Origin of the sequence: Chryseobacterium sp. Marseille-Q3244 (assembly GCF_940807095.1) — a bacterium.
Lineage (GTDB): Bacteria > Bacteroidota > Bacteroidia > Flavobacteriales > Weeksellaceae > Chryseobacterium.
This window is the reverse complement of sequence record NZ_CALNWX010000014.1, coordinates 1-57,671: the sequence shown is the minus strand read 5'-3', so window position 1 is coordinate 57,671 and position 57,671 is coordinate 1. Positions and strand designations below refer to the sequence as shown.

Annotated in this window: 59 protein-coding genes (1 of these 59 running past the window's edge); 36 read left to right on the top strand and 23 right to left on the bottom strand. The window is 35.0% G+C overall.

Translation table 11 applies throughout. The features are described 5' to 3' along the window. Both NBX25_RS19625 and NBX25_RS19620 read left to right on the top strand, forming a co-directional pair. Positions 1-281 carry the 3' portion of a chemotaxis protein CheB gene (locus NBX25_RS19625; RefSeq protein ID WP_123911131.1) on the top strand. The gene continues 289 nt to the left of window position 1, outside the view, so the window shows 281 of its 570 coding nt (coding positions 290-570); its start codon lies beyond the left edge, outside the window; its stop codon occupies positions 279-281. Between the two features lie 28 nt (positions 282-309). Beyond that, a complete protein-coding gene (locus NBX25_RS19620; RefSeq protein ID WP_123911132.1) occupies positions 310-681 on the top strand; it encodes a response regulator in 372 nt (123 codons plus the stop codon). A 30-nt stretch (positions 682-711) separates the two neighbouring features. Here the strand turns inward: NBX25_RS19620 and NBX25_RS19615 are convergent, their stop codons facing one another. After that, complete coding sequence (locus tag NBX25_RS19615; protein WP_123911133.1) at positions 712-1,017, bottom strand: hypothetical protein; 306 nt, start codon at positions 1,015-1,017, stop codon at positions 712-714. Between the two features lie 262 nt (positions 1,018-1,279). Here NBX25_RS19615 and NBX25_RS19610 point away from each other — a divergent pair, with 262 nt between their 5' ends. Next, complete coding sequence (locus NBX25_RS19610) at positions 1,280-1,960, top strand: MarR family winged helix-turn-helix transcriptional regulator (RefSeq protein WP_250255106.1); 681 nt, start codon at positions 1,280-1,282, stop codon at positions 1,958-1,960. Positions 1,961-2,593: 633 nt separating this feature from the next. Here NBX25_RS19610 and NBX25_RS19605 read toward each other — a convergent pair. After that, complete coding sequence (locus tag NBX25_RS19605; protein ID WP_250255105.1) at positions 2,594-3,433, bottom strand: M12 family metallopeptidase; 840 nt, start codon at positions 3,431-3,433, stop codon at positions 2,594-2,596. Between the two features lie 1,102 nt (positions 3,434-4,535). Further along, positions 4,536-4,895: a prevent-host-death protein gene (locus NBX25_RS19600; RefSeq protein WP_123856238.1), complete on the bottom strand. Its 360-nt coding sequence runs from the start codon at positions 4,893-4,895 to the stop codon at positions 4,536-4,538. A 325-nt stretch (positions 4,896-5,220) separates the two neighbouring features. On the opposite strand from NBX25_RS19600, the gene NBX25_RS19595 reads away from it, so the two are divergent. Further along, positions 5,221-6,342, top strand: a complete 1,122-nt coding sequence (locus tag NBX25_RS19595) for a lactonase family protein (RefSeq protein ID WP_502799795.1) — start codon at positions 5,221-5,223, stop codon at positions 6,340-6,342. 100 nt (positions 6,343-6,442) lie between these two features. Beyond that, on the top strand, positions 6,443-6,796 hold the full coding sequence (locus tag NBX25_RS19590; protein WP_123911137.1) for a DUF488 domain-containing protein: 354 nt from the start codon (positions 6,443-6,445) through the stop codon (positions 6,794-6,796). A 122-nt stretch (positions 6,797-6,918) separates the two neighbouring features. Here NBX25_RS19590 and NBX25_RS19585 read toward each other — a convergent pair whose 3' ends face one another. From NBX25_RS19585 to NBX25_RS19575, 3 genes are all read right to left on the bottom strand, one after another. Beyond that, on the bottom strand, positions 6,919-8,124 hold the full coding sequence (locus tag NBX25_RS19585) for an MFS transporter (RefSeq protein ID WP_250255104.1): 1,206 nt from the start codon (positions 8,122-8,124) through the stop codon (positions 6,919-6,921). Positions 8,125-8,212: 88 nt separating this feature from the next. Beyond that, positions 8,213-9,124 carry a helix-turn-helix domain-containing protein gene (locus tag NBX25_RS19580; protein WP_250255103.1) on the bottom strand — a complete coding sequence of 304 codons (912 nt, stop codon included), beginning with the start codon at positions 9,122-9,124 and terminating at the stop codon, positions 8,213-8,215. 94 nt (positions 9,125-9,218) lie between these two features. Further along, positions 9,219-9,731, bottom strand: coding sequence for a hypothetical protein (locus NBX25_RS19575; protein WP_250255102.1), 513 nt, complete (start codon positions 9,729-9,731; stop codon positions 9,219-9,221). A 116-nt stretch (positions 9,732-9,847) separates the two neighbouring features. Here NBX25_RS19575 and NBX25_RS19570 point away from each other — a divergent pair, with 116 nt between their 5' ends. Continuing rightward, a complete protein-coding gene (locus NBX25_RS19570; RefSeq protein WP_250255101.1) occupies positions 9,848-11,269 on the top strand; it encodes an aminotransferase-like domain-containing protein in 1,422 nt (473 codons plus the stop codon). Between the two features lie 58 nt (positions 11,270-11,327). Here NBX25_RS19570 and NBX25_RS19565 read toward each other — a convergent pair whose 3' ends face one another. Beyond that, complete coding sequence (locus NBX25_RS19565; protein ID WP_250255100.1) at positions 11,328-12,812, bottom strand: M1 family aminopeptidase; 1,485 nt, start codon at positions 12,810-12,812, stop codon at positions 11,328-11,330. A 338-nt stretch (positions 12,813-13,150) separates the two neighbouring features. Between NBX25_RS19565 and NBX25_RS19560 the strand changes: the two genes are divergently transcribed. Further along, the gene (locus NBX25_RS19560) at positions 13,151-13,327 is read left to right on the top strand and encodes a BF3379 family histone-like protein (RefSeq protein WP_034684091.1); all 177 of its coding nucleotides are present in this window, start codon (positions 13,151-13,153) and stop codon (positions 13,325-13,327) included. Position 13,328: 1 nt separating this feature from the next. Here the strand turns inward: NBX25_RS19560 and NBX25_RS19555 are convergent, their stop codons facing one another. Continuing rightward, positions 13,329-13,505 carry a hypothetical protein gene (locus NBX25_RS19555; RefSeq protein WP_250255099.1) on the bottom strand — a complete coding sequence of 59 codons (177 nt, stop codon included), beginning with the start codon at positions 13,503-13,505 and terminating at the stop codon, positions 13,329-13,331. Positions 13,506-13,562: 57 nt separating this feature from the next. Here NBX25_RS19555 and NBX25_RS19550 point away from each other — a divergent pair, with 57 nt between their 5' ends. The 10 genes from NBX25_RS19550 to NBX25_RS19505 all read left to right on the top strand — a co-directional run bounded on the left by NBX25_RS19550 (position 13,563) and on the right by NBX25_RS19505 (position 23,531). Next, complete coding sequence (locus tag NBX25_RS19550) at positions 13,563-14,720, top strand: hypothetical protein (protein ID WP_250255098.1); 1,158 nt, start codon at positions 13,563-13,565, stop codon at positions 14,718-14,720. Between the two features lie 155 nt (positions 14,721-14,875). Next, entirely contained in the window at positions 14,876-16,447 is a 1,572-nt protein-coding gene (locus NBX25_RS19545; protein WP_250255097.1) for a M28 family peptidase, read from the top strand. A 266-nt stretch (positions 16,448-16,713) separates the two neighbouring features. Beyond that, positions 16,714-17,844, top strand: a complete 1,131-nt coding sequence (locus NBX25_RS19540; RefSeq protein WP_250255096.1) for a hypothetical protein — start codon at positions 16,714-16,716, stop codon at positions 17,842-17,844. Between the two features lie 36 nt (positions 17,845-17,880). Further along, positions 17,881-18,384 carry a DUF4280 domain-containing protein gene (locus NBX25_RS19535; RefSeq protein ID WP_250255095.1) on the top strand — a complete coding sequence of 168 codons (504 nt, stop codon included), beginning with the start codon at positions 17,881-17,883 and terminating at the stop codon, positions 18,382-18,384. Between the two features lie 21 nt (positions 18,385-18,405). Beyond that, complete coding sequence (locus tag NBX25_RS19530; protein ID WP_250255094.1) at positions 18,406-21,015, top strand: hypothetical protein; 2,610 nt, start codon at positions 18,406-18,408, stop codon at positions 21,013-21,015. After that, positions 21,006-22,007: a hypothetical protein gene (locus NBX25_RS19525; protein WP_250255093.1), complete on the top strand. Its 1,002-nt coding sequence runs from the start codon at positions 21,006-21,008 to the stop codon at positions 22,005-22,007. The genes NBX25_RS19530 and NBX25_RS19525 overlap by 10 nt, the downstream gene beginning before the upstream one ends. Then, the gene (locus tag NBX25_RS19520) at positions 21,992-22,465 is read left to right on the top strand and encodes a hypothetical protein (RefSeq protein WP_250255092.1); all 474 of its coding nucleotides are present in this window, start codon (positions 21,992-21,994) and stop codon (positions 22,463-22,465) included. Before NBX25_RS19525 ends, NBX25_RS19520 begins: the two co-directional genes overlap by 16 nt. Positions 22,466-22,517: 52 nt before the next feature. Further along, entirely contained in the window at positions 22,518-22,664 is a 147-nt protein-coding gene (locus NBX25_RS19515; RefSeq protein ID WP_250255091.1) for a hypothetical protein, read from the top strand. A gap of 82 nt (positions 22,665-22,746) precedes the next feature. Further along, a complete protein-coding gene (locus NBX25_RS19510) occupies positions 22,747-22,962 on the top strand; it encodes a hypothetical protein (RefSeq protein ID WP_250255090.1) in 216 nt (71 codons plus the stop codon). Further along, positions 22,959-23,531 carry a hypothetical protein gene (locus NBX25_RS19505; RefSeq protein WP_250255089.1) on the top strand — a complete coding sequence of 191 codons (573 nt, stop codon included), beginning with the start codon at positions 22,959-22,961 and terminating at the stop codon, positions 23,529-23,531. Before NBX25_RS19510 ends, NBX25_RS19505 begins: the two co-directional genes overlap by 4 nt. Positions 23,532-23,570: 39 nt before the next feature. Here NBX25_RS19505 and NBX25_RS19500 read toward each other — a convergent pair whose 3' ends face one another. The 4 genes from NBX25_RS19500 to NBX25_RS24935 form a co-directional block, all read right to left on the bottom strand. Then, positions 23,571-24,203, bottom strand: coding sequence for an HAD family hydrolase (locus NBX25_RS19500; protein WP_250255088.1), 633 nt, complete (start codon positions 24,201-24,203; stop codon positions 23,571-23,573). 144 nt (positions 24,204-24,347) lie between these two features. Next, positions 24,348-26,471 (bottom strand): Tex family protein, encoded by a 2,124-nt coding sequence (locus tag NBX25_RS19495; RefSeq protein WP_250255087.1) that lies wholly within the window; start codon positions 26,469-26,471, stop codon positions 24,348-24,350. 103 nt (positions 26,472-26,574) lie between these two features. Next, positions 26,575-27,240, bottom strand: a complete 666-nt coding sequence (locus NBX25_RS19490; protein WP_123911151.1) for an O-methyltransferase — start codon at positions 27,238-27,240, stop codon at positions 26,575-26,577. A gap of 676 nt (positions 27,241-27,916) precedes the next feature. Beyond that, positions 27,917-28,075 carry a bacteriocin-like protein gene (locus NBX25_RS24935; protein ID WP_410493985.1) on the bottom strand — a complete coding sequence of 53 codons (159 nt, stop codon included), beginning with the start codon at positions 28,073-28,075 and terminating at the stop codon, positions 27,917-27,919. A 306-nt stretch (positions 28,076-28,381) separates the two neighbouring features. Here NBX25_RS24935 and NBX25_RS19485 point away from each other — a divergent pair, with 306 nt between their 5' ends. Further along, entirely contained in the window at positions 28,382-29,056 is a 675-nt protein-coding gene (locus NBX25_RS19485) for a YceI family protein (protein ID WP_250255086.1), read from the top strand. A 225-nt stretch (positions 29,057-29,281) separates the two neighbouring features. Further along, complete coding sequence (locus tag NBX25_RS19480; protein ID WP_250255085.1) at positions 29,282-29,830, top strand: type 1 glutamine amidotransferase domain-containing protein; 549 nt, start codon at positions 29,282-29,284, stop codon at positions 29,828-29,830. Positions 29,831-29,960: 130 nt separating this feature from the next. On the opposite strand, the gene NBX25_RS19475 is transcribed toward NBX25_RS19480, so the two are convergent. Further along, positions 29,961-30,317, bottom strand: a complete 357-nt coding sequence (locus NBX25_RS19475; RefSeq protein ID WP_250255084.1) for a hypothetical protein — start codon at positions 30,315-30,317, stop codon at positions 29,961-29,963. A gap of 141 nt (positions 30,318-30,458) precedes the next feature. Between NBX25_RS19475 and NBX25_RS19470 the strand changes: the two genes are divergently transcribed. After that, a complete protein-coding gene (locus NBX25_RS19470; protein WP_123911155.1) occupies positions 30,459-30,710 on the top strand; it encodes a DUF1294 domain-containing protein in 252 nt (83 codons plus the stop codon). 34 nt (positions 30,711-30,744) lie between these two features. On the opposite strand, the gene NBX25_RS19465 is transcribed toward NBX25_RS19470, so the two are convergent. Then, positions 30,745-32,316 carry a right-handed parallel beta-helix repeat-containing protein gene (locus NBX25_RS19465; protein ID WP_250255083.1) on the bottom strand — a complete coding sequence of 524 codons (1,572 nt, stop codon included), beginning with the start codon at positions 32,314-32,316 and terminating at the stop codon, positions 30,745-30,747. Between the two features lie 212 nt (positions 32,317-32,528). On the opposite strand from NBX25_RS19465, the gene NBX25_RS19460 reads away from it, so the two are divergent. The 6 genes from NBX25_RS19460 (at position 32,529) to NBX25_RS19435 (ending at position 39,995) form a co-directional block, all read left to right on the top strand. Further along, complete coding sequence (locus tag NBX25_RS19460) at positions 32,529-32,735, top strand: bacteriocin-like protein (protein WP_123911157.1); 207 nt, start codon at positions 32,529-32,531, stop codon at positions 32,733-32,735. A 135-nt stretch (positions 32,736-32,870) separates the two neighbouring features. Further along, the gene (gene typA, locus NBX25_RS19455) at positions 32,871-34,676 is read left to right on the top strand and encodes a translational GTPase TypA (RefSeq protein ID WP_068943644.1); all 1,806 of its coding nucleotides are present in this window, start codon (positions 32,871-32,873) and stop codon (positions 34,674-34,676) included. Between the two features lie 140 nt (positions 34,677-34,816). Further along, positions 34,817-36,430 carry a glycoside hydrolase family 10-like protein gene (locus NBX25_RS19450; protein WP_250255082.1) on the top strand — a complete coding sequence of 538 codons (1,614 nt, stop codon included), beginning with the start codon at positions 34,817-34,819 and terminating at the stop codon, positions 36,428-36,430. 569 nt (positions 36,431-36,999) lie between these two features. Next, positions 37,000-37,551: a ferritin gene (locus NBX25_RS19445; RefSeq protein ID WP_123911159.1), complete on the top strand. Its 552-nt coding sequence runs from the start codon at positions 37,000-37,002 to the stop codon at positions 37,549-37,551. Positions 37,552-37,740: 189 nt separating this feature from the next. Beyond that, entirely contained in the window at positions 37,741-38,832 is a 1,092-nt protein-coding gene (gene ychF / locus NBX25_RS19440) for a redox-regulated ATPase YchF (RefSeq protein WP_123911160.1), read from the top strand. An 86-nt stretch (positions 38,833-38,918) separates the two neighbouring features. Continuing rightward, entirely contained in the window at positions 38,919-39,995 is a 1,077-nt protein-coding gene (locus tag NBX25_RS19435) for a hypothetical protein (protein ID WP_250255081.1), read from the top strand. A gap of 275 nt (positions 39,996-40,270) precedes the next feature. Here the strand turns inward: NBX25_RS19435 and NBX25_RS19430 are convergent, their stop codons facing one another. Genes NBX25_RS19430 through NBX25_RS19420 form a run of 3 tightly spaced genes read right to left on the bottom strand, consistent with a single transcriptional unit; the run spans position 40,271 to position 40,869 of the window. Beyond that, a complete protein-coding gene (locus NBX25_RS19430; RefSeq protein ID WP_250255079.1) occupies positions 40,271-40,435 on the bottom strand; it encodes a hypothetical protein in 165 nt (54 codons plus the stop codon). 23 nt (positions 40,436-40,458) lie between these two features. Next, complete coding sequence (locus tag NBX25_RS19425) at positions 40,459-40,620, bottom strand: hypothetical protein (protein WP_250255078.1); 162 nt, start codon at positions 40,618-40,620, stop codon at positions 40,459-40,461. A gap of 33 nt (positions 40,621-40,653) precedes the next feature. After that, complete coding sequence (locus NBX25_RS19420) at positions 40,654-40,869, bottom strand: bacteriocin (RefSeq protein ID WP_250255076.1); 216 nt, start codon at positions 40,867-40,869, stop codon at positions 40,654-40,656. Positions 40,870-41,189: 320 nt separating this feature from the next. Here NBX25_RS19420 and NBX25_RS19415 point away from each other — a divergent pair, with 320 nt between their 5' ends. Together NBX25_RS19415 and NBX25_RS19410 are read left to right on the top strand one after the other, a co-directional pair. Beyond that, positions 41,190-42,128 carry a helix-turn-helix domain-containing protein gene (locus tag NBX25_RS19415; protein ID WP_123911164.1) on the top strand — a complete coding sequence of 313 codons (939 nt, stop codon included), beginning with the start codon at positions 41,190-41,192 and terminating at the stop codon, positions 42,126-42,128. Between the two features lie 87 nt (positions 42,129-42,215). Beyond that, on the top strand, positions 42,216-42,980 hold the full coding sequence (locus NBX25_RS19410) for an SDR family NAD(P)-dependent oxidoreductase (RefSeq protein ID WP_123911862.1): 765 nt from the start codon (positions 42,216-42,218) through the stop codon (positions 42,978-42,980). A 100-nt stretch (positions 42,981-43,080) separates the two neighbouring features. Here NBX25_RS19410 and NBX25_RS19405 read toward each other — a convergent pair whose 3' ends face one another. From NBX25_RS19405 to NBX25_RS19390, 4 genes are all read right to left on the bottom strand, one after another. Continuing rightward, positions 43,081-43,254 carry a hypothetical protein gene (locus tag NBX25_RS19405; RefSeq protein ID WP_164464482.1) on the bottom strand — a complete coding sequence of 58 codons (174 nt, stop codon included), beginning with the start codon at positions 43,252-43,254 and terminating at the stop codon, positions 43,081-43,083. A 210-nt stretch (positions 43,255-43,464) separates the two neighbouring features. After that, positions 43,465-43,620: a hypothetical protein gene (locus NBX25_RS19400; RefSeq protein ID WP_164464483.1), complete on the bottom strand. Its 156-nt coding sequence runs from the start codon at positions 43,618-43,620 to the stop codon at positions 43,465-43,467. Between the two features lie 28 nt (positions 43,621-43,648). After that, positions 43,649-43,843: a bacteriocin gene (locus tag NBX25_RS19395; protein ID WP_123911165.1), complete on the bottom strand. Its 195-nt coding sequence runs from the start codon at positions 43,841-43,843 to the stop codon at positions 43,649-43,651. Positions 43,844-44,000: 157 nt separating this feature from the next. Continuing rightward, on the bottom strand, positions 44,001-45,149 hold the full coding sequence (locus NBX25_RS19390; RefSeq protein WP_250255074.1) for a methionine aminotransferase: 1,149 nt from the start codon (positions 45,147-45,149) through the stop codon (positions 44,001-44,003). A 581-nt stretch (positions 45,150-45,730) separates the two neighbouring features. On the opposite strand from NBX25_RS19390, the gene NBX25_RS19385 reads away from it, so the two are divergent. From NBX25_RS19385 to NBX25_RS19350, 8 genes are all read left to right on the top strand, one after another. Continuing rightward, positions 45,731-46,270, top strand: coding sequence for a DUF2867 domain-containing protein (locus NBX25_RS19385; RefSeq protein ID WP_250255072.1), 540 nt, complete (start codon positions 45,731-45,733; stop codon positions 46,268-46,270). A 178-nt stretch (positions 46,271-46,448) separates the two neighbouring features. Beyond that, on the top strand, positions 46,449-48,335 hold the full coding sequence (locus NBX25_RS19380) for a DNA topoisomerase IV subunit B (RefSeq protein WP_123911168.1): 1,887 nt from the start codon (positions 46,449-46,451) through the stop codon (positions 48,333-48,335). Between the two features lie 29 nt (positions 48,336-48,364). After that, positions 48,365-48,841, top strand: a complete 477-nt coding sequence (locus NBX25_RS19375; protein WP_123911169.1) for a hypothetical protein — start codon at positions 48,365-48,367, stop codon at positions 48,839-48,841. Between the two features lie 8 nt (positions 48,842-48,849). Next, positions 48,850-51,441, top strand: a complete 2,592-nt coding sequence (locus NBX25_RS19370; RefSeq protein WP_250255070.1) for a DNA gyrase/topoisomerase IV subunit A — start codon at positions 48,850-48,852, stop codon at positions 51,439-51,441. Between the two features lie 40 nt (positions 51,442-51,481). Then, on the top strand, positions 51,482-52,123 hold the full coding sequence (locus NBX25_RS19365) for a rhomboid family intramembrane serine protease (protein WP_123856195.1): 642 nt from the start codon (positions 51,482-51,484) through the stop codon (positions 52,121-52,123). 32 nt (positions 52,124-52,155) lie between these two features. Continuing rightward, positions 52,156-53,244, top strand: a complete 1,089-nt coding sequence (locus tag NBX25_RS19360; RefSeq protein ID WP_250255068.1) for a helix-turn-helix domain-containing protein — start codon at positions 52,156-52,158, stop codon at positions 53,242-53,244. A gap of 160 nt (positions 53,245-53,404) precedes the next feature. Further along, the gene (locus NBX25_RS19355) at positions 53,405-54,190 is read left to right on the top strand and encodes an SDR family NAD(P)-dependent oxidoreductase (RefSeq protein ID WP_250255066.1); all 786 of its coding nucleotides are present in this window, start codon (positions 53,405-53,407) and stop codon (positions 54,188-54,190) included. Next, complete coding sequence (locus NBX25_RS19350) at positions 54,187-55,161, top strand: NAD-dependent epimerase/dehydratase family protein (RefSeq protein ID WP_250255064.1); 975 nt, start codon at positions 54,187-54,189, stop codon at positions 55,159-55,161. The genes NBX25_RS19355 and NBX25_RS19350 overlap by 4 nt, the downstream gene beginning before the upstream one ends. Positions 55,162-55,296: 135 nt before the next feature. Here NBX25_RS19350 and NBX25_RS19345 read toward each other — a convergent pair whose 3' ends face one another. Both NBX25_RS19345 and NBX25_RS19340 read right to left on the bottom strand, forming a co-directional pair. Next, positions 55,297-56,856: a hypothetical protein gene (locus tag NBX25_RS19345; protein WP_250255062.1), complete on the bottom strand. Its 1,560-nt coding sequence runs from the start codon at positions 56,854-56,856 to the stop codon at positions 55,297-55,299. A 7-nt stretch (positions 56,857-56,863) separates the two neighbouring features. Further along, positions 56,864-57,439, bottom strand: coding sequence for a phage tail-like protein (locus NBX25_RS19340; protein ID WP_250255060.1), 576 nt, complete (start codon positions 57,437-57,439; stop codon positions 56,864-56,866). Positions 57,440-57,671: the final 232 nt, after the last annotated feature.

The window sequence follows — 57,671 nt, the reverse complement described above, 5'->3', positions numbered from 1 at the left end:
ACAGCTCTGAAAAAATGAATTACTCCCGTCCTTCTATAGATGTCACGCTCAGGTCGGCTGCAGAAATTTACAGAGAAAATATGATTGGTATCCTTTTGTCCGGAGCCAATGCTGATGGAGTAGAAGGATTGAAGTATGTTAAAAAGTACAATGGAAAGGTTTGGATTCAGGATCCGGAAACAGCAGAAGTGGATTATATGCCAAAACATGCCATAGAAGAAATTGATTATGATTTAATTATCACGCCTAGAAGTTTAGCGAGTTGGATAAATCAATTATAAATATTCAGAATAAAATAATCTAAATAATATGAGTAAAAAGAAGATTTTAATTTTTGATGATGATACTGCTATTTTAGAAGTAATCACCATCATATTTGAAGAAAACGGATATGAGGTTAAAATATCAGAAACATCACACGATATCCTTGAGAAAGTGACAGACTATCAGCCGGATGTTATTCTGATGGATAACTGGATTCCAAAAATCGGAGGTGTGGAAGCCACAAAACTTCTCAAAAGCACCGAAGCATTTAAGCATATTCCTGTAATTTATGTTACGGCCAATAATGATATTGTTGCTTTAGCATCGGAAGCACAAGCGGATGATTATGTTTCAAAGCCTTTTAACCTTGATGATCTTGAAGAAATGGTTGCAAAACATATTAAAGAAAAGGTATAAAAAATATCAATGATTAATCCATGAAATCTCTCAATGTTTTGAGAGATTTTTTATGTCCTCTATGGCTGCAGTAAGCTGGCTTTTCGTTAAAGAACAAGTGTTGATATCCTGAATTAAAGAAGCTAATAACAGGTAAAGCGATGGATTTTCCAAAACACTATCCGAAAAAGTTTTAGCTAAAATTAATTTTTTTGAGACAATATTTTGTACAACCACATATTCATTGTTGACATTAACATCTATATTCAACTCCTTTTTAATAATTAAATTGAAGTATTCATCAATTATTTTTTTATCGCTGTTTAAATGTAATGGTTCGGTTTCTATTCGGTCCATGACAACTATTTTACTTAATTATTTTTAAACAAGTTTTATGCCGTAGATAACATTTTAGGGATCCTAAATAGGGAAATTATGTTCTTTAAATTACTGCAAAACTTATACTCTTTTGTTCAATAAAGCCAGGTTGTATGTCATTTCTGTATGTCATTTTAAGTGAACTGAAAAAAAGGGCAAAATTCTACGTGTATAGCTGCTCTAAATACTGTAAATAATTATAATCTAGAATTAGGTATATTTGTAAACTATTTTAAAGAAAATGGATTACAGGCTTATTAAAGATTTTATCGACTTACTTCAGGAATTTGAAACAGAAATTCGTGTCTGTCCCGGTTTGTATCCGGAAACTATTCAAGGGGTTAAAGCATGGATTTCTGATAAGGAGAATGCCGGGAAAGAAGATCATTCTGAAGAGCCTTATTGGGAAGGGAAGGAGAATGGAAGAACACCGGAAAGTGCCATAAGTACATTGCTTGTCCATCTTAACCGATATGCGAAAACTTACTCAAAGTCTGCCATATCAGATTCTGAATTTTCTACTCAGGAAGATTTCATTTATCTAATTAATCTGAAGGTTTTTGGAGAGATGTCCAAGATGGCTCTGATCAAGAAAAATATTCAGGATAAACCGGTAGGGATGCTTATTATTGCAAGATTGTTACGTCAGGGGCTTATTGAACAGACAGATTCTGATTTGGACAAACGCAGTAAATTAATCCGTATTTCTGAAAGAGGACTGATTATTTTAGAAAAACAAATGGAGAAAATTCGTCAGGCTACTAACATTGTTGCAGGAAATCTTAACCACAAAGAAAAGATGGATCTTATACGTATTCTTAATAAGCTAGATCGGTTTCATTATCCCATTTTTTCACGAAACATCCATGCTGACCAGCTTATCAATACAGTGTATGATGAGTATACATTTCTACGAAACTAATTCAGTTAGTCATATCAACTTCGGTATTGCAAAATAATCATTAGGTAATTTAGAAAATATGGCTATTATCATGATGAGATGAGAGCTCTCGTACTATAAATGGAATATTATTATAGTTCTTTTCCTTTAAGTGCGAAGAAAAGGTTTTGTATTTGATGTACATATTTTACTTCAAAAGAAATCCCGTTATTTAGACAAGCGATCACTGAAAAATCACCGTTTTTATTCCATAATTGAAACCCTTCTCGCTCAAAAGTATGGAGTGTGTCTTCACTTTCCGATATTGGTTTAAACCCTAAATGATTAATCCATCTTTTAGTTATTGGAATAGGTACATAGCAGTCTGGATCTATATCGTTAATATATATCAGATCTCCTAGGTTGTAAAGCTGATATACATATTCAATATTTTCATCTTTTTATCCATTATAAAATTTCCCAGTCGTAATTCGTTTGTATCCATAATGAGTACAAATATATAATATAGTAAATCTGTCACAGTTTTTTAATGGAAAATAAACGGAAAATGTATTTTCCGCTGTGCTATAGGTTGTTCTTTTATACCTATATAAACAAATAAAGTCTACCCTGAAATTACTCAAGGCAGACTCATATATGAGATAAGTAGATTTCTTATTTTGGATAAACGGTTGCGATAAATTGCTTATCTGTAGGAGATAAAACAGTATTGTTACCAACAGAGAACCCATTTGTGGTCAGTGTTGAGCTGATGCTATAGTGCATAATTGATAGTTTATCGTAAGCACTATATTGTGTTTGTGACGTTGAATATTTTGCAAAAAGGTTATTATCCACCTGAGCTTGAGTCCAGTAGTTTGGAGCCCCTGCATAATAGGCATATACTTTTGGCTTATCCCATGGAATAGCAGCTAAAGGGTGCTGATGCTCATGAATCATTCCCAGAGCATGACCGAATTCATGAATGGTTGTTCTGCTAAACTCTGCATCACTTGTTGAGTCATTAAACCAACCGAAGTTCATTGTTTCTTTATTGGAAGCTATACTAAGAGCATCTTTTCCTATATATGAATAAGACCCTGCATTAGCGGTAAAAGTAACGCGGATCTGTGCTGTTCCACTGGTAATAAAATTGAATTTGATGTTGGCATATTGGGACCATTCATTAGCATATTGCATTACTTTATTACGAACTTTAGTGGTTCCGCCATTAAGACTTACAGTGATTACACTGCCATTCGGCCATTTTTTACTGGTAACAACTGCTCCTTTTGAAGCTGTTCCTGGAGAATATTCCTGTCCGGGAAGATAAACATCTTTACACATGTGTGTGTTTTCGAAGCCTGCGGGGATATCTGCCGGGGATATGGCTTGCAGCATGGAGATTCCTGGTTCTTGTGGGTTTTTTTCTTCTATGTTGTCATTTGTAGTATTACATGATACTATAGCCATTGAAATAAATGATCCTAATAAGATCTTCTTGTGTAATTCCATAATACTGATATTTTTATGTTGGTTTGTTTTTTACAAGTAGAAGAAATAAATAATCCATTTTGTGTGAATTAAAACTATGATAAAAAACAAGATTCTCTCAAATTTTCTTTTGTAAATTAAAATTTTAGGACGTCTACACAGGTACTACATTGAGCTGTGTTGCCTTTCAATAAAGGGATGTAGTTGATGCGAAATTATGCGTTTTAATTTTAAAGGTTCTCGTTTTGACATCATTATTAAGTGAATTAAACCAAATATGGGGTTATTTCGAGTGTGAAATTCTCTAAATTAATTCCGTTTTCTTGTGTTTTTGTCAAGTGAAATTGATATTTGTTAGTTTAAGTGTAATGTTGTTTCGTCGCTGCTCACCGTCTGTTGTTCCAATACAATAAAATTCTTTCAAGGACACATTCCCAACCTACAAAACCAAAGCCTGATTTTCCAAACTGTCCTAAAAAGATCGCCGGAAAGAACAGCGATGATCCGAAAAGGAAATTATAAGTACTGAATTTGTTAATAGAATAGGAGAGAAATGATATTCCTCAAAGTGGACATAATCATATTCTTAAAGATTATTTTTTGAAATAATCCTTCCATATCTCTGATGCTTACAAGAATGAAAGGTATATGCATAAAAAAATCCTCGAATGACTTCGAGGATAAAAACTAATAACCATGAAAACTCAAATTAAACATGAGAATCGGGTGCAAATTTAAAACAAAATAAGTTATTGGGCAATTGGAGTTATCAATAAGTTATATTGTGAATTTCGTTTGCTTTTTAAGAAAATAAGTTGAAGGAGAAAAAAGAGATAGGAGAAGGAGGGAATCAAACCCAAAATGGAATTAGAGAACCAGGACTTGTTCTCATTTTTTGAAAAGTCTCATGAAGAATTATCGAGCATAAATAGGGCCTGGAAGTTTTTAAAAGCTTCCAGGCTTATTGTATCATAGTCTCAAAATGATCTAAGTGGTAAAATTCTGTGAATTCTACAGTGATGTCATCATTGGAAACGTTCGTAAACAGTCCCATGAAGAATATAAATTGATAAGATTGACTCAAACAGATAGAGAGTCAATGAAAAATCAATTGCAAAAATTATTAATTAAGATTATAGTTTGTAATCACCAGGCTCAATATAAAATGTACATAATTCTGATCCGTTTCCTGTCTGTTAATCAGCTTGTTTTTATATTCGTAAGAATTTAATGCCTGTGTTAATTTCTGATAAGTCTCAAAATTGTCATCTTTAATTTTCACTCTTATATTGCCATCTTTCCTGTTAATGAGTTGATTATCTAAGGTTCTTACTTTAAATAAAACGTTAGATAATTTCGGACGGAAATTCATTGCCCCGATATATCTTTCAACAATATTGATTTTGAATGTATCAAATATGATGTTGTGAAAAACAATTTTAGAGTTAGGCTCCTGAGTATTGAGCTCGAGCTTATAATTCATTATAATTTAAATTTTAGTAAAAATTAGGCTTAATTATACCAATAATAAAGCCTTGTTAATAGATCATTCCCATAATCAGAATAACACATAATCCGTTATTGGAATTAATGAGTAAAGATAAAGTATTTTATTGATAAAAAAGTATGAGAAGATTAAATATAATGGATTTATGATGACATGTTGTAGGTAATGAAGTCGCGAAATAGGTTACTGTACGGTCATTTGAAAATTATTTTTAGGATTTAAATATTTCAACTGGAAGAAAATATTTAAATTTATAGGTCTCTACTGCATTTCCAAAACATTCAAAAAACTAATAAAAAAATTGAAGAAAACATTAAGTACAATGCTTGTCATTTTAGCAGGCTTAAAATTATGTGCACAAAATACCTATATATTTTTTGGGTCATTTAATCATGATAAAGAAACCGAAGGAATTTACGTATATGAATTAGATACCCTCAAAGGAAAACTATTAAAAGTAACATCCGCTAAAGGGGTCTTAAATCCATCATTTCTGACATTGTCTACAGATGGGAAATATGTTTTTGCCTGTACAGAGAGTAAAACGAAAAATGCAGGAAGTGTGAGCAGTTTTGAGTTTAATCCAGAGAAAAAATCTCTTATTTTTATCAATAGCCAGAAGAGTGGTGGAGAAAATCCCGTTTATCTTACAGTTCATAAGAGCGGAAAATGGTTGATTAATGGAAATTATACCGAAGGAAGTACTTCTGTTTATCCCATTTCAGAAAATGGATGGATACAACCGAAAGTTCAGAATTTTCAATTTTCAGAAGGAAGTGTAAATCCGGACAGACAGGATCGGGCTCATATTCATTCAACAGTTTTTTCTCCTGATTTTAAGTATGTATTTTTACCGGATCTGGGAGCCGATAAAATCAGAACCTATAAATTTGAAGCCGATAAAAAAGAACCATTGACAGAAGCTGAAAAGTCTTTCACGTCAACCCCTTTAGGGAGTGGACCAAGGCATTTTACTTTTCATCCCAATGGAAAATTTGGCTATTGTATTGAAGAAATGGGTGGTGCCGTAAGTGTTTATCAGTATAATAACGGAAAACTGGAACCTATTCAGAGAATCAATACCCATTCCGATCAGTTTAAAAATGACTTTGAAAGTTCAGATATTCATATTTCTCCGGATGGACGCTATCTGTATGCTTCAAACCGAGGAAAGGAAAATAACATAGCCATATTTTCAATTTTGAATGACGGGACATTGAAAACGGTAGGGTATCAATCTACAAAAGGAAATCATCCAAGAACTTTTACGATTGACAGCACCGGAAAGTTTTTAATTGTAGCTCATCCGGTAAGCGGAACTGCCGTTGTCTTTAAGCGGAATTCAGAAACAGGATTACTGAAAAAAGTAGGCAGGAAAGTGAAATTGAACGGAGTTTCTACCGTTCAGATTAGAAAATATTAATGCCGAATGAATTGAAATTTAAAGTGATGAATTTCAATAATGAGGAATAGATTTTGCTGTTGTAATACTAATTTTATGACGTTTAATTAACTTTTACACCATGTCTGAAATTGCATTAAAAAGAGTATATGAAACTCCTTCTCCTCATGATGGCTATCGGGTTCTTGTAGACCGTTTATGGCCTCGTGGACTGACTAAAGAAGAAGCAGATATTGATGAATGGAACAAAGATCTTGCGCCTTCTTCCGAATTGAGAAAATGGTTTCATCATGATCCTGAACGATGGAAAGAATTTTCAGAAAAATATCTGAAAGAGCTCCATGAAAATAAGCCTGGAAAGGAGTTTCTGGAACAGCATAAAGGCCAGGAAAAGATCACATTGGTATATGCCGCAAAAGACGAAGAACATTGTCATCCCCTTATTTTAAAAAGTTATTTAGAAAGCCTGAAGTAAATTAACGTTGCCTATCCTGAGTGAAACGCCTCTGCCATCCTTTATAATATTTTCAAGAGCATAACTTCGAAATTCCTGTTTGAAAAATAAAATAACAAGCAATAAATAAAAAAAAGCAGAGATCAATTCTCTGCTTTTTCTTTTTTTACGGCCTGATTCATAATAAGAATGATTCCCAATAGAAAAATAGCAATGATAAGGTATCGCCAGGAAAGATCCTTTTGTTCCGTTACTGTTCCACTTACGGAAATAATAAAGCTGGTGACTGAAGTGATAACATAAACCAGTCCGCCCATCAATCCGCCGGCTGTTCCTGCATTTTTAGGAAAATACAGCATACTTGTTGTAAAAAACGAAGTAAATAAAACGCCCGAACAGATATGAATAAAAAAGGCAAAAGGAATCATTATATAAAGACTCTCTGCAAAGTAGCTGGTGGTTATTAATCCTGCAATTAATATCAGTTGAAGGATAATAGGCAATAAAATTCTCGATTTAAAATCCAAACCAAGTCTGCGTTTTCCTATAAAGCCTCCTATCATCCATGAAAATCCTAAAATCAGGGTACAATATCCAATCACTACAGGGGTAAAGTGGAATGTATTTTCAATAATGAAAGGGCCGGTAATATTGAAGAGCATCACAATAGAGTAGCTTAATCCCAGAATAATGATTCCGAGCATGAAGATTTTGTTTTTAAGCATCATGGAATATAGGCTAATATTCTCTGAAAGATCCAGTTTCTTTTTTTGCGGAAGACTTTCACCGCTGAAGAACCATTCGAACAGAAATAAAAATCCTGCATAAAAAGCAAGGAAATAAAAGTTAGCATGCCAGTTGAAAAGCTTTTCAAGATAACCTCCAAGGAAAGGAGCCAGGATAGGACCACAAGACCAGGCAATCGTAAAGTAACTCAGATAATGTTTTACCCGTTCAGCATCATAAATATCTACAAAAATAGCACGTGTAGCTACAACAAGTACGGAAACAGCAATCCCTTGAAGAATACGGAGTAAGCAAATTAATAAAATGCTGTTGGTCATGGTAATGAAAATACTGCTCAGGATTAAAACTAATAAAGCAAGTAATTTAGGACGATAACGACCGATGCTGTCCAGAATTGCCCCTACAAATAATTGAGAAATTCCGTAACTCAGCAGATAAGAAGTTAAAGTGATCTGTATATCTTTTTCTGAAACCATCATTTCCTTGGCCATAGAAGGGAAGGATGGCAGGTAAATATCAGTAACAAACCCCGAAAGCGGGATAGACACAAAGGCCATAATGGTTATTAATCTGATGCGTTTCTCAGATGCTTCTCTCAACATATTCATTCATTTTTTACCATGCAAAAATACTTCAAGAATAGAAAATTGAGTTTTAAAAGACAAAGTAAAAATTACAAAATTCAAATATTTAAAAAGAGTTCTTAAATTTTAATGGCGAAGTCTCGGCATGCTTTTTAAAGAAATTATTAAAATGGGAAGGCTGTTCAAAACCAAGAGTGTAGCCAACCTGGGCAATGTCCCAATTCGTGTATTTCAGAAGATTTTTAGATTCCTCAAATATTTTTTCTTTAATAATTTGAGTGGTCGTGAGGCTTGTAACCGATTTTACAGATGAATTCAAATGGTTGACATGTATATTCAGATGATCTGCAAAATCAGAAGCAGTTTTTAAAGCTAGAGGATAAGCTGGTGAATCCAGAGGAAACTGTTTGTTCAGGAGTTCATCAAACAATCTGTACAGTCGGACATTGGCAGGAAGCTCATTAAGACTTACATCCTCCACACGGTTTTCCAGGGCAAGGTGTAAAACAGAGGCAAGATTGCTTTTAATACCACTGCAGCGAAAAGGGTAGGTAGAATGGTTCAGTTTGTACATCTGCTCAAAATATAGAGTAGCCAACTGAATCTGTTCCTCATTTAAAAATATAAACGGTTTGCTCCATTCCTTAAATAACGAAGTCTTTTTAAACAAGTTAAATTCTGAATTTACATTAAAAAATTCCTGATTGAACAAACAGGAAAACCCTTCCTGAAAATCATCTTCACATTCCCAGGTGTAAGGAATATTGGGAGATGGGAAGAAGAGTGCCGGGCGGTCAACATAGAGAGTATGAGTTCCGTAATGGGCTGTTCCTTTTCCTATGATAAAGCAGATTTTGTAATAATCACGCCGGTTATAAGGGCTTTTAAAACTGCAATATTTTCTCGGAATGATGTTGAAATGGGTTTTTCCGGTCTCAAGATCTGCATCAGATATTTCGAGAATATTTCTGCGGGTACGTTTGTAGTAGTCTTTTATGGTTTCCAGTTGATCGCTCATTGTTCCAGAATTATAAAAATCAAAGATAGGCAAATCTTTGGTTTTTAAGATTTGCCTTCAATAGTTTTTATGAGTGGTATTGATCGAAGATCTATTAATTCTTACTGATGTTCATTTCTAAAAGATAAGAAGGAAGCTGGAATGGAGCTGTTTTTGCATTTTCTTTAATAATAAAACCAGACTCTTTTAAAAATTCCAATAAAGGATCTTCTGCAAAGATGTTGGTCCAGATGATATCTGTAAAAGAGGCTGCGGCTTTGCATTTCTTCCATAGGGATTCACGAGTCTCAGTACTGTTATACTCCTGAAGAATTACAAAATGAAGCTCTGTAAGTCTTTTATCTTCAGGTGAGCCGGGATATCCTGAACCACTTTTTAGAATACCATATCCTACAGGTTGCTCATCTGCATATGTGATAATAAGCTGATTAGACAGGTTGTTGAGTTCATTAATCATTTTCCTTGGGTCCCAATTTTCTATATAGTACCTGATCTCTTCTTCTGAAATAAGGTCTTTATAAGTAGTGCTTACATAAGATTTGATAATTATAAAAAGATCATCAACACCCTCGTCTGAACCTATGGTAAATTTTGATATGATTTTCATTCTTTTTTCTTCAAAATTATGAGATTAATCAATTCAGAAAGGATACAGATGGCTAAAATGTTACCGGTACAGATCTTAATTTTGTAAATTTGTTCGGTACAGATTGCGATAAAATAATGAAAACCTATAAATACGAAGCTTTTACAAGAATTATTGAAGAACAGATCCGTGATGGAATTTTACAGAGTGGTGATAAGCTGCCATCTATCCGTGAAATAAAAGAAAGATACCATCAGAGTATAAGCTCAGTGCAAAGCGGTTTCGAATATTTAATGATTAAAGGTTTGATTGAAAGCCGCCCACGCTCAGGCTATTTTGTAGCTGAGAAAAGAGATGAGAATATTCCTGAGGCCAGAATGAAGCTTTCTCCTGTTATTCGTGATGAGGAATTTATGAAGAATATACTGCTGACTTCCAAAAGAATTTCAGAATCGAGTTCTTTCAATACAGCAATACCTGATGATCTTTTGATTCCACAAAAACTGATTCTAAGAACCATGCAGGAAGTGATCCGGGAAAAAGGAGCTTCTCTGCTGAGATATTACCCTTCTAATGGGCTTGAAGGACTGAGAAAACAGATCGCTAAGCAAATGGCAATATATGGCTGCAGTTTCAATTCTGATGAACTGATTATTACAGACGGTGCTTTGCAGGCGCTCACAATTGCATTAAGTTCTGTAACCAAGGCAGGTGATGTTGTTGCAGTAGATAGTCCGTGTGTATTTTCCATTTTGGAGGTTATTGCCAATCTGGATTTGAAGGTTATTGAGATCCCTGTTCATTACCGAAGTGGCTTTGATACAGAATATTTCAGGAAAGTTTGTGCCGAAAATGAAATTCGGGCTCTTATCGTTACCCCGAATTTTCATAATCCAACCGGAATCAGGATGAGTGATGAAACCAAAAAGGATTTATTGGAAATCGCAGAAGATTATCAGGTGTGTATTATCGAAAACGATATGTATTCTGACCTTTATTTTGAGGAAAAGAGACCATCCAGTATTAAAAGTTTTGATGAAAAAGGATGGGTAATGACCTATTCTTCATTTTCAAAGACATTGGCTCCCGGGATTCGGTTAGGCTGGCTGTGTGCCGGGCAATTTTATGCAAGAGCAGAAAGAGCAAAATTTGCCCTGGGTCGGTCAGTATCTCCTATTTATCAGGAATTGATACTGAGGCTTTTACAGGAGAATAGCTATGAAAGACATTTGCGGTCATTTCGTAAAAAGCTCAATCAACAGGCTATTCAGTTACTTGAAGTCCTGAGAAAATCATTTCCGGAAGGAGCCTATTTCCATAGACCTCAAGGTGGGTACAGTATTTGGGCACAAATGCCGGAAAACATGGATATGAAGAAATTTTATAAGTATTGTGAATCAAAGAATATTTTATTTACACCTGGAAGCATATTTTCCCTTAGCGATAGATACGATCATCACTTCAGAGTGGTTTTTGCAGAAAGAATAACTCCTGAAAGTCTTCATCTATTAAATAGAACGGGAATGAAAGCTTGTGAATTTATTCTAAGTGGAAACTAAGGCGGAGACGATTTATTAAAAGAGAAAACTATTTTTCGGGGAGATTGAGATCCATATTTTATTTAGTCAGATATTTGATATTCTTGTTCTTATCAACTTCTAATTGAGGAATTGTATCCGTTGTAGGAAAAGAAAAGCCATCGATCCATTTTTCTTTCTTAAGATCAATATCTTCACCGCCTATCATATGTTTCTGAAAGAAATAAGAGATATCCTGCTCCAGATATTTCTGAACAAGGTCAAGGAAAAGCTCATCCGTAAACTTTACACTTTTCTCAGTACAGGTTTTCAGAAGCTCCCGCATCAGGTCGTCTAGAGATTTTTGGTAATTGGTTTTCAACATAATTTGATTATCCAGCCAGAAGGCAAAAATAGCCCCTCGTCTATAGGGAACCTTTTCTATATTTCTACTTTTCCAGAAGTCATCTTTTATTTTGTAATTAGGAATGTTTTTTTCAGGATTCTTCCAATGGCTTTTAATGATTTCGGTGTTAAAAAGCTTTTGCCATTCCTCCATTGAGATATCTTTTATTCTCAATCTGTTTTTGTAGGTATAATAATCAGTAAAACCCTCACTGAACCAATAATTGAGCTCTTCGTGCTTATTTTGAATTTTATTTCCAATCCATTCATGCATTAATTCATGATGAAAAAGGTACAGGTATGAATTCTTGTTATTGAAAGGATTATTGGTTCCCTGGATCATAAATGCATTTTTAATAGCAGAACCTGTAGTACTGTATCCTTTATACAGGCTGTCTTTTTGGGAAACAGTGGGTGTCATGGTAATGGTAAAGTAATCCTGATCGTAGTCTTGCCAGAAATCCCTTTGAGATTGTACGGCTTTCTTAAGATTGGAAAATAAAAAATCATCTGTAAAACCGTTGTTCCATTCGCCCCTCAAGGCAAAATAAATAGGTTTATCATGTACTTTAAAATTGTAAAACCTGTAATCACCACCTATAAAAAGAGAGTTATAAAAGCCGTCCCAAAGAGTTGTTTTGATTTTCTGTTTGTGAATTTGAGAGGCAAAATTATTATGAAGTTTAAACTTTTCCGGAAAATTGATCCATTCAACAGAGAATTCAAATTCTACCTCATCAGGCGTTTTCGTGAAAGAGAATGGAACCATGAAAAGATTCTTTCCTAAAACATGAAAGAACGTGTTATTGATTCTTGGGCGGTTGAATATCTTATAATTAGGATCTGTAAAATCTTGCTTGATGTGATAAATTAGGGAAAATTCAGTTCCTTTTTTCTTTTGGATCTTAATCTTATTGCTTTCAGGGGTAATTTCAAAGGTAATATCAGGGTTTTCTTCCTTTACTATTGCCAGGTTTTTAAAAAGGTCTTTCTCGCCCCAGCTTTCATTAGCATAATAAAAGGATAAAGTATCAGACGCTTTTTTCAACTTATAATCTACCCGTACTTTTAAACCATTCTTTGCAAGGTTTCCATCATAATAAACTTTATAGCTAATCTTGTTTTGTGAAAAGGCAAATAATGGCAATATAAGCGTTAGGAAAAATATTTTTCTGAACATGGATTAAGTCGTTTTTTCCAAATTTAATATAAATATCCAAAACAGAAGACAATCCATGATGTGTTTTGAAAAAATAAGGCAAGTGCTAAACCTTTTAAATTTTGTTGTCATTATAATTAAGATTTTGAAGAAAAACGAAGGAAAGAATTGTGGGAGATATTTGACTTACCAAGGATTTCAAGAGGTTTTTTATGAGAATTGAAGGTCAAAAATCGATAAAAATCGGTTCAAGGGTAGAAATATGTTAAAAATTCAGTGATTTTGCCCAAACTTTTTTCTTTGCTACTAGGCTGGAATCACCATAAAACCTATATTTGCAGCCTAAATTTTTAAATATAATGAAAGAACTAATTGAAAAAATCAACGCAGAATTTGAAGCGTTCACAACTGAGGCAAACCAACAAGCGGAAAAAGGAAACAAAGCAGCTGGTACAAGAGCTCGTAAATCAGCTTTAGAACTAAGCAAATTGTTCAAGGATTTCAGAAAAGTTTCTGTAGAAGAATCTAAGAAGTAATTCAACCTTTAGCCGGCTTTTGTAGCCGGTTTTTTTTTACCCATAGCGCAATCAGTTTCTCAGGATTGCCATGATTTCTCAAAGCGTCAAAAGTTCCGATCTTAAATGAATTTGAAAAGCCGAAAATAAATTCATGTCTATTGATTTCGTTTTTAGCCTCAAATATTAAATTTTTCATTGTAGAATGGTTATCATCTGTATAATTTGTATTTTAGAAATATAAATTACACAAAATATGATGAAACATTCTTATTTACTGTTTATTCTGTTTTTTAATCTTTTTTCAGCCCAAAAGCTTCAGGTTGTAGATTCTGAAAATGGAAAATCGATTCCTAATGCAAGAATTCTTTTGCATAATCAGATTGTTTATACTAATGAAGAGGGGCTGGCACCCGTGGATCAAAGTTCAGTAAACTTTGAAATTTCAGCATCGGGATTTCAAAAGGTGACTATTCAGGAATTTTATTCTCCGGTAAAGCTGAAAAGAGGCTATAAAAAAATTGATGAAGTAAAACTCATAAAAGCAGATCTGAAGCAGATCTTTGAAGACGTTGCCAGCCATTACAAAAAAAGATATTATAATGAACCCTCCCTTTATGATGTTACTTATAAAGAAAAAAGGATTGATAATAACCAAATCCATTTTTTAGTTATTGCAGAAACAAAATTATGGAGTAAAACTAATTTTTACAATCGTAATAAATCTTTTGATAACAACCTCCAGATGCAGCTGAATAATGTAAAATACTTTAAAGATCTAAAATCAGACAGCATGTTTGTAAAGGGAATCAAGAAATTCTCTGATGAATATATGGGAAATTATTTCTTTAATTTTGAGTTAAACAGGGCTTTGGCCCATGTAAAAAATAAGGCATCTAAATATTCCGGATGGATATTTTTCGAACAAGGGGATGAGCAATTCATCACATTTAACATTAAGTCAGGATTAGGAATTGAGATGGAAGGAGAATTGAAATATAATAAAGCGGATAAAGTGATTACTTATTTTGAAATTCGTTATTTACAGGATCAATATCCAATTGTTAAAAGAAGAACTGGTGAAGGGGAAGAGTTTGATTATCAATTGGGAAATGCAATACTTGTTTTTGATTTTTACAAAAATGCAGGCGTGTATGTTCCTGCTATGAGCAAGATTGAAGGCAACAAATATGTTGCTTATTATAAAGGAGTTAAACATGAACGGAAAATCAGCAGAGAACTTATTTACAATACCTTTAAGAAATCAGATGAGGGATTAACCCCTAGAGTAGATTTTAAAAAAGATATCTGGGAGAATACTTCGGTAAAGGAAAATAAAAATAATACCATTTTATTGACCACGGAAGAACAAGCTTTTGTGAACAGAAAGCTCCCTGACTTCAGATCAAAATAAACAGGAACTGTCATGCTATTAAATTAATACATTAGGGTAATATTTTCATTTTTCTTCAAAAATGGAGCTGAATGCTGATGTCTAAAGACTTTTTTACTGTAATTCCTTTATCATCTCCACAATTTCCTTTATCTTTAATGCAATCAATATACATTATGAGGATAAATAGATTTTTTGCAGTACCGGCTGTCATGTTGGCTGCCCAATTTTCATGGGCTCAGGTAAAGGTAGACCCAAAAGAAAACCTTAACCCAATCATAAAAAGCATTGTAGATGAAGTGAATAACAATTCCCAGCTTGAAGGGATGGCGTATGAGCTTCTGGATGGGATAGGACCACGTCTTGTGGGAACTCCGGAAATGCTTGCTGCGAATGAGTGGAGTGCTGAAAAGCTACGCTCATGGGGAATTGATGCCAACCTTCAGCAGTTTGGAACCTGGAAAGGATGGCAGAGAGGAACTACCCATGTTGATATGGTGTTTCCAAGGACTAAATCTTTGACAGCTACTCAGCTGGCGTGGAGCCCTGCTACTAAAAAAGCAGTTGAAGCGGAGGTAATTATTCTTCCAAGAGTGTCTTCTAAGGCAGAATTTGATAAATGGCTTCCCGCTGTAAAAGGAAAGATAGTGCTGATGGCCCAATATCAGAAGATAGGACGTTCTGATGAGCAGATCAAGGAGTTTGCAACCCCTGAACTTTATGAAAAACTTAAGGCAGAAAAAGATCAGGCAACCAAGGACTTTGCAGCTTATGTAAAGAACATTGGATATGATAATAATACTCTTCCTCAAGCATTAGAAAATGCAGGTGCGGCTGGAATTGCCATTTCAAACTGGACCGGGATTATGGGTGCAAACAGGATCTTCGGAGCCAAAACATCCAAAATTCCAATGATTGATATTGATGTGGAAGACTATGGGATGCTTTACAGAATGGCAGAGAAAGGAGCTCAGCCTAAAATTAAAATCGATGCTCAGTCGAAAGTCCTTCCCGATGCGAAAAGCTTTAATACCATCGGTATGATTAAAGGGAAAGAAAAACCGGATGAGTATGTCATTCTATCTGCTCACCTTGATTCTTGGGATGGAGCTCAGGGAGCCACAGACAATGGAACAGGAACACTGACGATGCTTGAAACCATGAGAATTCTTAAAAAATACTATCCTAATAACAAAAGGACAATTGTGATCGGACTTTGGGGAAGTGAAGAACAAGGATTGAATGGTTCAAGAGGCTTTGTAGTAGATAATCCTCAGATTATAAAAGGAACACAGGCAGCATTTAATCAGGATAATGGTACCGGACGTGTCATCAATATCAGTGGCCAGGGATTTGTGAAAGCTTATGATTATATCGGAAAGTGGCTTGATGGAGTTCCAAAAGCAGTAAGAACCCACATTAAGACTGATTTTCCCGGAATGCCTGGTGGTGGCGGATCAGACCATGCTTCATTCGTAGCAGCTGGAGTACCCGGATTTTCGCTAAGTTCCTTGAATTGGGGCTATTTTGGATATACATGGCATACGACAAAAGATACCTATGACAAAATCGTTTTTGATGAGGTGAAAAATAATGTGATCTTAACAGCAGCATTAGCTTATATGGCTTCTGAAGATCCTGAATTCACCAATAGAGAAAAAAGAGTAATGCCTAAAGATGATAAAGGAAACCTGGTACAATGGCCGGAAGTAAAAGAACCTAAAAGAAGCTCTAAAGATTATAAATAATAAAAGATTCTATATACATAGAATTACTTGAATGAAAGAGGTTGCCTGCAAAGGTGACCTTTTTTATTGTTTCACTTCGTTCATTTTTGAAATACAATAGATATTGCCATTTTAGAGTAGATGATTTCTTTGTTTTGTACAATATTTTTGTTTTTTGTACATATTTTACGTGAAAATATACAATAAAAAAACATGTAAATACAAGAAGATGTAAAGTGTGGATTTTTAATTTTAAAAACTTTTTAGAATTAAAAACACACAACATTATGAAAAAAAAAATTTCAGATCGGAAAGATCCGATTCATACGACTGACCCTATAAACAAGCAAAATTTTTATGTTGTAAAGTCTGGAGAGACGCTGGAAAGCATTGCTTTGGATCTTATGCTTGAAAATCCCCGGTATCTTCTGGAATATCATAATCAGCACTGTAGTTTTCTGGATATGATTCCTGAGAACGGAAGATTAAGATGGATGCAAAAACTTTATATTCCAAGTCCGGAAGACATTTTGGAAATAAATACAATTATACAGGAACGGGGAGAAAGTGTATATAAGTTATTTTCTAAAGGAAAAATTCCCTTCAATGCTGAGGCGGTTTCCGGAGTATATAAGGTCAGGCAAACCGAAAGTGATGATGGAATACTGAAGAGTGAATATGCTTATTCAATCTATTGTAATTATATAAAAGAAGAGGAAAAGGGATATCGTATTCATTTTTCAATGAGTGATTTTACTAAAGATGGTGAAGAGCTGGAACAGAAGATCAACAGTCTGGCTTCAGCGTTTGTGAAAATTATTTATCCGGTAACATTCATTATAGATCGTTCTGGAAAATTGGTGGCTGCAGAAACTCATAAAGAGATCCGGCATATAATAAATGAAATTGAAGCATTAAAAAAATATCATCAAGGCTCTTATGCATCGCGGCATATCAATCAGATGAAAGATAAAATGGCTCATCCAAAGGTTATTTATAGCAGTTTGAAAACTATATTACCCGTACAGTTCATTTTCAGTTCTTTTTATCAGACTCATTATAATATACAAGGCTTTTCAGTTCCATATACAGATGAATTTTCATGGCTGGCTCCAGCTTCTCCTATCAGGATGGAAATAATCAATCAAACCTTATCAGAAGAAAAATCCGGATGTATAGAAGTAGTACAGACAGGGAAATCTGTGGATTACCGGACGGTTGAAGAATTGTACGATACGGATTGGGAATATGATGAGTTGGAAAAACCTCATTCAAAATCACTGATCGCCAGCCATTCGGCAATGTATACATTAAAGGCTGCTGATTTTTCTATACAGAAAATAAAAGCGGGGTTTCATATTCAGATGGCCGATTATGAGAAGTCCATGACTTTTGAGCTAGAAAAATTAGCAGGATAATAAAAAAACACAATTAAACCCACATAACACAAAAAAATGTCAGAAAATTTATCAACACACAACGGAAAGCATTTTGTCATCCAAAAAGGCAAAGCCAGCTGCAATCAGGGAGATGTGTTCCCCCAGTTTAAGGTAAATTCCCATCAAAAGCATTACTGGAACCAACAAGACATTACAGCAGATTATCTTGCGGTAACAGAAGAAGATATACAGTTCAATCCTGCTGCGTCAAGCTTCGGAAAATGCAGATTAAAACCCACATCTGGCGGATATTTACCCTGTGCGTATGTCCCTGCCGGAAAATGGCAAAAGACTTATGAAAAGGTAAAGATTATGGGGAAAAGCTGCCTTTCTGAAATCTCAGAACTGATGTGCAGCACTGGAGGAATGATTACCGTGAAGGAACATGGCCAGACTTCTACTATGAACAGGCAAGGTATAACACTGGCTAATCCCCAAAGTTACCATCTTATTAATCCGTTTATGGATTTAAAGGAATCTCAGGCAGAACTGGAAGAACCCGATCCGATTTATGAATAAAACATTTCAAAACTAACAAGTATGGCAAAATTGACTATTACAGGCAATACCCAACCTATTGTTGGAAATACGGAGGCTTATTCACTTTCAGTCTTTGATAATCTGATGTCTTCCAATTCTTTTTCTTTTCCACCCTCCAAAGTACAGTGGAATATTCATGTAAAGGATCAGAAAGGATGGCGGATCACTCATGGGAATGCCAAAGATGGAGAACATATAACCTATAAATTCACCCATAAAAGTTTAAAATATAAAGCTTTAAAAATTGAAGTGACAAGAGGAAAGGACAAAGGTGAATTGTATATACAACCACAGCCGGCTGAAGAACCCAAAATACTCCGTGTAGATCTATTAGATATTAATTCTCAGCGGCTGCAAAAAGGAAAACTACTTCATTATACAGATACTTTAATTGCTAAAGCCCATTGTGTGGGAATGTTCGGACATAAAGTATCTTTTACTTTATGGGAAGACGATTCAATAGGTGAGGGGCATGATCCGGTTATTAATATGATGAACAGGATCAATCCGGTGCCTCTTGTTGGGGAAGTGGATCATGAAGGGATTGCTAAAGTCATTTTCAGGTTACCCAGCTATACCATGGCTGTACAGATCGCTAATGCCCAGGTGGCCAGGGGAGATCAGAATGAAGGGAAAACCCATGAGTATTATGTGACGGCAGAAATAGCTTCTAAACATATTCTGAAGGCCAGTCCCAATGTAAATGTGGCTAATCCCACTCATGTTCCTGAACCTCCTAAAAAGCAAAAGCCCACAGAAACACCTCACGCTCACAGAAAACCTCCCGTTGCTCCTGAAAAGAAAGACACAAAGCCTGCTAAACCCAAACCTAAAGAGGATACTCCAAAGTTTCCACAAACTCCGGCGGCCAGGAAACAGGCCGATCCTGAAGGAAAGATCATAAGTGTGGAATTTACAGATGCTACAGGAAAGCCTTTGAAAAATGCTAAAACTGGAGATATTGTATCTATTAAGATCAGCACCCGGAATATGAGCGGGAAAAATGTAAAGGTAAGGATCTGGGAAGAAGATTTCTCACGCTATTGCAATGATTTGGTATATGAAGTATCCGCAAAGCTGGCTTACAATACGACAAACTTTATCAATGGGGTTGTCTTAACAAAAGATATGTATACCAAAAGCTACGAATGGGGTGAAGGGAACGAACGGGAATATTTTATAGAGGTTGAGCACTTGAATACCTCTGTAACCTCTCAGGTGATTCCGGTAAGCCCGGATGCTGAACCGGTGAAAGTGGAGGCTAATGATTCTCCCTCGATTATTAAGGAACCGAAACAGGAGAAAAAAGAGGAAAAGACATGTGAATGTGAAGCCAAAGTAAGGGCCTTTATGAGGATGCTGAGAGTGAAAGAAGATACTGTTGGAGATTCCGGATATGAGAAAATTGTTGGAGGTAAATCATTCATTAAAGATTATGGAAGAGATTGGAGTACGCATCCAGATATTAGTATTTCAATAAAAAGAATAAATAGTTCATCAGATGCGGCAGGAGCTTATCAAATGATGGGAACTACTTATAGCGAAAAAAGAATGGTTAAATACCGTAAACAATATAATATTACAAGTTTTGACCCCGAATCGCAAGATAAAATGTGTTTGGTAATTTTAAAATATTTTTATCAGAATGATAGACCTTCAAGCTTTTATAATACAGGGAATTCTACGAAAGATGAATGGAGAAAAAGATTTAAAGAACAGCAGGGAGATATTATACAGTTTATAATAGATGATAACTTTAAAAGGGCTGTTTTATTAGCAAGCTTATGCTGGGCAAGTTTACCGGACTCTCCCTATGGTCAACAAAGCTCTACTTATACTAATGAAGATGTAAAGAAAATATATGAAATTTATTTAAAAGAAGAACTTACAGGGAAAAGTGACCTTCATCTTAAAAAAGGATTTTTAAAAGAATTTGATTATAGTTGTTGTGAAGAAACTGTTAAGAAAGAGCTTATTCAAAAAAATAGTAGTAAGTGGAGAAATCCAATTGATAATCCAATGCTTTGTCTCTACTCACAAGGAGGAGGTTTTAAACCATGGCATGGTTCTTTTGGAGAAAAAATCAGAGATAATTCAGCTAATCATTCTGGAAATGATTTATTAGCTACTCCAGGTACAAAAGTATATGCTTGTGTAAAAAGTATTGTGCATAAAATATATACTTCTGGCTCAATGGCAGGGAATGTAGTTGTTTTAAAAGTATTAGATACAGAAACATTTAAAAGCTTAAAACGGAAAGGTTATACCCCTAAATATAAATCTAAAGGAGAAATATTAGGAAGAGGATTTAATGAAAATGAAACAATATATCTTACATTTTGGCATTTGAGTAAAAATAATTTCTTTAAAGAGGGCGATGAAGTGAAATATAATGATGTCATTGGCTTAACAGGAATATCTGGTGGAGGAGGAAAAAACTTTACAACTAGAAATCCTCATTTACATTTTGAAGTATCTAATGTTGGCTCTGCATCAGGTCTAAATGGAAAATGTAATCCATCTATTTATTTTAAATTTAAAACTGAGGATGAATTATCTAAAACAGAAATGGACTTTCAAAATAAACTAAAAGAAAAAGAATGGAAGTAAAAAAAATAAATAAAAGTGTTCTATTCTTAATATTAATATTATTCTGTTATAGCTGTAAAGGACAAAAAGAGGGAAAAAACAGTATCTCTATAATACAAAATATTAAAGCAAATAATTCATATTTTCAGCTACAGAAAACAATAAAAAATAATGAAACAGTTTTTCAATATAGAGATATTGAATTTGAATTAAAATCAAAGGAAGGAGAATCTATTTTATTAATAAACAATGAAGAGTTTTTTATAAAATTAACTTTGGATAGCCCAAATTTTAATATATGGTATTATAAATATAAAGTTGATAAAATAATTTTATTAGAAGGTAATGATTATTATAGTTCTATTTTTTATGCTTATCACTTAGCTAATAATGAACTTTTTTATCTAGGTAATTTTACAATAGAGCAGCCTAACATTGAAAATGAAAAGCCTTATAAAAAAGAGTTCAAAATTAATATTGATAAAGATAAAGTAATTATTCAAACTTTATTAAATGGAAGTCCTTCAATAAAAAAAACATTTAATGATCAAATAAATCAAGTTCAAAAAAAAAATAGAGATATTTTAATTTCTTCAATTTATCAAAGAAATGTCCAATGGAGTAATCACTGCGAAAAAGTGTCGGAAAAAGATAATATAATGTTCTACTCACCAGATGAAATAAGTTTCAACATAGCCTCAATAAATTTTATTTGTGGAGCAACTCCTAAGCAAATAAACAATAATACCATAGAAATATATTTAAAGGATTCTGGAACCGATTACGCTCCTAATGGAGAAGTGTATTCAAATAATAATATGCCTAAGGGAATTAATTTTGATGATTGTTCTTTAGATATGCCAATTGCACGTGTAAAAATAATAAGTGAAGATTCTATTGAATTTCAATGGTTAGGATTTTATAATAGAAAAGCTAACAAGAGGGAATATATGAAGAACCCTTTCGGTAATAATAAAAATATAGTGGTTCTGACTCGTTGCTCAGAAAACTAAAAATCGGAGCATATATAGATAATATAGCAAATAATATCGCTCTAATAAAGATATATATTGAAAACTCTGGAGGTACCGGAACATTAGGGTGGATAAAAGTTGATTTTTTGAGTGATAAGGCCTATGATATTACTATCAATCCGGAAAATCCTAAAGGATTAACATTCAATAAAGAAAAGTATTTAGCTTTTAAGAATGAAATTCTTGATAATGAACCTGCAAATAAGGTTATAAATGATACCATAAAAGCTCATAAGCTTCCAATTGAGTGGTCCCCAGAAAACAATTTATTATCTATGAAATTATCAGATACATTTTTCAATATAGAAATGAACAATCCAAACAATGATCATTTCATCACCTATTTATCTAAAACAAAAAGCTTTATACCGATTATTTTGTCGAATTGTTATGAATCAGGATATTGTGAGGAATATTTAATTACCATAAAAGATTAATAAGGAATGTTCTAAATTAAAAATTTATTATAATACAGCTCCTGATGGAAATTTGAAAAATTATGAAACAAGAGTTTATAAAATTAATGAAGATTTTGTTATTGAGCTAAAAACAGAAAAATATATTAATGATGAGCTCATTTCTGAAAAAGAAGAAAAGTATAAAATCGATTCTGAGGGAAAAATAATTCTACATTAAAAAAGAGGGAACTTTCGGGATAGGTGATAATAGAGATATTTAGGTGAGAATAGCTTTTGTATTAACTATTGTTGCAAAATAATTGCTTCAAAAAATAAATATATCTAAAGATATTAAAGAGGTAAAAAGTGGGAATACTGGTAATGCTTCTAAACAAAATGTGAAGGCAAGGCATTTACACTTTGAAATTACTGATGCAAAGACTGCGGGTGAAGGTCTAAATAATAGAGAAAATCCTGCATTTTATGTAAGGCTTAAGACTCCTAATAAAAACAGGCAAGAAAATAATAAGAAATGATAAAGTACCTATATATATTGATGGCTTTAGGAATGCTTTCATGTGTAAAAGATAGAACAGTAAAAAATAGAAAACGGAAGGATTCTATACTCTTAATAGCCTCCCAAATTAATAATATTAAGTCAGAAAACAGAGATACTCTGAAGTTGGAAAATGAACTGGAAGGAGAAGATGAATTTATATCTGAAAAATTATTTCAAAAATGGAAAGGCATATATATTATGGAAAATAATGATGTAATTGATGGTTGGGGTAGAGAATCTATTTCTTATGCAGGATTAAATATGATAAAGCCAGATAGTTGTATCTTTAAAAGTTGGTTGGCAGATAATAAAGGTAAAAGGTATAATAAGGATGATAATTATCAAGAATATATTGGAGGAATTTTTGCTACAGCCAATAAAGATTCTATAGAGTTTTTTATAAAAAGAATAATAGAAGGAGGGAATGAGAATCTGTCACCTCTATTAACCTTGATTAAACGAAAGAATAAGTACTTCATATCTAGTTTTCTTACCTCTCCACCTCATAACGGAATTATTGAAATGCCAATGCAAAAAATCAAATAAAAATAAAGCCATCTCACAGTTTTGCGGGATGGCATTTATTTAAATATAATTCTTTAAATCAGACAATGTTGAAACCTGGGCTTCATGCGGTTTGGGAAGTTTTCCAAAACCATAGTCACAAAAAATAAAAGGCAATTCGTTAGAAGCAGCAGAATCATAATCCGTCTGCGTATCCCCAATGTATATAGAATCTTCGATGGATAGACCATTTCTTTCCATAAGGAGATGTATGTTTTCTGACTTTGTCTTTTGTGTGCGTCCATGAGATTCAAAGTCTACAAATAGAGTATTAAACTGGTAATATTCTAAAAAAGACTCAATATATCCATCCTGGCAATTGCTTACAATAAAAAGATTGTGGGTATTGGCCAGACTTTTCAATGTATCCTCAACACCTGGATAAAGAATGCCGCCTTGTATACGCAGTATTTTATTTTCCTGGGCTACTACTTCAGAAAGGAGTTCCTCAATCTGAAGGTCTGAAATTCCCGGAAGCATATCCTTCAGAATATCATGAGCCAGTAAACCCATATATTGATTCATATCATCAGGTTTCAGTTCCTGTTGTATCAGTTGATGCTTACTTAAAACATCATTCCATATTTTGATAATCGTTGCTCTGGAATCCCATAAAGTTCCGTCCAGATCGAAAATTAAGTTTTTATAATTCAAAGTGTTTCTTTTTTAATTACGATTTTTTTAAATTTTATTAAGCAATTATTTAACCATTAAAACAGGTACAGAGAGTAAAAACTTTAAAGCGAAGCCATGCTCAACATCTTAAAAGAATTTAATGGTTGAAATAATAGATATTGCTTATAAAATCATGCTTAATTGCACTCTTTTCCTTGCCTCATCCACTTCCGTTACTTTTACTCTTACATGCTGATGCAGTTTTACGACCTCATTTACATCAGAAACAAATCCGTCTTTAAGCTGAGAAATATGAACCAAACCACTTTCTTTAATTCCAAGATCCACAAAACATCCAAAAGCGGTAATATTGTTCACGATTCCCGGTAAAATCATACCTGCTTTCAAGTCTCTGATGCTTTTTACATGAGGATCAAATTCAAATACTTTGGCAGCTTTCCTCGGATCTAAGCCTGGTTTTTCAAGTTCCTTTAAAATATCTTTGATTCCCAGGATTCCGATGTCCCCGGTAATGTAATTTTCAGGTTGTATCAGGGCCACTTTTTCCTTATTGCCAATCAGTTCATCAGCTTTAATTCCCAGATCTTTAGCCATTTTTTCAACAATTCCATACGATTCAGGGTGTACCGCAGAGTTGTCCAATGGATTTTTTGAATTGGTAATTCGTACAAACGCAGCAGCCTGCTGGAAAGCTTTTTCTCCAAGTCTTGGAACTTTCTTAAGCTGTTTTCTATCTTCAAAGGCTCCGTTTTCAGCTCTGTAGTTCACAATATTTTCAGCCATTTTTTCTCCAATTCCGGAAACATAACTTAATAAAGATTTACTAGCTGTATTTAAGTTAATTCCTACAGAATTTACACATTTCATCACGGTAGAATCCAGTTCATTTTTCAATTGAGTCTGATCTACATCATGCTGATACTGACCAACTCCAATAGATTTTGGATCAATTTTCACCAACTCAGCCAATGGATCAGAAAGTCTTCTTCCAATAGAAACCGCCCCACGAACGGTTACATCATAGGTTGGAAACTCTTCCCTTGCAATTTTGCTGGCAGAATACACCGAGGCACCCGCTTCCGAAACTACAAAAACCTGTAAAGGCTTATCAAAAGCAATTTTCTTAATAAAAAATTCAGTTTCACGGCTTGCCGTTCCGTTTCCGATAGAAATGGCTTCAATATTATAGGCATTCACCATAGAACGGATCTTTTTCATAGCCATTCCGGATTCATTCTGAGGAGCGTGAGGGTAGAGGGTTTCATTATGAAGAAGATCTCCCTTTTCATCGATACAAACCACTTTACAGCCACTTCTGTAACCAGGATCAATCGCCAGAATTCTTTTTTCTCCCAATGGCGGAGCCAGCAGTAACTGACTCAGATTTTCAGAGAAGATCTCAATTGCTTTTTTATCCGCTTTTTCTTTAGCTTCCTGTAATGCTTCATTGGAAATAGCAGGTTCCAGAAGTCTTTTATAGCTGTCTTTAATCGCTAGAGCAATCTGTTCAGAACTTTCATTATTAGACTTGATAATCGCTTTTTCAATAAAATCGATGGCTTCTTCTTTATCAATCCCAACGTTGGTTTTCACAAAGCCTTCGGTCTCCGCTCTTAGCATTGCTAAAAGCCTGTGAGAAGGGATTCTGCTGAGGTTTTCTTCCCATTCGAAATATTGGGAGAACTTCTGAGCATCTTCTTCCTCTTTTTTAGCCTTCACCACTTTAGAGGTAACAATAGCCTTACGTTGGAATAAACGACGCAGGTTCTTACGAACATACATGTTTTCATTGATCCATTCTGCCATGATATCTCTGGCTCCCTGGAGCGCGTCTTCCTCAGAAGGAACTTCATTATTCAAATATTTGGAAGCCAGAAACAATACCTCATTGTTCTTCTGGCTCATAATGATTTTAGCTAAAGGTTCCAGTCCTTTTTCCTTGGCGGCATCAGCCTTGGTCTTTTTACGCTTTTTGAAAGGAAGGTATAAATCCTCCAGTTCTTGAATATCAAAGCTTTCTTCAATTCTTTGTTTCAGTTCAGGAGTTAAAGCACCCTGTTCTTCTATAGATTTTAAAATAGATTCCTTTCTCTTCATGATCTCCTCAAATTGTTTGCTGATCTTGGCGATCTGCTCAATTTGCGTTTCATCCAGGTTTCCGGTTTTATCTTTCCGGTAACGGGAAATAAAAGGAATGGTACAGTCTTCTGCTAATAATTGTAATGTATTGTTGATGCTCTTCTCAGAAATATCGAGCTGCTTCTGTATAAATTCTACGGTCGTCATTGTTCTGTTTTCGGAAGGCTAAAATAACGTTTTAAAACGAAAAAAGGCGAGTTACCCCGCCTTGAATAGTTTTTCCTTTGAATTAAAATTTGATGGATAAAATTTAATTGACAATTGCTATTGCCATTCCATCATATTCTTTTGCTCCTACGGTTTGCATAATAGTGGCGGTAACCTTTGGGTTGCCAGCCAGCATTTGATTAAAACGCTGTACCCCTCTCACTTTTTCATCATTGCTATTTTCATTCAAAATCTGGCCTTCCCGGATGACATTATCACAAATAATTATTGTTCCCGGATGTGACAGTTGTAATGCCAGTTCAAAATATTCGGAATAAGGGGGCTTATCTGCATCAATAAAAATAAAGTCGAAAGCTTCTTCACCTGTAGCAATGAGTTCATTCAATACATCCATTGCTTTACCGATTCGTAAATCAATCTGGTCAGAAAGTCCTGCTTTTGCAATGTTTTGACTGGCAATATGAGCGTGATGAGGATTAAATTCTACTGTAATCACTCTACCGTCTGCAGGAAGTGCTCTGGTCATCCAAATAGTACTGTAAGCACCTAAAGTCCCCAACTCTAATACACGTTTAGCCTTGCAGGTAAGAAGCATCAGTTGAAGAAACTTCCCCTGTGTAGGAGAGATACTGATTTGAGGCATGGAAGCATCATCGAGAGATTGAATGGTTTCCTGAAGTACAATATCTTCGGGAGCCACCAGATTGCTGATATATTGATCTACCTTTTCAAATAATTGCTGATTCATATTTTTGATTTGATTGAAACGAAGGTAGTGAATTTAAAAATCAGCAATACATTATTTTACCATTAAAAATAAAAAAGGCAAATTGCCTAGCCTTGAATGTTTTCACAACTGCTTTAAGCCACAAAGAGTATCCAATAGAGCTATGATTAATCACAAAGACAATAATTTTTGAAATCAATTCACATGAAAACAATCCTATTGAAGTAATAAAAAATAGAATAACGTGATCATTAAAAAAATATAAACAGTTATTAGCTTTGATTGCTCAAAATTCATATTTCAAACAAATATTTTTTTGCCTTCAATGTCTTGGGAGGTTTTTCATACCACAAAAAGAACGATTTCATTAAACAGTGACGTAATTGGCACACGCATTGTTAATGTTAAAGCAAGTTTTGAAGAAAAGCTTTGTTTAACACCACATCATTTACTAATAATTCATTTTGAACTTTTGCCTCCCTATTGACACGGGAGGTTTTTCTTTTTATTTATGCATGATTTATGGAAATAATTTAGTGGTTTATTTGATTATTGCAAGAAATCAAACTGAAAGAACGACCTTGTAAGTAACTGGATCAGGTATGCATTTTCCATTAAAGAGTTGTGATTGATCACGAAGAAAGTAACTCAGAAAATAAATATAAACAAAAAAATCCCTCTAATCGAGGGAGCTTTTTTATACAATTGGAATACATCTGCATGAGCAAGGTACCCCAAGCATTGGATCACATACTCCTAAGTCTTCGCAAACATACATATAACCAGCTTTGCAAAACTCAATTCCACCTTTAATTGATTTTAGATTTTCTCTTGTGACTTTTTTGAAATTTTTCATGGTATAATTTTAATTTGTAAGTGCTAAATATATAAATTATTCTTAGTTGAGGGATTTAACATAAAAATATTTTTGGAAATATCTGGATGTATCTTTAAAACCAACAGATTTTCCTATGGACAACATAAAAATCAAAAATAGGATGATGAAATAAATATTTTCAATTTTCGTTTATTTCTTACCATGTTACAATTCCTAACGTTGGTAGCGAAATTTACATTTCTTGATGTATGATAAGAGAAGACCCACAAGGTTTGTCTATTTTTGTACCCGAAAACAATAAACTTTTTTAAACAGTTCAATAATATGAAAAAAATTAGCGTAATTGCATTAGTAGCAGTAGGATTGATGGCTGCATCATGTACCAATAAAGAAAAAACAGATACATCCGTAGCTACCGAGCAGGCAGTTGCTGAAAGTAAAGGTGAAGTATTAGCAGTAGACGCTGCCACTTCTGTAGTAAACTGGAAAGCTTTCCACAAAGGAGGTTTTGCTCCTCGTTGGGGAACTCTTAACGTAAAATCAGGAGATCTGAGCATTGAAGGAGGACAGGTGGTAGCTGGAAACTTCAATATTGATATGACTTCTATTAAAGTTGATCCTGCATCAGTAACTGAAAAAGATAAAAAACCTGCGGACCTTGAAGCTCACCTTAAGAACCCTGATTTCTTTGATGTAGAGAAAAACCCAACTTCAGACTTTAAGATTACAAGTGTAGCAGACCTGAAAGAAGCACCAAAAGATGCAGTAGCAGGAGCTAACAAAACAGTAAGCGGAAACCTAACATTAATGGGTAAAACAATGAATGTTACTTTCCCTGCTAAAGTAGATGTAGCAGATAATACTGCGGCTATCCAGGCTAAATTTACTGTGAACAGAACAGACTGGGGTATCAAATTCGGAACTACTGAAACCGATCCTGCAGAATGGATGATCAGCAAAGACATCGAAATTGCAATTGATGTAAAAGCAAAAAAATAAGTTAATAAACTTTCTATAAATAAAGAGCTGCCTTGATCAAGGCAGCTCTTTTTCTTTTCCCTAATGAAATGGGTTGTGTAATGGATTTTATACCCTATTCAAATGATAAAAGTGGCCTATTACCCTTTTTTAATAGGCGATCTTTAATTTTTTTAAGATTTGATAACACCTGGACGGCATTATTTTTTCTTTCTATATAAAGATAACATCCAAAATCATAATATCATGTCAAAAAAAATTGCAATTCTCGCTACTAACGGTTTTGAAGAAAGCGAACTCCAATCGCCTAAAGAGTATTTGGAACAACAGGGGTGGACTGCTCATGTGGTAAGCCCTGAAGGAGGAACAATCCGATCATGGGCTGAAAAAGATTGGGGAAAAGAATACCAGGTTGACAAAACACTGGCTGAAGTGAATGCTTCTGAATACGATGCTTTGGTTTTGCCCGGTGGCGTTATCAATCCGGATCAGTTAAGAACAAATGGACAGGCATTGGCATTTGTAAGAGATTTTTTTATACAAAATAAACCTGTTGCAGCAATTTGTCACGGACCGCAGATTCTCATCAATGCAAAAGTCGTGAATGGAAGGAATATGACTTCTGTGAAATCAATCAGTAGAGATTTAATCAATGCCGGAGCCCATTGGGAAGATCGTGAAGTTGTGGTGGATAATGGTCTGGTAACCAGTAGAACTCCAAAAGACCTTCCGGCCTTTAATGCTAAGATGGTAGAAGAGTTTAAAGAAGGAAAACATGTAGGGCAAGGTTTATAATGTCCCCAAAAAATATATGATTATAGAAGGCCCGGAATTTAAAATTCCGGGCCTTGATTATGGATGATCTTATAAAATTTTAGATTTTTTTAGAAGATATACAGTATCTAATTAACTATGCGAGATAAAATTAATTAAAAATCCATGAGTTTTGAGTACGTACACAATATTCACTTCCCAGGTAAAGAGGGTTGCCATGTTTTTCAGACCAGAATCCATCCAATATGTCCTGGCTCAGACAACGGTACACCGCTACACCTTTATAGATTTTGGAGTCATCACCTTCATAATTAAAGTTAAGAACTAAAATCCGGTCTTTATAAAATCCTGTTCCGTTCTGTATATGATCGCCAATGATCCATTGGGCAATGATGCGGGCATTTTCATCAACAGATAAAGTTAATGTACCCTGATAAGAAACCTGGTCAGATGATTCCTGATTGCTTCCTTTGATAGAATAGGTGCCTGCCAAATCATGTACTGTCATTGATTCATTTTTTATGGGTGGCAAATTTAAAGAAACTTATTCTGATAAACCGTACAAATATTACGTAGGAAAAAAGACATTAACCAGATGGCTTTCTCTATGTATAAATTAAACTTATTTTTGCAGGAAATTAATTTTATAATGATTCCTTTTCTGTTAATCACTAACCTTATTACCTTTGGCGTTTTCGGATTTGATAAACTGCAGGCCAAAAGACATCAGTGGCGGATTTCTGAGAATGTCCTTTTAGGTCTTTCATTGATAGGGATTGTAGGTGCTGCTGCAGGAATGATTATTTTCAACCATAAAGTTTCCAAAAAATCTTTTCTTGTAAAATTTTTTATAGTGCTTTTAATTGATGTTGTATTATTGTACAGGCTAATAAGACATTGATAAATAAAAAACAGCCTTAATGGCTGTTTTTTTATTAATTGTTAATAATACCAAATGGCTTCCATGTATTCGTTCCATCAGTTGTATTGACCCACCCGATTGGCATATTAACAGAAGGACCGGTATTCAGAATAATATCACCTCGCTTCCAGTCAGGAGAAGAAACCGAAGGAAAAGTATCTGCATAAGTTATTTTTACTTTTCCCAAATGAAGAGAATCATTCAAGTTTTGATAGTAAACCGTTCCCAGGTTGTCATTGGTAATAAAATTACCTGTAATATTGGGACTAATGTCAGATAAGCATTTATTGTGGGTAATGGTTGTCTTTAATCCGGAATCTGCTCTGATATCATATACTTTGAAATTTTTAATTGAATTTCCTCTTACATCATCATAAAGAGATTCTTTTCCCCTAATATTAACGCCAATGGAGGTGTCATCCGGTATTGCATTGTCGTAAATTAATATATCATTGTCAATAATTTTATTTCCTCTTGTAAATGAAGAATTCTTGACGCTATTGGCTAAATAGATTCCGTATCCGGGATGGGAAAGTGCAATGTAATTACTGTTAATATTCCAGTTATGGCTCTCCGCTCCAATCACAATCCCAATATGTCTGCAGAAATCAATCATACTGTTGAGTACATTAACGTGAGAAGTTTTTTCAGCGTAAATTCCCTGATAAACATTAAAGATAAAAGTATCAATAATTCTCCAGCCTTCTTGTGAAGTGTTTCCTTCAAAAAAGATACCTTTACTGTCAGGTATATCTATAAGTTCTTCCTCTCCTGTTTGCTGGTTTATTACCTTGACATCTATCGAAATGCTGGTATTGTTGGAAATTTCATTGTTCACGGAATTGTTTTTGATATGCATTCCTGTCTTGCAATTACCAATTTTTACAGTCTGAATTTGGGAAGACCAAAGATAATTTGCTTCCAGTCCTGTTTGATAACCATTGATGGCAAGATCTTTTAAAATAATATCATAAGCATGAACCTCAGGTGTTCCGATTATTTTAATACCTGTAAAACTATTAGGGGCTGTTGTGTAAAGAGTTGCATTATAAATTCCGAATCCTTCCAAAACAGTACCAGAAGCATTGATTGTAATCTCTTGCCCATTAATAACAGTCTTGTATGCGTTAATGATAATACCATGATTATTATTGGTTATAAGAAAAGGAGGTAAATCTAATTGACTTTTAGTAGAGGAACCTGTAATTTTAATGGCTTTATTGATCTGCAAAGGCTGATAAAGCATATATCTCCTGTTATCAAGCTTCAGAACCTGTCCGGCTTCCATTTCATCAATCAGCTTTTGGATTTCAACGGAATCATCGGTCATACCATCTCCACGAACATCTGCAATTGTAATAGAAATATCATCAGTAATAATTCTTTTATAGTATGAAACCGGACCATTGCCGTTTTTTTTAATACGGTATAGGTATTTCCCGTCAGGAACAGGAAGATCTTGTTTTTTAAAATTGGCAACTTCACCACTGAAAGGATCAATCAAACTTACAATGTTAAGATCCGAAGCAGGATCTGAAGATGAAAAAAAAGCATCAATGGTTAAGAGATTTAAATTGTTTGTCATTTTTTTTGTTTTTGGTGATTAATAAATAGGAAATACTCTTGCTAGAATGTATTGAGACAAAGATAAAATGAAATAGCGACAGAACTTGACGTGTAATATTTTATTATAGAATAGTGTAAAGAGCTAGATTTTAAGTGAGTTATGATTAAAAAATATTTTTTGAATTCAGTTTTTTCTTACATTTATCATTCAACAACAAAAACAATATAACTATGAAAAATGTAAGAAAAATTACCAGAAGTGAAATGAAAACACTGACAGGAGGAATTGCAAAAGGAATGGTGAGATGTAAGGATCCCGATACTTGTACATTGAGATGGGGATGGCCTACAGGATCTTCAAGTAATTGTGATGAAATGTCCATTATTTGTGGAGATGCACCGGCAGTTGATCCATGTGATTCGTCTTTATGTCCATAACCGTTTAAGAGTGTTTTTTCAACACTCTTTTTTTATACCTCTGTAAACGTGTATTTTAAACAGAATGTTAATTATTTATCCAATAAAATTGTTTTTCATTAAAAATCACTATTTTTGCACTCGTAAAAATCCTATATGCAAAACATTAGAAATATTGCGATTATCGCACACGTTGACCACGGGAAAACGACTTTGGTTGACAAAATCATCCACGCAACCAACATTTTCAGAGAAAATCAGGAGAGTGGAGAATTAATTATGGATAACAATGATCTTGAAAGAGAAAGAGGGATCACCATCTTATCCAAGAATATTTCTGTTACTTATAAAGACACTAAAATTAACGTAATTGATACTCCTGGTCACGCGGATTTCGGTGGAGAAGTAGAGAGAGTATTAAAAATGGCTGACGGAGTTATCCTGTTGGTGGATGCGTTCGAAGGACCAATGCCACAAACAAGATTCGTACTTCAGAAAGCTTTAGAATTAGGATTGAGACCATTAGTGGTTATCAATAAAGTAGATAAACCAAACTGCCGTCCGGACGAAGTTCACGACCAGGTATTTGATTTATTCTTCAACCTTGAAGCTACTGAAGAGCAATTAGATTTCCCAACATTCTACGGTTCTTCTAAGCAAGGTTGGTTCAACACTTCATTAGAACAAACTGAAGATATTTTACCATTATTAGATGGTATCTTAGAACATGTACCAGCTCCAAAAGTAACTGAAGGTAACCTTCAGATGCAGATTACTTCTCTTGATTTCTCTTCTTTCTTAGGAAGAATTGCAATCGGAAAAGTAACAAGAGGAGAGATCAAAGAATCTCAATGGATTGGTCTTGCACAGGCAGATGGAAAAGTGTTGAAAGGTAAAGTAAAAGAACTTTACGTTTTCGAAGGATTAGGAAAGAAAAAAGTAACTGAAGTTCAAGCTGGAGATATCTGTGCTGTAGTAGGTTTCGATGCATTCCAGATCGGTGATTCTTTCGTAGATCTTGAAAATCCTGAACCATTGGAAAGAACAGCAATTGATGAGCCTACATTGAACATGACGTTCTCTATCAACAATTCACCTTTCTTCGGTAAAGACGGTAAATATGTTACTTCTAACCACCTTAAAGAAAGATTAACTAAAGAATTAGAGAAAAACTTAGCATTAAGAGTTCAACAAACTGATGATGCTAACACGTTCTTGGTATTCGGTAGAGGTATTCTTCACTTATCTGTTTTGATCGAAACAATGAGAAGAGAAGGATATGAAATGACAATCGGTCAGCCACAGGTTATCCTAAGAGAAATTGACGGAGTAAGCTGTGAGCCTTACGAATCTTTAGTAGTTGACGTTCCTGAAGAATACGCATCAAGAGTTATCGACTTGGCAACTCAGAGAAAAGGTGACCTTCACATTATGGAAACAAAAGGAGAAATGCAGCACATGGAATTCGAGATTCCTTCAAGAGGTTTGATCGGACTTCGTTCTCAAATGCTGACTGCTACTGCTGGGGAAGCTATCATGGCTCACCGTTTCACAGAATATAAGCCTTTCAAAGGAGCTATTCCAGGAAGAAACAATGGGGTATTGATCAGCAAAACTACAGGTCCTGCTACAGAATATTCTATCGCTAAATTACAAGACAGAGGTAAGTTCTTTGTTGATCCGGGTGAGGAAATCTACACAGGGATGATCATTGGAGAGCAAAATAAACCTGGAGATCTTGTAGTAAACATCGTAGAAGCAAAACAGTTGAACAACATGAGAGCTTCTGGAAAAGATAAAGATACAGGGGTTGCACCAAAAATCTTATTCTCTCTTGAAGAGTGTATGGAATATATCCAGGCTGACGAAGCGATCGAGGTAACTCCAAACTTCATCAGAATGAGAAAGAAAATCCTTTCTGAAGAAGAAAGAAAAAGAGTTGAAAGATCAGCGAAAGCGTAATCATTTCGATTTACAATCAATATCATATAGAAAAGCCTCGAATTTTTCGAGGCTTTTTTTCTAAAGAATAGGAAAAAATGTTTATTTTTTCACAACAATATCCAAAGTATTAAAATTTAATTTAAAGTAGTTTTGCGGCTATGAAAATGAGTAAACTAAAACTTATCGTTTTAATGGGAGTTCTAGCGTCTTACAGCATCTCATGTTCTACTCAGAACAATGTAACAAAGACCCCTCCTGTTAAAAATACAACAAAACCTAATACCAATAATACTACCAATCAACCAAAACCTCCTGTAGCAGTAAAGCCTACACCGGGAACTTCAACGGAAGAAACATTCAGAACCAACCTTCCTGAAATTAACAGAGAATTCCGTGGTGCTTGGATTGCCAGTGTTGCCAATATCAACTGGCCATCTAAAAACAATCTTACGGTAGAGCAGCAGAAAGCAGAAGCCATCAGTATGCTGGATATGCTGAAAGATAATAACTTTAATGCTGCTATTTTTCAGATCAGACCTTCTGCAGATGCTTTATATACAAGTAATATAGAACCCTGGTCTTACTTTTTAACCGGAGAAACAGGGGCAGCACCTTATCCAAACTATGATCCGTTATTATTCTGGATCGAAGAAGCTCACAAAAGAGGATTAGAATTACACGTTTGGTTAAATCCTTATCGCGCTCATCATACCAATGGAGGTAACGTCAATAAAATGTCAATGGCCAACAGAATGTCTGACATTGTGGTAAGATTAAAAAATGGGATGTACTGGTTTGATCCGGCTAACCCAAAAACACAGGACCATGTATCCAATGTAGTAAAGGATATCGTAAAAAGATATGACATTGATGCCATTCATTTTGATGATTATTTTTATCCGTATGCTACTTACAACAAAGGAGCTGATTTTCCAGACTATGCTTCATGGAATGTTTATCAAAGCAATGGCGGAACTTTATCAAGAGCAGACTGGAGAAGGGATAACGTAAATAAATTTGTAGAACGTATCTACAAAGAAATTCATGCAGAAAAAAATAATGTAAGATTTGGAATCAGCCCATTTGGAATCTGGAAGCCGGGATATCCGGTGGGAATTGTAGGATCTTCTCAGTTTGATGAGCTGTATGCGGATGCCAAATTATGGTTAAATAAAGGCTGGGTAGACTATTTTTCTCCACAATTGTACTGGCCGATTGATTCAAAAGGGCAGGGCTTCGAAGCATTGCTAAACTGGTGGCAATCAGAAAATACAATGAAACGTCACCTATGGCCAGGTTTGAATACTGTGGAGATTAAAACGTATGATCGTCCAACAGAAATCAAAAACCAAATTGAGATCTCCAGAAAGATCCTCAAAAATGATGCAGGTGAAATCCACTGGAGTATTGCAGGATTGACTAAAAATCCGGGAATGCTGCCGACTCTGAAAAACGGACCTTACAGTGAAAAAGCATTAATTCCGAAATCGCCATGGATCAAAACCGTTCCATTGCAGACACCAACCTTATTTATTAGTGATAACGGAAGTTTTGCACAGACAAGATGGAGTACAAAAAATGCTTCAGAAGTTTTTCAGTGGGTACTTTTCAGCCAGTATGACGGAGTATGGCAAACAGAAATTTTACCATTGGATACCCTTTTTAAAGATGTTCCTAAGTTCAAAAATGGTAAAAAGTTGAATGGAGTAGCGATCAAAGCTATTGATAGATTAGGAAACGAAAGTGATTATATGGCAAAAAAAGTCAAATAAAGAAAAACTAAAGACCATATTGTAAAGGTCATTAAAGTTTTAATAAATATAAAAGGGTTTAACTTAAAGTTGAACCCTTTTTTTATCTTTTTATTTGAACCTTTGCACAGAGAAGGTGAATCAGTTTCAAAGCCTGGAACCAAAACAAAAAGAGATTATTTAAAGCCTTTGTGAAGGTTGCGTTTAAATAAAAATATTCTTATCTCCAGCTTTTGGAATTGATCCGAGAGAATCTAACATATAATTTATCTATAGCTTTTGTCATTCTGAAAGAAGCTAAACGCAACTTGTTAAAATCAATCGATGGAAATCAAAGATTTTAAACACTTAAGTGAACATTCTGGGCGTAGGACCTTCTACTTCCAATAACTAAAGTGTTAAAAATCTTTTGGTTAAGAAAATTGCAAAAATTTTATGCCGTTTTATTTTAGAATAACTATAAATTATTAGCTTAAAATAAAGAAAATCAGTATGATATATCTTGGTTTGAATTGGTTTTAAGTAAATTAAAAACCTTAGCGGAATCATTTTTGCATGATTAGTTTCATAATCACCAAAATATAACATTTATGAATACTAACAGACTTTCCGCAAAAGTGGAAAAAGCACTTAGTGACCAGATGAACAAAGAAATTCATGCATCACACGTTTTTCTATCGTATGGAATTTGGGCCGATGACAAAGGCTATCAGGGTATTGCTAATTTTCTTTACCGTCATTCTCAGGAAGAAAGAAACCATTCGATCAAATTCATGGAGTACATTTTAAACAGAGGCGGAAAGCCAAAAGTAGCAGCGATTCCTGCTCCTCCAGCTGATCCCAAAAGCCTTACTGCGTGTTTTGACGGGGTTTTCAAACATGAGGTGGACAATACCACCGCCATTTATAAAATCGTAGACCTTGCCATGGAAGAAAAAGACTGGGCAACATGGAATTTTATGCAGTGGTTCGTACAAGAACAGATCGAAGAAGAAACACTGGCCCAAAACTTAATTGATAAATTAAAAATTGCAGGCGGAGACCGTGCTACAGACGAATCATTATTCACTCTGGATATGGCAATGCAGTCAGCACCGAATGACGTTCCTCTGGCTCAGGAAGCTACCGGAAATAATCCATAAAAATCATCGGTGAAGTAAAAACTGTTTGAAAATCTGTCAGAATGCTGACAGATTTTTTTATTATGAAACTCTCTTAAAATTCACTATCTTTGCACGCTGAAAGTTCATAAATCAACAACTAAGGTGAAAAACATTGAACCTTAAACCTTGAACTTTCAACCTTAAACCTTAAACTTTGAATTTTACAATATGAAATGTGGAATTGTAGGCCTTCCGAATGTAGGTAAATCAACACTTTTTAACTGTCTGAGCAATGCAAAAGCTCAATCAGCGAACTATCCTTTCTGTACCATTGAACCAAACCTGGGAACAGTTTCAGTACCGGACCAGAGATTGTTTGAACTGGAGAAAATCGTAAAGCCTGAAAGAGTTTTACCAGCTGTAGTTGAAATCGTTGATATTGCAGGTCTTGTAAAAGGTGCCAGCAAAGGAGAAGGATTGGGGAACCAGTTCCTGGCAAACATCCGTGAGTGTGAGGCAATCATCCACGTCTTAAGATGTTTTGATAACGGAAATATCGTTCACGTAGAAGGTTCAGTAGATCCTTTAAGAGATAAAGAAATTATTGATATTGAGCTTCAGTTGAAAGACCTTGAAACAGTAGGAAAAGCAGTTGAAAAAGCTAAAAAATTCATCAAATCCGGTAAGAAAGAAGATATTCTTACTTACGAAACCCTTCAGAATTTACAGAAATTTCTTGAAGATGGGAAAAATGCAAGAGAATTTGCGATGGATGATTTTACAAAATCAATCATTGCTGAAGTTCAGCTTTTAACCAATAAACCGGTACTTTACGTTTGTAATGTAGATGAAAATTCTATCAAAAACGGGAACGAATGGATTGGAAAGATCGAAGAAATGGCTAAAAATGAAGGAGCAGAAGTAGTAGTATTAGCTGCCCAGATCGAAGCTGACATCAACGAGCTTGAAACTTTCGAAGAAAGAGAAATTTTCCTTGATGAGCTAGGTCTTACAGAACCGGGAGTAAACCGTTTGATCAGAAAAGCTTATGATCTTTTAAAACTTCAAACGTATTTTACAGCTGGAGTAAAAGAAGTAAGAGCTTGGACTATCGGACAAGGATGGACAGCTCCTCAGGCAGCTGGGGTAATCCACACAGACTTTGAAAAAGGATTCATTCGTGCAGAAGTTATTAAGTATAATGACTATATGACATATGGTTCAGAAGTAAAAGTAAAAGAAGCCGGAAAACTTTCTGTAGAAGGTAAAGAATATATCGTTCAGGATGGTGATATCATGCACTTTAGATTCAACGTATAAGAAAAAATATTAAAGTTAGTTTATAAAAAAGCGCTTCCATAATATAATTTGGGAGCGTTTTTTGCTTTTGTGAGAAAAACTGTACTATGAAAATTATTTATTTTACGATCATTGTCTTCTTTTTTTCATGTTCAAAGCCTATTGAAGATAAGTGCTTCATAGATAAGATGAATACTGAAGATGTTGTGATACAGGTTGGAGATCCCCAATCTTATACGCTAAAACAAATTCTTGCAGAAAAACCTAATTATCTAGAAATTACCAATCTTACTACATACCGGGACTTTAAAACAGACAGAGCCGAATTTCGTCTTCCAATAGCGGAGTCTGGAGAAAAGGGTGAAACAATTGAAACTAGCAATACAGTATTTGATGAAAAGTTTTCTGATCAGTTTGTATGTTTTGCAAAACAAAAGTCTGGAAATACCTTATATGGACTTGGTATGAACGGACTTGGATACTGGTTGCTAAAAATTGAAAATAATAAACCTTCTGTCTATTTTTTAGGGCTCAGTCCAAACCTGTATTATTTCAATAAAATTCAGTGGAATCCAATTGTTGAGGGAGATTACCTCCATATTGAAGGAAGTCTGGTGAAAATCGATAATCCTATTGATCGTGGTGGGTACAAAAACTATTCAGTGATTGAAGATGGCAAATTGTTTAAAATTAAACTGAAAGATCTGATACAGGATTCCGATCAGGATGGTTACAATGATATTTTTGAGAATAGTTTTGGGCTCAATCCTCATGAAAAAGATACAGATGGTGATGGAATCAATGATTTTGAGGATAAGAACCCTATGTTCAGATCATCAGATAACAAATTCACCCGTCTTTATAATCAACTGGTTTCTGATACTTTTGTAGGGGCTGAAAAGTTGGATTATGAATTTCAGGTCTATCAAACAGACTGTGAATATTTTCATCAAATCAATCCTCCTCAAAAGGTATTATTTGTACCTGAAGACAAAAAGAAGCAAACATATTATACCAAAGTCGCTGACATTATTGAAGAAACAATTTCTCCAATACAGAAAAATAAAAAGAACCCGAACAGTTTTTATATTTATAAAGCAGGAGCTTTCTATAAAAATGATTATTCTGCAGATTATGAAAACGGAAAGTGGGTGCTTAAAGTGGTTGGTGGATATGTTATTTAAAATAATCTGATATTTCATGTACAAAAAACAAAAGCACTTTCAAACAAGTGAAAGTGCTCAAATTATAAAAATAACAAAAGGTTGATGTTTAGTCAAATGGTGGTTCAGGTACATACCAGCACTCCCTTTCGGTGCATCCTGTTCCTGTTATCATACAACGGCCGGTTTTATAATCTATACAAGAGTATGATCCGCCGATAATTGTTTTTAACGCTTTCTTATCTAATTTCTTTCCTTTATTCATAGTCATTGAATTGTGTGAATCGTTAACGAAACTAAGGAACAATTGGATCAAGTCTGCATTCTCTTTCTCCACAGCTTTTACTTACTGCTTTGCATTGGCCGGTAAATGGGTCAATACATCTCATTAATCCTCCCATGATCACTCGTAATTCCCTTTTACTTAACTTTTTTGGATTGTTTGAGGTTGGGTTTTCCATAGTTTTCTTAAGGATATATGGTCTTATGGTTCTAATATAGGTCTGCATTGTGGCTCTGCGCATCCCAGACCGAAAGCTCTGCATTGGCCAGTCATAGGGTCTATACATTGCCTTAATCCTCCTGTAATACTTCTTAATTCTCTTTTGTCGAGTTTTTTCCCGTTGTTTAAGTTTTGACTTTTCATGATTTTGATTTTTAAATGTTAGATTATTATCTTTTAAAAAGGAAAAGGAGGTTCAGGTGCATATCTGCACTCTCTTTCTGCGCATCGTATTCCGGTAGCAATGCAGCGTCCCGTATCAGGATCAAGACACATCTGTAATCCACCTTTGATGGATTTTAATTCTTTTTTGTTCAGTTTTTTACCTTTATTCATAGTATTAATGTTAAGAAGTTTGATGATTACTCTATAGTGATGGGTGCTGGTCTGCATTCTTTTTGTCCGCAGACAGGTGAAATAATGGTACAGCCGTTGGGGTATGGTGACTCACAGGGTTCATAGGGAGTTGGACAAAGTACTGGTTCCATACAATTAAGAAGTCCTCCTCTAATCGTGGTAAGCTCTTTCTTATTCAGCTTTTTCCCGAATTGTGAAATTTTTTTCTCCATGGTTCTGATTTTTAGTAGGTTAGTTTCATACGAATGTAGTAAAAATATTTATTCGTAAATCACTTTCTGTAGAAAAAATGTAATAAATATTTTGTTTTTATTAAAAATCAACTTTGTATATTTGAATTTTACAACTTGTTGATTATGGAGACAATAGCTCACTCTTCATTAGAGGATTTTTATAGGGAAATGACTGCCAAACTGGGGAAAAGCCTTGAGGATATTTTTCCTAAAGGTCTCCACAAAGATATTGGACATTTTAATGTATTCGATATCGCTCAAACCCTTGAAAAAGTAAGAAGTACTTCCGAAATGCCTTATAACAGGCGGAAATATTACAAAATCAGTTTGATTAGAGGAAAAAACAGAGCCGAATACGCCGATAAGACCATTACCATAGAAAAAAATGCGCTGCTGTTTGCTACTCCTAAAGTCCCTTACCATTGGATTCCTGAAGATGGGCAGCAATCTGGAAGTTTTTGTGTATTTACTGAAGATTTTTTCATGAAAGAAGCTTCTTATAATTCCTTGGAAACTCTGCCTATTTTTCAACCGGGAGCGGTACCTATATTTGAAATTGAGGATGAATTGGCTGATGAAATAGAACTTCTTTTTAAAAAAGTAAAAAAGGAAATAGATTCAGATTATCTATTTAAGTATGATTTGATCCGGAATTACGTATGGGAGCTGATTCATTATGGTCAAAAGCTGCAGCCTGCTACAAAAATTTCAGTTTCAAAAGATGCTTCTATGAGGGTGGTGTCTTTATTTATAGAATTACTGGAAAGGCAGTTTCCTATTGAATCAAGAGAACAGCGGTTACAATTGAGAGCAGCTAATGACTATGCTGAAAGATTGTCTGTGCATGTTAATTATCTCAATAAAAGACTAAAAGAAAGCACCGGAAAAACGACTACGGAATTTATCGGTGACCGTATCATTCAGGAGGCAAAAATCCTTTTAAGACAAACCCAATGGAATGTATCTGAAATTTCTTACACGCTTGGTTTTGAAGAAATAGCCCATTTTTCAAACTTTTTTAAAAGAAAAACGTCATATACTCCTTTAGAATTTCGTTCATGATTTGAATTTTGCAAATTTCGGATTGATTCAGGTAAACTCTTTCTGATGTAAATATTCCAACTTTGTATCACTAAAACAACCAAAAATATGGAAGCAAAAACAAAAATAGCATTGGTAACCGGGGGAAGTCGTGGCTTAGGTAAAAATTCAGCCCTTAAAATTGCCCAAAAAGGACTGGATGTTATCATTACGTATAGAAGCAATAAAGAAGAAGCAGAAGCTGTAGTTAATGAAATAAAAGCTTTGGGTAGAAAGGGAGCCGCATTTCAGCTGGATACAAAAGACCGTAAAAGCTTTGATGCATTTGTGAAAGAAGTTACTGATCACTTAAAAGAGGCTACGGGAAATTCCCATATTGATTATCTTGTCAATAACGCAGGAACAGCTTTATATGCTCCGATTACAGAGGTTACGGAAGAGCAGATGGAGGATATGCTGGATATTCATTTCAAAGGAGTATTTTTCTTAACTCAAAAATTATTGCCATTCATCAATGATGGTGGCGGGATTATTAATATCTCTTCAGGACTGGCAAGATTTGCAACACCCGGCTCATCAGTCTATGGTTCTATAAAAGCAGGAGTGGAAATGCTGACTAAATATATGGCCAAAGAATTGGGATCCAGAAAAATAAAGGCTAATGTAATTGCTCCGGGAGCTATTGAAACCGATTTCGGTGGCGGAAGAGTAAGAGACAATAAAGAAATCAATGATATGGTAGCTGGTTCTACTGCTTTAGGCAGAGTAGGACTTCCTGATGATATTGGTGGAGTAGTGGCTTTTCTTTGTACCGATGATGCTGGCTGGATCAATGGACAGAGAATTGAAGCTTCAGGAGGAATGTTTCTTTAATAAAGAAAAAAATGATTACCTATTCACTTCTCTGAATTTTTCAAACAAGACAAATAAAAAACCGGCCATGCATACCGGTTTTTTTATTTTTTTTAGACTACTAGTCAATCGGATCAACAGGAATGGGAAGTTGACATTCTTGTTCCTTGCATCCTGGCCCATGATAATAACAATAGTCTCCGTAGATTTTACATCTTACTTCTCCTCCTCCTGTTATCATTTTCAGTTCTTTCTTGGCTAATTTCTTTCCTCTGTTTAAATTTTGATTGTTCATGGTTTGATATTTAGAGAGTTACATATTAACGAATATACGGAAAACATTAATTGTAAATCCCATTTTAGAGAAAAAAATAAGTTTTATGACTTTCTCAAATTAATACAGATGTTGTGGTCTTATCTGGAAATAGTAATGAAAAAAAATAAAAGTCTATCTCAAACCAGGGATAGACTTTCTAAATATAATTAAGAACTTTATAAATGTAGATTAAAAAGGAATTTTACATTCAGGTTCAGCACAGAACTTTCCATATTGTTTACATTCTGTAAAGCCTTCCGGTCTGCAGATTCTTAATCCGCCTTTGATGGTACTCAATTGCTTTTTGTTTAATTTTCTTCCGTTCAGTTGAATGTTGTTTTTCATAATATAGATTTTAATAAATTGGAGATTCTTAAGGTCTGCATATTTTTTGTCCACAATAAGGAGAAATCATGGCGCAGCCATTCTCGTCAACATTGGAATGGCAGGGCTCCATATGAGGAAGGCATATTTCCTGAGCAGGCATACAGTCCAATAGGCCTCCTGCAATGGTTTTTAATTCCTTTTTAGAAAGCTTTTTGGCTTGTAGAGAAGTTTGTTTTTTCATAATTCTGATTTTTAATGAGTTAGTTATACGAATATATGAAAAGTTTCAACAGTAAATCACCTGTTGAAGAAAAATGTTAATAGGGTTATGTCTTGTTTAGAGTTGAAAACTGGTTCTCTATGGATAAATAAAAAATTCAAATGGATTTTGAAAATGATTATACTCTTGAAAGGTTTTCAAGTGCTTTCTCTAATGTTTCCTGCTTCTTGGCAAAACATAAACGGATCACATTTTCATTGAGTTTGTTTTTGTAAAATGATGAAAACGGAACACTTGCCACCTTATGGTTGATGGTCAGTTCACTGGCGAAATCAAAATCATTTTTATCTGAGATTTTAGAATATTTTACTGCCTGGAAATAAGTTCCTTCACAATCTAGCAACTCGAAGGATGTTCCAGAAAGTCCTTGTCTTAGGAAATCTCTTTTCTCCTGAAAGAATTGATTAAGATAAAGGTAATGTTCATCGTTTTTCATATACTCAGCTAAAGCAAGTTGAATAGGAGTGTTTACACAAAAAACATTGAACTGATGTACTTTTCTGAACTCATCTGTTAAGGCTTTGGGAGCGGCACAATATCCTACTTTCCAGCCTGTAACATGGAAAAGCTTTCCAAATGAGGCTACAAGAAGACTTCTTTCTTTAAGTTCAGGATATTTACAGATACTTAAATGCTGTTTCCCGTCAAAAACAATATTCTCATAGACTTCATCACTTAAAATAAGGATCGAAGTCCCTTTGACCAATTGGATCAGCGCATTGATATCTTCTTCTTTTAAGATTTTTCCTGATGGATTATTCGGATTGTTGAGAATAATCATTTTGGTTTTATCACTTACCAGACTCTTTACAGCAGTCCAGTCGATTTGATAATCAGGAGCTTTCATTTCAAATCGTTTTACAATACCTCCAAAAAGCTCTACAGTAGGTTCATAACAGTCGTAAGCAGGCTCAAAAATAATCACTTCATCATCTTTCTTGATAAAAGCAGCAATAGCGGTAAAAATAGCTTGAGTTCCCCCTGCGGTCACCGTAATTTCTGAATCCGGATGATAGGTGCTTTGATGACTGTTTTCTATTTTTCTGGCTATTTCTTCCTTTAAACCAATCATTCCTCCCAATGGAGCATATTGATTGAACCCTTTTTTTACAAAGTGATCTACATGGTTTAATAACTCGGAATCCGGCATGAAATCAGGAAATCCCTGAGAAAGATTAATTGCCTCGTTTTCATTGGCAAGCTGCGTCATTTGGCTGAAAATAGTAGTTCCTACATTGGAAAGCTTCGATAAAGGAAGTTGTATCATAAAAACAGATTTTGTTGATCCCGAATTTAATGAATTATTTAAAGCGCTGTTCATTTAAATACTTCTATTCTTATCAATGTTTCTAATACAGTAAAAGTTACTTTTTTAGGTTATGTACTCATAGATGTATGCATCAATGACGTTATTTGTGGCATTTAAATATCTGCGTAATCAGCAAAATCTGCGAGAGTTTTTAGGTTGGAAAATGCAATGGCGCAAAGAATTAATAATACAGATTATTTTTAAGGCGCAAGAGGATCCAAGATTCTCAGTAAGGAAAGCTTTCAAAATATTTTCATCATCATATTTTATGCATTAATAAAAATCATTCGTGAATTCGTGGCCATTACGGAAGTATATTTTAACAGTACAGCATTTTTTCGGAGATAAAAATCTTGCACCCTACAACTGCATGAATTTAAAAGAACTTGGCGTTTTCGAGGTTTTTCAACAAATCACTGTCTATTTTTATCAGAAAAAAATAATTTAAACAATTGTTTGAAAAAATAGAACTTTTACTTTTAAATATGTTCAGTGATGCTTATATTTGTTATGCTAAAAATAATATAAAACCAATGATCATGAAAATTAAGAAGATTGAGTTTCCTGCAAGATCTATTTTGTCTCAAGGAAGAGAAAAGTTTGATTATGTGGATAGTTTTGAAGGTGGACTGGTAGGAAACGGGCAGAATTTCAATATTACACAAATAGGGAAAGCTTTTTTTACAAGTGGACCAAAATGGGGGAAGAAAATGTTTGCTATCAGAAATAAGATGGTAGGATTATTTGGTTTGAAAACAGGTGCAGAGACTGATCCGGAGAAAGATGCCGACAGCTTTACCTGTGAGGTAGGAGAGCGTCTAGGTATTTTTAAGGTTCTTGATAAAACCAGCAATGAAATTATTCTTGGTGAAGATGATAAACATCTGGATTTCAGAATTTCTCTTTTGTTTGATAAGAACCAGGGTGGACAGGATGAAAATTCTTTAACAATCTCCACTACAGTAAAGTTCCATAACTGGCTGGGAGTATTGTACTTTTTACCAGTACGGCCGTTTCATAAGCTCATTGTTCCGGCTATGCTTAAAAATATAATAGGCAAGCTGGAAAGTGCGGCATAATAATTTCAGAGGGTAAGTGTCGGAACACAGACATTTACCCTTTTATATTTCATTTAATTAAGTCTACTTTTTTGTGATGATAATCTTGATTTCAGGAAGAATGTTGATAAAAAATGAAGATTAAAATTCGGATAATTTTGGACAATTTCGTACTTTTGTATGTTTGCTGAAATCATATATGTCACAAGAAATAAATCCAACCTACTCGGAAGATAATATCAGAACCCTCGATTGGCAGGAACATATCCGTCTGCGTCCCGGAATGTACATCGGGAAGCTCGGTGACGGGTCCTCTGCTGATGATGGTATTTACATTTTACTTAAAGAAATCCTGGATAACTCCATTGATGAGTTCAGGATGAGATCCGGTAAAAGAATTGAAATAAAGCTGGATGACGGAAAGGTCACTATTCGTGACTTTGGCCGTGGAATTCCGTTGGGGAAGGTAGTAGATGCCGTTTCCAAAATGAATACCGGAGGTAAATACGACAGTAAAGCATTTAAAAAATCTGTCGGACTGAACGGGGTGGGTACAAAAGCTGTAAATGCCCTTTCAGACTATTTCAGAGTACGCTCTTTCCGTGATGGGAAAATGAAGGTGGCGGAATTCTCCCGTGGGATGATCAAAGAGAACTTTGATGAAAAAGAAACCTCGGACAGAAACGGAACCGAAATTTCATTTATTCCGGATGGAGACATCTTCCTGCATTTCAAATACAGAAAAGAGTATATCGAAAGAATGCTCCGTAATTATGCCTATCTGAATCCGGGATTGAAAATAGTATTCAACGGGGAAACCTATTTTTCTGAAAATGGTCTGAAAGACCTTTTAGAGGAAGAACTGGAAAGTGATATTCTTTATCCGATTGTTCATTTAAAAGGGGAGGATATTGAATTGGCAATTACCCATTCTGATAAATCACAAACGGAAACTTATTTTTCATTCGTTAACGGACAGAATACAACACAGGGGGGTACGCACCTTAATGCTTTCCGTGAAGCCTATGTGAAAACGATCCGTGAGTTTTTCAATAAGAATTTTGATGCTTCCGATATTAGGAAATCAATCATTGCAGCCATTTCCATCAATGTAGAAGAACCGGTTTTCGAATCCCAGACCAAAACAAAGCTGGGATCTAATGATATGGGACCTAACGGACCTACCGTAAGGACTTTTATTATTGATTTTCTTAAAAGTAAGCTTGATAATTTCCTACATAAAAACCCTGAAATAGCTGAGGCCATCCAAAGAAAAATTCTGATTTCTGAGAGAGAGAGAAAAGAACTTTCCGGAATCCAGAAGCTGGCAAGAGAAAGAGCTAAAAAAGTATCTCTGCATAATAAGAAACTTCGTGACTGCAGACAGCATTATAACGATCAGAAAGCTGAGAGAAAAGGAGATTCACAGATTTTTATTACCGAGGGAGATTCTGCATCAGGATCTATCACCAAATCAAGAGATGTAGAAACACAGGCGGTATTCTCATTAAAAGGAAAGCCCCTGAACTGCTATGGATTGACGAAGAAAGTGGTGTATGAAAATGAAGAGTTTAACCTTCTTCAGGCTGCTTTGAATATTGAAGAAAGTTTGGAAGACCTGAGATACAATCAAGTAATTATTGCAACGGATGCCGATGTTGATGGAATGCACATCCGTCTATTAATGATCACATTCTTCCTGCAATTTTTCCCGGATCTGATTAAAAATAATCACCTTTATATCCTTCAGACCCCATTATTCAGGGTTAGAAATAAAAAAGAGACAAGATATTGTTATTCAGAAGCAGAACGGGTAAAAGCCTTGAATGAACTTGGGAAAAATCCTGAAATTACACGATTTAAAGGATTAGGGGAAATTTCTCCGGATGAATTTAAGCATTTCATCGGAAAAGATATCCGTTTAGAACCGGTAGTAATTGGAAAAGATCAGACTATAGATCAACTACTGGAGTTTTATATGGGAAAAAATACACCAGACAGACAAACTTTTATCCTTGAGAACTTAGTGGTGGAAGATGATTCTGATATTGATAAAAAACACATTCTTGATGAAGTAAGCAGCTAATACCTGATGAGCACCATATAAGAATCACAATGAGATTAAGTAACCGTAGTAAAGCATCATTTTATAACTTTATAAGCACGCTGTTGATGATGATGGTCGTGTTTGGAATTGCAGGATTTTTAGTTAATAAATATAGATTTCATACGCTAGGCAATGAAAGCTATATGATGATAATTGTTCCCATATTGCTGTTGATTACCTTTCATCTTAACGGACGACAGATTTTTGAATATGACAGTGACGGTGAAGCACTGCATTTTAAGAACAGGAATATCATTCCTTTTTTAAGCAAACCTCTTCACGATGAGTTTCCGAAATATAAACTTATAAAATATGACGTAGTTCGTATTTTCTTTATCAAAAGATTATACATTACCGTCTCAAGTAAGAATAATGGTTCCACTATGTTAAAGTACCAGATTTCTTACCTGACCAGAAAAGAAGTAAACGATTTAAAACTCTCTCTGAATAAAGTAGTAAAAGCTAATAAAGAGAAAAAAGATTAATATAACAGATGACGACAGAAGAATATTCGCATGAGGGTGAAAGCTTAAAGAAAGTTTCCGGCCTATATAAAGACTGGTTTCTGGATTATGCTTCCTATGTAATTTTGGATAGGGCAATTCCTTCGGTGTTTGACGGGTTAAAACCGGTTCAGCGAAGAATTATGCACTCTATGCGGGAACTGGAAGATGGCCGTTACAATAAAGTGGCCAATATCGTGGGAAATACCATGAAGTATCACCCTCACGGGGATGCATCTATTACAGATGCCATGGTGCAGGTAGGACAGAAAGAATTACTGATTGATACTCAGGGAAACTGGGGAAATATCTACACAGGAGATTCTGCTGCGGCAGCGAGGTATATTGAAGCCAGGCTGACTCCTTTTGCCCTGGAAGTAGTCTTTAATCCTAAAACTACGGAATGGACAAAATCCTATGACGGTAGAAATAATGAACCCGTTGATCTTCCTGTAAAATTTCCATTACTTCTTGCTCAAGGGGTGGAAGGAATTGGAGTAGGACTTTCCACAAAGATTCTTCCGCATAACTTCAATGAGCTTATCAATGCATCTGTAGCTTATTTAAAAGGAAAGAAATTTGAGATTTATCCGGACTTTTTAACAGCGGGTTACCTGGATGTATCAGAATACAATGATGGTCACAGAGGCGGAAAGGTAAGAGCCAGAGCTAAAATCACCCAAACAGACAAACACCTGTTGGTAATCTCTGAACTTCCTTATTCCAAAACAACGAGTGACCTGATCGATTCTATCCTAAAAGCCAATGAGAAAGGAAAGATCAAGATCAAGAAAATTGAAGATAACACTTCCGATAAGGTTGAGATCCTGATTCATATTCACAACGACGTATCTCCGGATAAAACGATTGATGCCCTGTATGCCTTTACAGACTGCCAGGTAACAATCTCGCCGAATGCCTGTGTGATTGTTGGTGATAAACCAATGTTTATGAATGTTTCTGATATTCTGAAAATGAATACGGATCATACGGTATCATTGCTGAAAAAAGAACTTGAAATAGAACTTCATGAGCTTCAGGAAAGCTGGCATTTTTCTTCACTGGAAAGGATTTTCATCGAAAACAGGATCTATCACGATATTGAAGAAGTGAAAACCTGGGAAGATGTTTTGAAAACCATCGACAAAGGATTGAAGCCTCATACCAAGCATCTTTTAAGAGCAGTGACAGAAGAAGATCTTTTAAGATTAACCGAGATCAGGATCAAGAGAATTTCGAGATTTGATTTAGATAAATTTAAAGAAAATATAGCCTCTCTTGAAGGTAAAATAGAGCAGGTAAAACATCATCTTGCCAATCTGATAGCCTATGCTATTGAGTATTATCTGAATATTCAGAAGAAATACGGAAAAGATAGACAGAGAAAAACAGAACTTAGAATCTTTGATACCATTGATGCAACCAAAGTAGCTGTTGCCAATGAGAAGTTCTATGCTAATTTTGAAGAAGGCTTTATCGGAACATCATTGAAGAAAGATCAGTATATGTTTGATTGTTCAGATATTGATGATATTATTACTTTCAGAAAAGACGGCAGCATGAAGGTGGTAAAAGTGGAAGCTAAAACATTTATCGGAAAAGATATTCTCCACGTTGCCATATGGAAGAAAAATGACAAGCGAACTGTGTACAACATGATCTACCGTGAAGGCAGGGAAGGTCCTTATTACATGAAACGTTTCTCTGTAACCGGGGTTACCAGAAATACAGACTATCCGTTAGCTTCAGATAAAAAAGGTTCAGAAACATTATACTTTTCAGCCAACCCGAATGGAGAAGCAGAAACCGTTACAGTTCTTTTAAAGCCAAATCCTAGAATCAGAAAGAATAAAATGGAGATCAATTTCTCTGATCTTGCGATTAAAGGACGTGATTCTAAAGGAAACCTGGTGACCAAATATGCAGTGAAGAAGGTAGACCTTAAAGAAGAAGGCGTTTCTACACTGGCTCCAAGAAGAATCTGGTTTGATGATACGGTAAGAAGACTGAATGCTGATGTAAGGGGTACCTTATTGGGTAGTTTCAAAGGAGATGATAAGATATTAACAATCAATACCAATGGAGAAGTAAAGCTAGTTTCTTTTGATTTAGGAAACCGTTTTGATGATGATTACCTGGTATTGGAAAAATGGAAGCCTGAGCAGCCCATTACTTGTATTTATTATGATGGTGAAAAGCAGATCTATTTTATCAAAAGATTCCTGCTGGAAAATACAGTGAATGTACAGACCTTTATGCCATCTGAACATCCGAATTCATTCATAGAGAATGTCATCGTTGCCAATGATGTAACGGCAGAAATTATTTTTGCAAAAGATAAAGGGAAAGAAAGGGATCCGGAAACCATTAATATCGACGAATTTATTACCATAAAAGGAATAAAAGCGATAGGAAATCAGTTTACGAAATTTAAGGTAAAAGCCATTAATATTACAATTCCCGAACCTGTAGAAGAAGAGCCGGAAGTATATGAAGATCCGGAACCAGCCGGGGATATGGACGAAGATGGAGGAATCATCGGAGATCTTTTCCAGGGTGAAGAAGAAAATGAAGCCGAGTAGGAGATACCAGCTTCTATTTAACAGTAAATAAAAACATCAGATGGATATATTTGTTTTGATTATTATTGCCGTTACTTGTGTATTCAGTTACATGGGGTTCAATAATACCGTTTTATTTGAAAAATATAAATTCAATGTTGGAGCAATTGCCAACCGTAAAGAATATATAAGGCTGATAAGTTCTGCATTTTTGCATGCAGATTTTATGCACCTGTTTTTTAATATGCTTTCCCTATACTTCTTTCAGGGAGTGGTGGTTCACTTTTTTGGAGAAGTTGGATTCTTGATGATCTATTTCGGATCAATGATCCTTGGAAACCTATTTAGCTTACAGATTTACCAGAAACAGCCTTGGTATTCCGCTATCGGAGCTTCAGGAGCTGTTTCAGGGATTATTTTTGCGTCCATTGCGATGGCTCCCAATGAGATCAGTGTAAACTTTTTACCGGGATGGTTATTTGGGACATTGTATTTCGGATATTCTGTTTACATGATGCTGAACCCTAAACAATGGGACAACCTGGGACATGCTGCCCATCTTGGAGGTGCCTTTTTCGGGCTTGTATATTCTATTGTATTACACCCGCAGCTGGCCATGAGTAATATTTTATATCTTGGAGTCATGTCACTACCATTGATTTACCTGGGATATCAGATTTTTATCAGGAAGCGAATAAGATAAAAAGCTCTTTTTAATCTAAAATATCAAAACCAATGAACACATCAGAATTCAATAGTTTCATCGTGATACTTATCTATGGTTCATTGGTTTTGCTTTCTCTGCTGAACATTGCCAATCCTTTAAAGGTTAACCGGAAAGCCAATTTCTGGTTCGGAATTTTTCTCTTTCTTTGGTCTACATTCTGGCTGGATGAAGTTCTTTTCCTCATAACTGCCTCAGTTATAGAGTTCCACTCCTTATTCCCGATACGGATTGTACAATATCTGACACCTGTCTTTTTTTATTTCAGCGTATTATTTCATACTAATCCTTCTTTTAGATTTAAAATAACAGATGTAAAATTTCTGGTATTGCCCGCGGTATTTGTTGTATTTCTTGTATTGGTTAAACTGGGGTATACTCATCCTTTTGAGTTTCTAAGTATCCTCCTGATCTTGGTTCAGGCATTGTTTTATACTGTTCTTTCTTATATCACCATCAGAAAACATCAGCGAAACATCCAGCAGTTTTCTTCCAATACCGAAGGAATCAATCTGAATTGGCTGGAATATATTATCCTCGTCATTCTTGCAGTGAATATTATTTATGTAGTATACAATCTGTTTTATGATCCTAAATCCTTAAATTTCTTTATCAATGCAGTATTCCTTGTGGTTATTTATTGCGTTGGTTATTATTCATTAAAACAGAAAGAGATTTATCCATTAGAAGAAAAACAACGTGAAGAATTAATCTCTATTCAGGATGATGTTGACTCTGAAGAGGTAAAAAGGAAACTGATGCCGGATGAAGAACTCTTAAGAATTAAAACACAGCTTGAACATATGATGGAAACTAAGAAGCCTTATCTGGATAGTGACTTGAATCTCATCAAACTGGCAGATATGCTTACTGTTACTACTCATCATTTATCTTATGTTATCAATACTGGTTTTCAAAAGAATTTTTTCCAATATGTGAATGAATTCAGGGTTGAATATGCCAAACAGCTTCTTAAAGATTCCGGAAGTAAATTATCCATTCTGGGAATCGCTTATGAGTCAGGTTTCAATTCCAAGACTTCCTTCAATACTACTTTCAAAAAAGTGACCGGGCAAACTCCTTCCGAATTCAAAAAATAAGTTCCGAATTATAAACTTTTACTTTGTAAACATATTTAATTTATTGATTATCAGATGCTTGATTTTGATTTGTTTTTAGGTTGAAAATAGGTTCGTTCAGATAATCCGGAACATTCAAAGGAGGTTTCCATGATAGCTTTGTACCGTAAAATTTAATCTTATGGATACCAAAGAATCATACGCTGTGGTGACGGGAGCAAGTCAGGGACTGGGAAAGGCCTTCGCTGAAAACCTGGCCAGAAAAAATATCAATCTTATTCTGGTAAGTCTTCCCGGTCAGAATTTAAAAGAACTTTCCCGGAATCTTGAAGAAAAGCACCCTATAAAAGCTTATTGCTATGAAGTTGACCTTTCCATTAATGAAAACGTAATGAAGCTTACAGAATGGCTTAATTCGTCTTTTAATATCCATATCCTGATTAATAATGCAGGTCTTGGAGGAACAAAGAAGTTCACTGAAGCTACATCCGATTATATCAACACCATTTTGCAGGTCAACGTAACTGCAACCTCTCTTATTACCCATCAGCTGTTACCTAATCTTTTGAAACAGCCTAAAGCATATATTTTAAATGTTTCAAGTATGGCTGCATTCTCTCCTATAGGCTTTAAGACGGTATATCCGGCCTCCAAAAGCTTTATTCATTCCTTTTCAAGAGGGCTGCATGAAGAATTAAAAGATACAAATGTTTTTGTAAGCGTAGTGAACCCTGGAGCTATGAAAACCAATGCTGATGTCTGTAAAAGAATCGAAAAACAAGGCTTCTTTGGAAGACTGACGCTTTTAAATCCTGATAAAGTAGCGGCTCGGTGCATTCGGCAGTTATTTAAAAAAGATTCCGTAATTATGGTCAACCCAATAAGCTGGGTGATGATGAAGATTCTTCCCATATGGATTAAGCTTCCCCTGATGACTCAAGCGATAAAAAGAGAGATCGAGGCATGAAAAAAGTTTTTGTAACCGGAGCTACAGGGCTTCTGGGAACCAATATTATCATTAAATTATTACAAAATGGTTATTCTGTTATTGCTCTGGTGCGCCAGAAAAGCAAATATCTGGGTGAAGAAAATGAAAACCTGAAACTGATTGAAGGTTGTATAAGCTCTGATCTGTCATCATATCTTGCCAATGTTGACTGTATCATTCATATAGCTGCAGAAACGAATCAGAACCTGATCCGTTATGAAGAGTATAAAAAAGTAAATTATGATATTACGGTGAATTTGTTCTCTCAGGCGGAAGCTTGTGGGGTAGAACGATTTTTGTTTGTGAGTTCGGCCAATACGATTGGATATGGAAGCCAGGAACATCCAGGAAATGAAGAAGAGCTTCAGAAATACCCTTTCACAGATTCTTTTTATGCACAAAGTAAACTGAATGCTGAAACTTACCTTTTGAAGAACTGTAAAAATACAAAAGTGGTCATTTTAAATCCCACCTTCATGATTGGGGCTTACGATACAAAACCAAGTTCCGGAAAGTTGATTTTTTGGGCCTGGAAAAAGAAACTGATCTTTTATCCAAAGGGAGGGAAGAATTTTGTTCATGTAGAAGACGCAGCCAATGGCGTAATGAACGCTATGGAAAATGGAAAGAATGGCGAAAAATATTTATTAGCCAATGAAAATTTAAACTATAGACAGTTTTTTGAAAAGATAAATGAAGCTGCCAATCAAGCCCCAATGATGATTCCTATTCCCAATCTATTATTGAATATTTTAGGATGGCTAGGGGATATTCTGAGAAGATTAGAAATAAAAACCAACCTCTGCACTTCTAATATGAAAGCACTCCAGATTCATAACTATTACACTAACCAAAAGTCGGTAGATGAGCTGAAAATTCAATATCAACCGATCAATAAGGCCATAGAAGATGCAATTAATTATTTTAAATCGAAAGAAATGAAGAGTTGATTTCATGATATTTAAACGGAAAGCCCGTTCTCATGAAATGGATCTTTTACGATGATAATATCCTTTCATACGATTCATCCGGAAATACAAAAAAAACCGACAAAAGTCGGTTTTTAAATTTTAGTATTTTGTTTCCTATGGATTGCTTTGTATTTTTTGAGTGATATTTTTATTCGAAACTATACAGGCTTTACTACAATTATTAGCAGTGGAAATATTAACTTGTATTAATCCCGGCATAGATCGATAGTCTTCATGATTATAAGGACCTTCTGAGCCATCCCTTCCTCCGCCTTTGATGTCATATCTTATTTTGGCTACTCCGGTAAATCCGTTAGCAGGTTTAAAAGCTAATTTTCCGGTGGCTGGATAATAGGTCCATGTTCCTTCGCCATTGGTGTAGACCCCTCCGCTTATATTAGGAATAACGGCACCATTAATATCTAAAAACCGGAATGAGTTAAAATCAATATTATTATAAGAAGCTACAGGTGGATTTTGACCATTTTTTGAGGTATAAGCGGCATCATTCAGAAGGGGAGAGTAAATGGATTTTATTCCCGGACATCCTGCAAACAGATCATCAGTAACTTCAGCGGCATAAGGTCTGGTAACTCCCAGGTTTTTTAGCAGGTGTATATTTTTAGCATCTCCGGTTGAAGCTGCAAATCCAATCCTGAAAGTGGAAGGAGGAGAAGTGTCCAGCGTTCTTACCTGATTATTTTGCATGGCATTCTCTGTATATTTTAAAGAGGTGGGATAATAGTAGCTGTCAATAATCTTTTCTTTAACATTGCCATGCTGAATCTCTACTGTAATATTATAGCCTCCTGCAGGATTAGGAACTAAGGTAATATAAGCCTTACGGAATCTGGCGTCAGACTCATTCTGAGGAATTGAATTTCCTCCGTTTTCCATAGTAAACTTGCTAAAAGTGGAATTTTGAGTAGCAATATGCTTTCCGGTCTGAACATTTAAGTATATTGAACGGTTGTTGCTTGAAGGAGAAGCGTTGGTTGCTGTACTGTAAAGCAACGGATAACCATTGTATCCGGCAGGTTCCGAAGATGAAAGATACTGATTCCCGCGTTTTCCTCTCAAAGTTACATTGTTCCGGCCATCAGCTATAGACACATCAGTAAGCCCGTTTCTTGTTCTGTCCCCTTGGCGAAATCTGGTTTTAAAATTTCCGAATTCATCGAGGCCGATTCCCAGATAAGCTCCCCTCAAACCTTCAAGATTTCCTCCTTGTCTTGAATTTCTCATTACAAAAGTATAGCCTAGTCCTCCTCCAAAGTAACCAAGATTAAGTTGGTCTTTGGGAATAGATCCATCCACTAAAAATATGGAAATTCCATCACCACCGTTGGAGCTTCCACCATAGATGACATATTCAAATTCGAATTTAATTCCCTGATCACTGGTGAATTTTCTGTCCGCAAGTATAACACCTCCGGATATATTATTCACATTTCTGGTTAGCCTTAAACCGTCCGTTGTAAAAGTAGCATCATTCTGAATTCCGCTTGTTGTTACCTTATACGCTTCCTGAGGTTGCAGTCCCTGGGTAAAATTAACAAAATAAGGATAACCTGTACCTTGTTGATTTTGGGCTACAATGTGCTGAGAGAAAACGAAAAAGGAAATAATAAACAGAATTTTTTGAACATATAAGATTGAAATATTTCTGTTCATAATTCCATTATTTTACAACAAAAACAATATTAACAAAAGAACAGTCTGTGGCCGCAGCTCTTACATCATAGGTCATTACTCCCGAATCAGAAATAGAAATATTTCTAAATACGTTAGGATCAGCATCTGTTACATAATAATAAAGATCTTTGCTTGACGGGAAGAAAGGAATAGAAGTCGGGGCACTAGTGCTTTTTGCTTTTGGGGTTCCAAATTGATTTTTATATAAGGTATATAGATCTTTGGTTTGAGCAGTGGCATTTTGAGAAGTATCGAAAGATACGCTGGGCATATAAAACATTTTGACGGCATTCCCACTGATACATAGCCAATCCGGGCTGGAAGGTGTTCCGATATTCTGGCTTAGACACTTTTTATCCGTGTCATAAATGAGAAGTGAATTGGCAGGATTCGGGATAGCATCCCTTTTAGCTGTGGTAAGCCTTGGAATCAGCATTCCTTTGTTTTGGCTGTAAACCTCTAATGCTGCACTCGCATCTGGATTTGGCGTATTTATCCCAACCTGTGCATACGCAAATGAACTCATTGTTAAAAAAACAATTGATAAGAAATAATTTTTCATCCTAAGTGTATTTATTGTACGTTAATTTGTTTGTTTTTAGTGTTAATAACTCTCTGTAAATGTGTTTTTATGGTTGTTTTTTTGGTCAAAGACAATGGTATTAGACCTTCAGGGTTTGGTTCGTAGCTACCACGGGAGCGTTTTTCGCTTTTCGGCCCCATTTTACAATCATGATAATCGCAATAATGAGAGCAATAGCAGCCAATGCTGCCAGAATATAAAACTTGTACAA

What these genes read in the sequence shown, in the direction of transcription:
- ychF (WP_123911160.1), top strand. Translation starts at nt 37,741, where the DNA reads ATGAAATGTGGAATTGTAGGCCTTCCGAATGTAGGTAAATCAACACTT.
- NBX25_RS19385 (WP_250255072.1), top strand. Translation starts at nt 45,731, where the DNA reads ATGAAAATTAAGAAGATTGAGTTTCCTGCAAGATCTATTTTGTCTCAA.
- NBX25_RS19550 (WP_250255098.1), top strand. Translation starts at nt 13,563, where the DNA reads ATGATGAAACATTCTTATTTACTGTTTATTCTGTTTTTTAATCTTTTT.
- NBX25_RS19575 (WP_250255102.1), bottom strand. Translation starts at nt 9,731, where the DNA reads ATGAAAATCATATCAAAATTTACCATAGGTTCAGACGAGGGTGTTGAT.
- NBX25_RS19370 (WP_250255070.1), top strand. Translation starts at nt 48,850, where the DNA reads ATGACGACAGAAGAATATTCGCATGAGGGTGAAAGCTTAAAGAAAGTT.
- NBX25_RS19485 (WP_250255086.1), top strand. Translation starts at nt 28,382, where the DNA reads ATGAAAAAAATTAGCGTAATTGCATTAGTAGCAGTAGGATTGATGGCT.
- NBX25_RS19465 (WP_250255083.1), bottom strand. Translation starts at nt 32,316, where the DNA reads ATGACAAACAATTTAAATCTCTTAACCATTGATGCTTTTTTTTCATCT.
- NBX25_RS19490 (WP_123911151.1), bottom strand. Translation starts at nt 27,240, where the DNA reads ATGAATCAGCAATTATTTGAAAAGGTAGATCAATATATCAGCAATCTG.
- NBX25_RS19420 (WP_250255076.1), bottom strand. Translation starts at nt 40,869, where the DNA reads ATGCAGACCAGCACCCATCACTATAGAGTAATCATCAAACTTCTTAAC.
- NBX25_RS19615 (WP_123911133.1), bottom strand. Translation starts at nt 1,017, where the DNA reads ATGGACCGAATAGAAACCGAACCATTACATTTAAACAGCGATAAAAAA.
- NBX25_RS19415 (WP_123911164.1), top strand. Translation starts at nt 41,190, where the DNA reads ATGGAGACAATAGCTCACTCTTCATTAGAGGATTTTTATAGGGAAATG.
- NBX25_RS19495 (WP_250255087.1), bottom strand. Translation starts at nt 26,471, where the DNA reads ATGACGACCGTAGAATTTATACAGAAGCAGCTCGATATTTCTGAGAAG.
- NBX25_RS24935 (WP_410493985.1), bottom strand. Translation starts at nt 28,075, where the DNA reads ATGAAAAATTTCAAAAAAGTCACAAGAGAAAATCTAAAATCAATTAAA.
- NBX25_RS19605 (WP_250255105.1), bottom strand. Translation starts at nt 3,433, where the DNA reads ATGGAATTACACAAGAAGATCTTATTAGGATCATTTATTTCAATGGCT.
- NBX25_RS19395 (WP_123911165.1), bottom strand. Translation starts at nt 43,843, where the DNA reads ATGAAAAAACAAACTTCTCTACAAGCCAAAAAGCTTTCTAAAAAGGAA.
- NBX25_RS19525 (WP_250255093.1), top strand. Translation starts at nt 21,006, where the DNA reads ATGGAAGTAAAAAAAATAAATAAAAGTGTTCTATTCTTAATATTAATA.
- NBX25_RS19475 (WP_250255084.1), bottom strand. Translation starts at nt 30,317, where the DNA reads ATGACAGTACATGATTTGGCAGGCACCTATTCTATCAAAGGAAGCAAT.
- NBX25_RS19585 (WP_250255104.1), bottom strand. Translation starts at nt 8,124, where the DNA reads ATGTTGAGAGAAGCATCTGAGAAACGCATCAGATTAATAACCATTATG.
- NBX25_RS19540 (WP_250255096.1), top strand. Translation starts at nt 16,714, where the DNA reads ATGAAAAAAAAAATTTCAGATCGGAAAGATCCGATTCATACGACTGAC.
- NBX25_RS19590 (WP_123911137.1), top strand. Translation starts at nt 6,443, where the DNA reads ATGTCTGAAATTGCATTAAAAAGAGTATATGAAACTCCTTCTCCTCAT.
- NBX25_RS19555 (WP_250255099.1), bottom strand. Translation starts at nt 13,505, where the DNA reads ATGAAAAATTTAATATTTGAGGCTAAAAACGAAATCAATAGACATGAA.
- NBX25_RS19345 (WP_250255062.1), bottom strand. Translation starts at nt 56,856, where the DNA reads ATGAACAGAAATATTTCAATCTTATATGTTCAAAAAATTCTGTTTATT.
- NBX25_RS19570 (WP_250255101.1), top strand. Translation starts at nt 9,848, where the DNA reads ATGAAAACCTATAAATACGAAGCTTTTACAAGAATTATTGAAGAACAG.
- NBX25_RS19460 (WP_123911157.1), top strand. Translation starts at nt 32,529, where the DNA reads ATGAAAAATGTAAGAAAAATTACCAGAAGTGAAATGAAAACACTGACA.
- NBX25_RS19430 (WP_250255079.1), bottom strand. Translation starts at nt 40,435, where the DNA reads ATGGAAAACCCAACCTCAAACAATCCAAAAAAGTTAAGTAAAAGGGAA.
- NBX25_RS19560 (WP_034684091.1), top strand. Translation starts at nt 13,151, where the DNA reads ATGAAAGAACTAATTGAAAAAATCAACGCAGAATTTGAAGCGTTCACA.
- NBX25_RS19535 (WP_250255095.1), top strand. Translation starts at nt 17,881, where the DNA reads ATGTCAGAAAATTTATCAACACACAACGGAAAGCATTTTGTCATCCAA.
- NBX25_RS19470 (WP_123911155.1), top strand. Translation starts at nt 30,459, where the DNA reads ATGATTCCTTTTCTGTTAATCACTAACCTTATTACCTTTGGCGTTTTC.
- NBX25_RS19445 (WP_123911159.1), top strand. Translation starts at nt 37,000, where the DNA reads ATGAATACTAACAGACTTTCCGCAAAAGTGGAAAAAGCACTTAGTGAC.
- NBX25_RS19410 (WP_123911862.1), top strand. Translation starts at nt 42,216, where the DNA reads ATGGAAGCAAAAACAAAAATAGCATTGGTAACCGGGGGAAGTCGTGGC.
- NBX25_RS19530 (WP_250255094.1), top strand. Translation starts at nt 18,406, where the DNA reads ATGGCAAAATTGACTATTACAGGCAATACCCAACCTATTGTTGGAAAT.
- NBX25_RS19355 (WP_250255066.1), top strand. Translation starts at nt 53,405, where the DNA reads ATGGATACCAAAGAATCATACGCTGTGGTGACGGGAGCAAGTCAGGGA.
- NBX25_RS19620 (WP_123911132.1), top strand. Translation starts at nt 310, where the DNA reads ATGAGTAAAAAGAAGATTTTAATTTTTGATGATGATACTGCTATTTTA.
- NBX25_RS19365 (WP_123856195.1), top strand. Translation starts at nt 51,482, where the DNA reads ATGGATATATTTGTTTTGATTATTATTGCCGTTACTTGTGTATTCAGT.
- NBX25_RS19580 (WP_250255103.1), bottom strand. Translation starts at nt 9,124, where the DNA reads ATGAGCGATCAACTGGAAACCATAAAAGACTACTACAAACGTACCCGC.
- NBX25_RS19505 (WP_250255089.1), top strand. Translation starts at nt 22,959, where the DNA reads ATGATAAAGTACCTATATATATTGATGGCTTTAGGAATGCTTTCATGT.
- NBX25_RS19350 (WP_250255064.1), top strand. Translation starts at nt 54,187, where the DNA reads ATGAAAAAAGTTTTTGTAACCGGAGCTACAGGGCTTCTGGGAACCAAT.
- NBX25_RS19480 (WP_250255085.1), top strand. Translation starts at nt 29,282, where the DNA reads ATGTCAAAAAAAATTGCAATTCTCGCTACTAACGGTTTTGAAGAAAGC.
- typA (WP_068943644.1), top strand. Translation starts at nt 32,871, where the DNA reads ATGCAAAACATTAGAAATATTGCGATTATCGCACACGTTGACCACGGG.
- NBX25_RS19435 (WP_250255081.1), top strand. Translation starts at nt 38,919, where the DNA reads ATGAAAATTATTTATTTTACGATCATTGTCTTCTTTTTTTCATGTTCA.
- NBX25_RS19600 (WP_123856238.1), bottom strand. Translation starts at nt 4,895, where the DNA reads ATGAATTATAAGCTCGAGCTCAATACTCAGGAGCCTAACTCTAAAATT.
- NBX25_RS19610 (WP_250255106.1), top strand. Translation starts at nt 1,280, where the DNA reads ATGGATTACAGGCTTATTAAAGATTTTATCGACTTACTTCAGGAATTT.
- NBX25_RS19360 (WP_250255068.1), top strand. Translation starts at nt 52,156, where the DNA reads ATGAACACATCAGAATTCAATAGTTTCATCGTGATACTTATCTATGGT.
- NBX25_RS19565 (WP_250255100.1), bottom strand. Translation starts at nt 12,812, where the DNA reads ATGTTCAGAAAAATATTTTTCCTAACGCTTATATTGCCATTATTTGCC.
- NBX25_RS19545 (WP_250255097.1), top strand. Translation starts at nt 14,876, where the DNA reads ATGAGGATAAATAGATTTTTTGCAGTACCGGCTGTCATGTTGGCTGCC.
- NBX25_RS19400 (WP_164464483.1), bottom strand. Translation starts at nt 43,620, where the DNA reads ATGAAAAACAACATTCAACTGAACGGAAGAAAATTAAACAAAAAGCAA.
- NBX25_RS19425 (WP_250255078.1), bottom strand. Translation starts at nt 40,620, where the DNA reads ATGAAAAGTCAAAACTTAAACAACGGGAAAAAACTCGACAAAAGAGAA.
- NBX25_RS19405 (WP_164464482.1), bottom strand. Translation starts at nt 43,254, where the DNA reads ATGAACAATCAAAATTTAAACAGAGGAAAGAAATTAGCCAAGAAAGAA.
- NBX25_RS19390 (WP_250255074.1), bottom strand. Translation starts at nt 45,149, where the DNA reads ATGATACAACTTCCTTTATCGAAGCTTTCCAATGTAGGAACTACTATT.
- NBX25_RS19375 (WP_123911169.1), top strand. Translation starts at nt 48,365, where the DNA reads ATGAGATTAAGTAACCGTAGTAAAGCATCATTTTATAACTTTATAAGC.
- NBX25_RS19340 (WP_250255060.1), bottom strand. Translation starts at nt 57,439, where the DNA reads ATGAAAAATTATTTCTTATCAATTGTTTTTTTAACAATGAGTTCATTT.
- NBX25_RS19450 (WP_250255082.1), top strand. Translation starts at nt 34,817, where the DNA reads ATGAAAATGAGTAAACTAAAACTTATCGTTTTAATGGGAGTTCTAGCG.
- NBX25_RS19380 (WP_123911168.1), top strand. Translation starts at nt 46,449, where the DNA reads ATGTCACAAGAAATAAATCCAACCTACTCGGAAGATAATATCAGAACC.